Origin of the sequence: Psychrobacter sp. UBA3068, from assembly GCF_002366815.1 — a bacterium.
Lineage (GTDB): Bacteria > Pseudomonadota > Gammaproteobacteria > Pseudomonadales > Moraxellaceae > Psychrobacter > Psychrobacter namhaensis.
This window is the reverse complement of sequence record NZ_DFBY01000021.1, coordinates 1-54,404: the sequence shown is the minus strand read 5'-3', so window position 1 is coordinate 54,404 and position 54,404 is coordinate 1. Positions and strand designations below refer to the sequence as shown.

Annotated in this window: 48 protein-coding genes and 1 pseudogene; 29 read left to right on the top strand and 20 right to left on the bottom strand. The window is 44.5% G+C overall.

The annotated features are described in order from the left end of the window. Positions 1 to 453 (top strand): DUF4910 domain-containing protein (locus B2P60_RS05155; RefSeq protein ID WP_286739832.1); only part of this gene is annotated, 453 nt, incomplete at its 5' end. Between the two features lie 92 nt (positions 454 to 545). Here B2P60_RS05155 and B2P60_RS05150 read toward each other — a convergent pair. From B2P60_RS05150 to gmk, 5 genes are all read right to left on the bottom strand, one after another. Further along, positions 546 to 959 carry a MaoC family dehydratase gene (locus tag B2P60_RS05150; RefSeq protein ID WP_286739831.1) on the bottom strand — a complete coding sequence of 138 codons (414 nt, stop codon included), beginning with the start codon at positions 957 to 959 and terminating at the stop codon, positions 546 to 548. A 124-nt stretch (positions 960 to 1,083) separates the two neighbouring features. Beyond that, a complete protein-coding gene (locus B2P60_RS05145; protein ID WP_286739830.1) occupies positions 1,084 to 1,467 on the bottom strand; it encodes a RidA family protein in 384 nt (127 codons plus the stop codon). A gap of 200 nt (positions 1,468 to 1,667) precedes the next feature. Then, entirely contained in the window at positions 1,668 to 3,866 is a 2,199-nt protein-coding gene (locus B2P60_RS05140) for a RelA/SpoT family protein (protein WP_193004759.1), read from the bottom strand. Positions 3,867 to 4,259: 393 nt separating this feature from the next. Next, positions 4,260 to 4,520 carry a DNA-directed RNA polymerase subunit omega gene (gene rpoZ / locus B2P60_RS05135; protein ID WP_193004758.1) on the bottom strand — a complete coding sequence of 87 codons (261 nt, stop codon included), beginning with the start codon at positions 4,518 to 4,520 and terminating at the stop codon, positions 4,260 to 4,262. Positions 4,521 to 4,693: 173 nt separating this feature from the next. Next, a complete protein-coding gene (gene gmk / locus B2P60_RS05130) occupies positions 4,694 to 5,320 on the bottom strand; it encodes a guanylate kinase (protein WP_286739829.1) in 627 nt (208 codons plus the stop codon). 332 nt (positions 5,321 to 5,652) lie between these two features. Here gmk and ispH point away from each other — a divergent pair, with 332 nt between their 5' ends. The 9 genes from ispH (at position 5,653) to B2P60_RS05085 (ending at position 15,228) form a co-directional block, all read left to right on the top strand. Continuing rightward, complete coding sequence (gene ispH, locus B2P60_RS05125; RefSeq protein WP_286739828.1) at positions 5,653 to 6,609, top strand: 4-hydroxy-3-methylbut-2-enyl diphosphate reductase; 957 nt, start codon at positions 5,653 to 5,655, stop codon at positions 6,607 to 6,609. Positions 6,610 to 7,161: 552 nt separating this feature from the next. Continuing rightward, positions 7,162 to 7,977 carry a thioesterase family protein gene (locus B2P60_RS05120; protein ID WP_193004755.1) on the top strand — a complete coding sequence of 272 codons (816 nt, stop codon included), beginning with the start codon at positions 7,162 to 7,164 and terminating at the stop codon, positions 7,975 to 7,977. 313 nt (positions 7,978 to 8,290) lie between these two features. Next, complete coding sequence (htpG, locus tag B2P60_RS05115) at positions 8,291 to 10,252, top strand: molecular chaperone HtpG (RefSeq protein ID WP_286739827.1); 1,962 nt, start codon at positions 8,291 to 8,293, stop codon at positions 10,250 to 10,252. A gap of 321 nt (positions 10,253 to 10,573) precedes the next feature. Beyond that, entirely contained in the window at positions 10,574 to 12,055 is a 1,482-nt protein-coding gene (locus B2P60_RS05110; protein ID WP_193004753.1) for a C13 family peptidase, read from the top strand. 101 nt (positions 12,056 to 12,156) lie between these two features. Beyond that, entirely contained in the window at positions 12,157 to 13,047 is an 891-nt protein-coding gene (gene fghA / locus B2P60_RS05105; protein ID WP_286739826.1) for an S-formylglutathione hydrolase, read from the top strand. A 161-nt stretch (positions 13,048 to 13,208) separates the two neighbouring features. Continuing rightward, positions 13,209 to 13,901 (top strand): ribulose-phosphate 3-epimerase, encoded by a 693-nt coding sequence (gene rpe, locus B2P60_RS05100; protein WP_286739825.1) that lies wholly within the window; start codon positions 13,209 to 13,211, stop codon positions 13,899 to 13,901. A gap of 70 nt (positions 13,902 to 13,971) precedes the next feature. Further along, entirely contained in the window at positions 13,972 to 14,337 is a 366-nt protein-coding gene (locus B2P60_RS05095; protein ID WP_286739824.1) for a hypothetical protein, read from the top strand. Positions 14,338 to 14,419: 82 nt separating this feature from the next. Next, positions 14,420 to 14,731: a hypothetical protein gene (locus tag B2P60_RS05090; RefSeq protein ID WP_286739823.1), complete on the top strand. Its 312-nt coding sequence runs from the start codon at positions 14,420 to 14,422 to the stop codon at positions 14,729 to 14,731. A 185-nt stretch (positions 14,732 to 14,916) separates the two neighbouring features. After that, on the top strand, positions 14,917 to 15,228 hold the full coding sequence (locus B2P60_RS05085; protein WP_193004748.1) for a hypothetical protein: 312 nt from the start codon (positions 14,917 to 14,919) through the stop codon (positions 15,226 to 15,228). 128 nt (positions 15,229 to 15,356) lie between these two features. On the opposite strand, the gene rpmG is transcribed toward B2P60_RS05085, so the two are convergent. Then, complete coding sequence (gene rpmG / locus B2P60_RS05080) at positions 15,357 to 15,512, bottom strand: 50S ribosomal protein L33 (protein ID WP_010201403.1); 156 nt, start codon at positions 15,510 to 15,512, stop codon at positions 15,357 to 15,359. Positions 15,513 to 15,646: 134 nt separating this feature from the next. Continuing rightward, complete coding sequence (gene rpmB / locus B2P60_RS05075; RefSeq protein ID WP_057761372.1) at positions 15,647 to 15,883, bottom strand: 50S ribosomal protein L28; 237 nt, start codon at positions 15,881 to 15,883, stop codon at positions 15,647 to 15,649. Between the two features lie 485 nt (positions 15,884 to 16,368). Here rpmB and B2P60_RS05070 point away from each other — a divergent pair, with 485 nt between their 5' ends. Beyond that, positions 16,369 to 22,071, top strand: a complete 5,703-nt coding sequence (locus B2P60_RS05070; protein ID WP_286739822.1) for a hypothetical protein — start codon at positions 16,369 to 16,371, stop codon at positions 22,069 to 22,071. A 209-nt stretch (positions 22,072 to 22,280) separates the two neighbouring features. After that, entirely contained in the window at positions 22,281 to 23,201 is a 921-nt protein-coding gene (gene purU, locus B2P60_RS05065) for a formyltetrahydrofolate deformylase (protein WP_198333906.1), read from the top strand. Between the two features lie 82 nt (positions 23,202 to 23,283). Here the strand turns inward: purU and B2P60_RS05060 are convergent, their stop codons facing one another. After that, a complete protein-coding gene (locus B2P60_RS05060) occupies positions 23,284 to 24,075 on the bottom strand; it encodes a cytochrome C assembly family protein (protein WP_193004746.1) in 792 nt (263 codons plus the stop codon). Between the two features lie 395 nt (positions 24,076 to 24,470). Here B2P60_RS05060 and ffh point away from each other — a divergent pair, with 395 nt between their 5' ends. The 7 genes from ffh (at position 24,471) to B2P60_RS05025 (ending at position 30,759) form a co-directional block, all read left to right on the top strand. Beyond that, positions 24,471 to 26,015: a signal recognition particle protein gene (ffh, locus tag B2P60_RS05055; RefSeq protein WP_193004745.1), complete on the top strand. Its 1,545-nt coding sequence runs from the start codon at positions 24,471 to 24,473 to the stop codon at positions 26,013 to 26,015. Positions 26,016 to 26,235: 220 nt separating this feature from the next. Continuing rightward, entirely contained in the window at positions 26,236 to 26,937 is a 702-nt protein-coding gene (gene tsaB / locus B2P60_RS05050; RefSeq protein WP_286739835.1) for a tRNA (adenosine(37)-N6)-threonylcarbamoyltransferase complex dimerization subunit type 1 TsaB, read from the top strand. A gap of 80 nt (positions 26,938 to 27,017) precedes the next feature. Beyond that, positions 27,018 to 27,860, top strand: coding sequence for an undecaprenyl-diphosphate phosphatase (locus B2P60_RS05045; protein ID WP_198333907.1), 843 nt, complete (start codon positions 27,018 to 27,020; stop codon positions 27,858 to 27,860). Between the two features lie 63 nt (positions 27,861 to 27,923). Next, positions 27,924 to 28,823 carry a class I SAM-dependent methyltransferase gene (locus B2P60_RS05040; protein ID WP_286739821.1) on the top strand — a complete coding sequence of 300 codons (900 nt, stop codon included), beginning with the start codon at positions 27,924 to 27,926 and terminating at the stop codon, positions 28,821 to 28,823. A 98-nt stretch (positions 28,824 to 28,921) separates the two neighbouring features. Beyond that, positions 28,922 to 29,161 carry a hypothetical protein gene (locus B2P60_RS05035; protein WP_193004742.1) on the top strand — a complete coding sequence of 80 codons (240 nt, stop codon included), beginning with the start codon at positions 28,922 to 28,924 and terminating at the stop codon, positions 29,159 to 29,161. A gap of 13 nt (positions 29,162 to 29,174) precedes the next feature. Then, positions 29,175 to 30,113 carry a 4-hydroxybenzoate octaprenyltransferase gene (gene ubiA / locus B2P60_RS05030; protein WP_414706627.1) on the top strand — a complete coding sequence of 313 codons (939 nt, stop codon included), beginning with the start codon at positions 29,175 to 29,177 and terminating at the stop codon, positions 30,111 to 30,113. A 43-nt stretch (positions 30,114 to 30,156) separates the two neighbouring features. After that, positions 30,157 to 30,759, top strand: a complete 603-nt coding sequence (locus B2P60_RS05025; protein WP_286739834.1) for a DUF4112 domain-containing protein — start codon at positions 30,157 to 30,159, stop codon at positions 30,757 to 30,759. A gap of 258 nt (positions 30,760 to 31,017) precedes the next feature. Here the strand turns inward: B2P60_RS05025 and B2P60_RS05020 are convergent, their stop codons facing one another. The 6 genes from B2P60_RS05020 to B2P60_RS04995 all read right to left on the bottom strand — a co-directional run bounded on the left by B2P60_RS05020 (position 31,018) and on the right by B2P60_RS04995 (position 35,902). Continuing rightward, complete coding sequence (locus tag B2P60_RS05020; RefSeq protein ID WP_286739818.1) at positions 31,018 to 31,650, bottom strand: hypothetical protein; 633 nt, start codon at positions 31,648 to 31,650, stop codon at positions 31,018 to 31,020. Positions 31,651 to 31,730: 80 nt separating this feature from the next. Beyond that, the gene (locus B2P60_RS05015; protein WP_286739817.1) at positions 31,731 to 32,168 is read right to left on the bottom strand and encodes a secondary thiamine-phosphate synthase enzyme YjbQ; all 438 of its coding nucleotides are present in this window, start codon (positions 32,166 to 32,168) and stop codon (positions 31,731 to 31,733) included. A 97-nt stretch (positions 32,169 to 32,265) separates the two neighbouring features. After that, positions 32,266 to 34,308, bottom strand: coding sequence for a tRNA (5-methylaminomethyl-2-thiouridine)(34)-methyltransferase MnmD (gene mnmD, locus B2P60_RS05010; RefSeq protein ID WP_286739816.1), 2,043 nt, complete (start codon positions 34,306 to 34,308; stop codon positions 32,266 to 32,268). Positions 34,309 to 34,420: 112 nt separating this feature from the next. Continuing rightward, positions 34,421 to 34,861 carry a hypothetical protein gene (locus tag B2P60_RS05005; RefSeq protein WP_230710925.1) on the bottom strand — a complete coding sequence of 147 codons (441 nt, stop codon included), beginning with the start codon at positions 34,859 to 34,861 and terminating at the stop codon, positions 34,421 to 34,423. After that, on the bottom strand, positions 34,858 to 35,211 hold the full coding sequence (locus B2P60_RS05000) for a YciI family protein (protein ID WP_230710926.1): 354 nt from the start codon (positions 35,209 to 35,211) through the stop codon (positions 34,858 to 34,860). Before B2P60_RS05000 ends, B2P60_RS05005 begins: the two co-directional genes overlap by 4 nt. 139 nt (positions 35,212 to 35,350) lie before the next feature. Next, positions 35,351 to 35,902 carry an inner membrane-spanning protein YciB gene (locus B2P60_RS04995; RefSeq protein WP_193004734.1) on the bottom strand — a complete coding sequence of 184 codons (552 nt, stop codon included), beginning with the start codon at positions 35,900 to 35,902 and terminating at the stop codon, positions 35,351 to 35,353. A gap of 190 nt (positions 35,903 to 36,092) precedes the next feature. On the opposite strand from B2P60_RS04995, the gene B2P60_RS04990 reads away from it, so the two are divergent. Beyond that, entirely contained in the window at positions 36,093 to 36,974 is an 882-nt protein-coding gene (locus tag B2P60_RS04990) for a PHP domain-containing protein (RefSeq protein WP_198333914.1), read from the top strand. A gap of 316 nt (positions 36,975 to 37,290) precedes the next feature. Then, positions 37,291 to 38,745: a GGDEF domain-containing protein gene (locus B2P60_RS04985; RefSeq protein WP_286739813.1), complete on the top strand. Its 1,455-nt coding sequence runs from the start codon at positions 37,291 to 37,293 to the stop codon at positions 38,743 to 38,745. 54 nt (positions 38,746 to 38,799) lie between these two features. On the opposite strand, the gene truD is transcribed toward B2P60_RS04985, so the two are convergent. Continuing rightward, a complete protein-coding gene (gene truD, locus B2P60_RS04980) occupies positions 38,800 to 40,020 on the bottom strand; it encodes a tRNA pseudouridine(13) synthase TruD (protein WP_414706626.1) in 1,221 nt (406 codons plus the stop codon). Between the two features lie 255 nt (positions 40,021 to 40,275). On the opposite strand from truD, the gene B2P60_RS04975 reads away from it, so the two are divergent. After that, on the top strand, positions 40,276 to 41,883 hold the full coding sequence (locus B2P60_RS04975; RefSeq protein WP_286739812.1) for an FAD-dependent oxidoreductase: 1,608 nt from the start codon (positions 40,276 to 40,278) through the stop codon (positions 41,881 to 41,883). An 89-nt stretch (positions 41,884 to 41,972) separates the two neighbouring features. Beyond that, a complete protein-coding gene (locus tag B2P60_RS04970) occupies positions 41,973 to 42,584 on the top strand; it encodes a GNAT family N-acetyltransferase (RefSeq protein WP_286739809.1) in 612 nt (203 codons plus the stop codon). A gap of 12 nt (positions 42,585 to 42,596) precedes the next feature. Here B2P60_RS04970 and B2P60_RS04965 read toward each other — a convergent pair whose 3' ends face one another. The 3 genes from B2P60_RS04965 to B2P60_RS04955 all read right to left on the bottom strand — a co-directional run bounded on the left by B2P60_RS04965 (position 42,597) and on the right by B2P60_RS04955 (position 44,189). Beyond that, positions 42,597 to 42,809: a hypothetical protein gene (locus B2P60_RS04965; RefSeq protein ID WP_193004728.1), complete on the bottom strand. Its 213-nt coding sequence runs from the start codon at positions 42,807 to 42,809 to the stop codon at positions 42,597 to 42,599. 110 nt (positions 42,810 to 42,919) lie between these two features. Next, a complete protein-coding gene (locus tag B2P60_RS04960; protein ID WP_193004727.1) occupies positions 42,920 to 43,372 on the bottom strand; it encodes a threonine/serine exporter family protein in 453 nt (150 codons plus the stop codon). A 1-nt stretch (position 43,373) separates the two neighbouring features. Continuing rightward, the gene (locus B2P60_RS04955) at positions 43,374 to 44,189 is read right to left on the bottom strand and encodes a threonine/serine ThrE exporter family protein (RefSeq protein ID WP_286739806.1); all 816 of its coding nucleotides are present in this window, start codon (positions 44,187 to 44,189) and stop codon (positions 43,374 to 43,376) included. A 132-nt stretch (positions 44,190 to 44,321) separates the two neighbouring features. Between B2P60_RS04955 and B2P60_RS04950 the strand changes: the two genes are divergently transcribed. Continuing rightward, on the top strand, positions 44,322 to 44,603 hold the full coding sequence (locus tag B2P60_RS04950) for a DUF503 domain-containing protein (RefSeq protein ID WP_286739804.1): 282 nt from the start codon (positions 44,322 to 44,324) through the stop codon (positions 44,601 to 44,603). A gap of 227 nt (positions 44,604 to 44,830) precedes the next feature. On the opposite strand, the gene B2P60_RS04945 is transcribed toward B2P60_RS04950, so the two are convergent. Next, on the bottom strand, positions 44,831 to 46,117 hold the full coding sequence (locus B2P60_RS04945; protein ID WP_286739802.1) for a PD-(D/E)XK nuclease family protein: 1,287 nt from the start codon (positions 46,115 to 46,117) through the stop codon (positions 44,831 to 44,833). Positions 46,118 to 46,217: 100 nt separating this feature from the next. Between B2P60_RS04945 and B2P60_RS04940 the strand changes: the two genes are divergently transcribed. Further along, entirely contained in the window at positions 46,218 to 47,150 is a 933-nt protein-coding gene (locus B2P60_RS04940; protein WP_286739800.1) for a hypothetical protein, read from the top strand. Between the two features lie 103 nt (positions 47,151 to 47,253). Here the strand turns inward: B2P60_RS04940 and uvrA are convergent, their stop codons facing one another. Beyond that, positions 47,254 to 50,160, bottom strand: coding sequence for an excinuclease ABC subunit UvrA (gene uvrA, locus B2P60_RS04935; RefSeq protein ID WP_286739798.1), 2,907 nt, complete (start codon positions 50,158 to 50,160; stop codon positions 47,254 to 47,256). A 541-nt stretch (positions 50,161 to 50,701) separates the two neighbouring features. Between uvrA and B2P60_RS04930 the strand changes: the two genes are divergently transcribed. The 4 genes and pseudogenes from B2P60_RS04930 to B2P60_RS04915 all read left to right on the top strand — a co-directional run. Further along, complete coding sequence (locus B2P60_RS04930) at positions 50,702 to 52,066, top strand: MFS transporter (RefSeq protein WP_193004720.1); 1,365 nt, start codon at positions 50,702 to 50,704, stop codon at positions 52,064 to 52,066. Positions 52,067 to 52,173: 107 nt separating this feature from the next. Beyond that, positions 52,174 to 52,809 (top strand): single-stranded DNA-binding protein, encoded by a 636-nt coding sequence (ssb, locus tag B2P60_RS04925; RefSeq protein WP_286739794.1) that lies wholly within the window; start codon positions 52,174 to 52,176, stop codon positions 52,807 to 52,809. 224 nt (positions 52,810 to 53,033) lie between these two features. After that, positions 53,034 to 54,203, top strand: coding sequence for a tyrosine-type recombinase/integrase (locus B2P60_RS04920; protein WP_286739792.1), 1,170 nt, complete (start codon positions 53,034 to 53,036; stop codon positions 54,201 to 54,203). Further along, a pseudogene (locus B2P60_RS04915) lies at positions 54,203 to 54,404 on the top strand (hypothetical protein); the annotation flags it as partial. The gene B2P60_RS04920 and the pseudogene B2P60_RS04915, both read left to right, overlap by 1 nt.

Genomic DNA, 54,404 nt, shown 5'->3' with positions numbered 1-54,404 from the left:
ATTATGAATGTTCAACACGCCCTAGATAGACAAAGTGATGAAAGACAGTATTGTAGCAGTGGTATCGATCTACCTGTTTGCTCTGTTATGAGAACGAAGTATGGATGTTATCCTGAATATCATACGTCGTTAGATGATTTAGAGTTGGTAACACCGTCAGGTCTGCTTGGAGGTTACGAAGTATTGAAGCGTTCAATTGAGTGTCTTGAAAGCAATGAAACGCTTCGAACGGCAGTGCTTTGTGAACCGCAGCTTGGTAAAAGAGGACTGTACCCAACCATTAGCACCAAGGACAGCAGCTCAATAGTTAAAAACATGATGAACTTTTTAGCTTACTGTGATGGGTCTAATACCAATCTTGAAATCGCAGAGAAGATCAACGCGCCACTTTGGGAGCTTGACAAGATCATTAATGACCTAAAAGCTGAAAATCTACTTGAAGTGGTTCGGTAATCTCATCTAAAAATAAGACTTATTTTATAAAAGACAACTACTTAGATAGCCAAGCTACCTAAGTAGTTGTTTTGGCTATTTTGATTTCAATATCAAGGAAGGTAGATTTCAGCTTGACCACTTAGAACTTCTACTTCCTCTACAAAGCAACGTGTAGAAAAAAACACTCTTTTCCTTTCTGTATTAATACTAATTACCTCAATCTCAACAAATACAGTATCATTAATAAATACAGGTTTTTTATATTTAGTATCTTGTGCCACATAAATGGATCCTGGTCCAGGTAGTTTCATGGCAAACAAAGATGAAAAAAAACTTGAGACCATCGCACCATGGGCAACACGTTTTCCAAATGTACTATTCTTTGCGTAGTCGTCATCTAGATGAATGGGATTATAATCTTCTGATATTTGAGCAAACGCTTTTATTTTTTCACCAGTAATCAGATGTGAAGCATTTGCCTTCATACCAATAGAGATATTATCTAAATTTATGGTTTTGCTCATATGAATTCACCTAGTATAGTTTTTAAATAAACTGCAAAGATAAAGACCACTTATTTAAAGCCAAGATCTCATGAAAATATGATATTTAACTGATTAAAAATACCTAACCAACATATGTTATTTTTTAAGACTCAATATACAAGATAGACTCAATTTCGACCACACCGCCTTTAGGTAATGCGGCTACTTGGACGGCTGCACGAGCGGGATAAGGCTCGCTCAAATTGGCAACAAATACGTCATTTAAAGTCGCAAAATCATTCAAATCAGTCAAAGATACATTGAATTTAACGACATCATTTATGCTGCCACCAGCGGCTTCACAAATGGCCTTAATATTTTCAAAGACTTGCTTCGCTTGTGCCTCAAAGCCGTCTCTTAATTCCATGGTATCAGGATCGAAACCAAGCTGTCCTGAGATGTAGACGGTATTACCAACTTTTACCGCTTGTGAATAGGTGCCAACAGCCGCAGGTGCTTTATCTGTTTGAATGGTTTGACGAGTCATATCATATCCTTTTTTATATTTTTCTGGTTGGGCTTACAAGGCCGTATCAACCAATAAGTGATTATACAGTCTAAGTTTATTTGCTAGACAATCAATAAAACAATTTACTATTTTATCATTGTTTTGGGTTTTTCTAAAAATAGTCAATGATCTATTCAATGCTGTGTTGCATAGCCGTTGCTGCTAATCTACCCTCGTTACTACAGCTGATATAGTCGTATGATATTGGGAAAGCCGAGTAATGAGCGCAGCTCACGAATGCCTTGGGCTAAGTGATTACGACTACGCACAATGATGTGGATGATGGTGTCACTGTTACGGACATCAACTGTCTCGACCCCGATGTTTAACTGGCGTAGATGATAGATCACTTCAGTAATTTGTTCATCGCTTAGCGCAATAGACAGCTTTAGATAAGCGGGGAAGCGAATCTTTCCGGTATTTTTTATATCGTACTCGCCTGACTCACCTTGTTGTACGGCTTTGTCACTACGCCAGCGCAGCTGAATGACTTGATACGGGTTGTCTTTACGAATATCGTCCAGCGAGAAACATTTGTGCCGATGGACAACCAAACCATGGCGGGACAAATGACCAACGATAGGATCACCATAGATGGGATGACAGCAATTGGCAAAGTTAAGCTCCACTCCAGAAGCGTTAACTATCAGTTGCTGCGGTTGCGTCATATCATTACTGTGTTCTTGGGCTTGTAGATCATTGACTTCATCGCTAAATAGGCGGGTTACCACGAGTTGTGGTAGGAGCGTGCCTGAGCTTATTTGCTCAAATAGGGCATCTTTTTCTGTTAATCCACGCCATTCAGTGAGGTTTTTCCAGTCACTGTCTGTCAAGTCATCGAGACTTTTTTGGTAGGTTTTTAGGGCGCGGTCTAACGCTTGCTGGCCATGATGCTGCTTATCCGCAGCAGACAAATCTTTAAACCAACGCAAAATCTCTTCACGTGCTTTATTGGTCACTACAAACCCAAGCCACTCAGCTTTTGGTTCTGAGTGGCTATTTACTTCAATTTCAACCAATTGACCATTTTTTACTACTGTACCAAGCTTGGCAGGCTTGCCCTCGATATTGGCACCGACGGCCACGTTACCTACCATAGGTCCAACAGCGTAAGCGAAGTCTAGTGCGGTGGCCCCTTGTGGCAGCTCATAGGCACGGCCCTTGGGACTGTAACAGATGATTTTACTGGAGTGCAGATAGTCCATCAGCTCATTAATGGTAGAGACGGCCGCTGAAAAGTCAGGGCTGTTTTCATCCAAGCTGTCTTCATCGACCAAGTCTTTCATGTTACGCAGTGAGGCCTGAATGACCGATTGACTGATATCAGAAGCGTGCTCTGCGCCAATGACGCCAAGCCTTGCAGCGCTCTGCATTTGCTTGGTCAAAATAGTTACTTTTACCACATCGTTATCACGCTCATAAATCAAAGTAAGCGACTGACTACCGCCTGGTAGTGGCCTACGAATATTATCAGCAATGTGATTGTCATCAATTTGATACTTTTTAATCAAGTAATACGCCAGTTTGTCACAGGATTCGATATTGTCGAGGACAATCTCGAACGCATAATGACGAAGTAACGCATTAATCTCACCGCGATTGCGGAAAAACTGACGGTATATCACCACGCGATTGTCTAAGACTTTCACCAGACCATTCAGTCCCAAATTGGTGAGGACAATACTCAAATAACGATGAATGGCTTCTTTTTGGAAATTACGGCCAAGACCATGCTGCAGTAGCTTATCGGACAGCTTGTTATACATATCAGAGTTCAGATTGCGATAACAAAGCACTTCGATATAATCAGCAATGTCATTAAGCCCCATGAGCCGGGCAAAAGGCACATAAAAGTCCAAGGTTTCTTGGGCGGTGGTACGCTGTTTTTCGGGGCGTACCGCATCAAGCGTGGACATATTGTGTAATCGATCAGCAAGCTTGATAATCAACACGCGTGGATCCGCAAGGGTGGCTGTCAGAATCTTATGAAACGTGGCGGCTTTATTTTGTTGCTTATTGTGTGAGGAGGATTTTAGTTTGGTCACACCATCGACCAGCCTTGCCACGACGCTGCCATAGCGCTGCTCAAGCTGCTCATCACTTACCTCTGTGTCTTCGACCGTATCGTGCAAAATCGCCGCAATAATCGTGTCTCGATCTAGGCGAAACCCCGCCAGTATCTCAGCGACCGCAATCGGGTGCGTAATATAAGGCTCCCCTGATTTACGCTTGTCTTTAATGTGTGCAATATCACCGAACTCACACGCATCAATAATATCACGGCGTTCAGCGGCAGTGAGATAACCTACTGAACGCAGTAAATTGTACTGAGCGTCATCGACTAGATGATGACTGAGTTTGGGTAAGGTTTGACTCATAAAGTAACGATCCTATTTTCCATTACCTATTTGCCTGACTATTCATCAAGGTAAATATTCTATCAAGGTACATGGTGACTGAATGAATGCTGAATGATTAGAAAAAAGCTTAAGAAAGAAGAAAGCCAAAAAACGAGGAAGGCCACCCTCTAATTAATCGTAATTTGCATTCAATGTCAACTGCTAAGCGAGCAGGCACTGTAAAAATTTAGAAAATTTAACTTAGCGGTATATTTTGAAGGAGAAGTAGCGACTAAAACAGTCAAATCCATATCATTACCATTAAAAAACCACAGTCTATGCTGTGGTCTTTATCGTCACTAGGTAGTTTATCTTATAAAGCCGCCGTCTGCTTTATCGCTTTTATACCCCAGACGTTATAAAAGCAGTTTATTAAAAACTGTGATCGCCTGACAAGGCTAAATCCAATGAGCTGGTTGCAAAATGATGCTCTGGCTGATTTAGAATATCACGTGTGATTTTACCAGCAGCAATTTCACGTAATGCCAAGACAGTAGGCTTGTCATTATCGACATCAACCATTGGTTCAGCGATACCTTTGGCCAATTGACGGGCGCGCTTGCTTGCGACTAAAATCAGCTCAAAGCGATTATCAACGTTATCTAAACAATCTTCAATCGTCACTCGTGCCATAAATAGCTACCTCGGTTGTTTCTATCAGTCACGGACATGGCCCGCCACTTAACAAAAATAGTATCAAAAATGTAAAAAGGGATAGTTAAACATTATAGCATTTTTTGTGCAGTCGCGTAGTTGCTTTTTATGTCTTCTTTTTAGTGAACTGCCAACGATGATGAACGCTCAGCTTATTCTTCCGCTTTATTACTGAGCAAGTTAGTGATGGTGCGATGATAGCGCTGTTGTTGGCGCGTAAGGGTCTGTCTGTCCGCCACGATGATCGCTTTTAGCTCAGTCAAAGCGACTTCAAAATTGTCATTGATGATGACATAGTCGAAATGGACGTACTGCGCCATCTCAGTGACGGCACCCGCCAGACGTTGCTCGATGACTTCTAGTGTGTCCTGCGCACGCGCCGATAGACGTTGGCGCAAGGTTGCGATACTGGGTGGCAAAATAAAAATCATGGTCGCTTCAGTGAATATCTTTTTGACTTGCAGCGCTCCCTGCCAGTCAATCTCCAAAATCACATCAACCCCTGCTTCTAACTGGGCTCGAACGCTTTGTTCTGAGGTACCATAATAGTTACCAAACACCTCGGCATGTTCTAAAAACTGATTGTCACCAATGGCGCTTACAAAGGTATCTACGTCGGTAAAGTGATAATGCTGGCCATCAATCTCACCAGGACGCGGCGCGCGGGTGGTGTGCGAGACACTGACAGTCAAGTCATTGGTGGTGGCAAGCAGTTGTTTTACCAATGAAGTTTTGCCTGTACCAGAGGCGGCGGTAATAATAAATAGTGAACCTGTCATACAGTGTTTCCTAGTAAAGTGTGTCCTAATAAACGACTAAAAGATGTCTTGGTGAACGGCTAAGGGCTGGTAAAAATAAAAATCGCCATCATGATGATGAGAGAAATCAGTGTTGCTGTGTCATTATAAACTGCTTTTATGGCTTTTATTTTAATTAAAGCCACCTTGACCAACACCTTGTTAGGGTATTGTGCCCTCACATAGAACAGTGGTATTTTCAAAGGCAATAAAAGCAAATTATGCTAAAGTAGGCAGTGATTTCCTTCCAACTTTTGAATGGAAGCTTTTAAAAATAAGCTTTAACCATAAATTATCCAATGATAGGCCTCCTTATGCAAATTTATCTTGCCAATCCCCGTGGATTTTGTGCTGGTGTGGACCGCGCGATTGCGATTGTTAATGAAGCATTGACACGTTTTGAGCCACCCATTTATGTTCGTCATGAGGTGGTACATAATAAATTCGTCGTCTCTGACTTGGCCAATCGCGGCGCTGTCTTTGTTGAAGAGCTGCACGAAGTGCCAGACGGCTCTATCGTTATTTTTTCAGCCCATGGTGTCTCAAAAGCCGTCGAAGATGAGGCTGAGCGCCGTGATCTTACCGTCTTCGATGCCACTTGCCCGCTCGTCACTAAGGTGCATATCGAGGTCGCTAAGTTTGCTCAAGACGGTATGGACGCGGTGCTCATTGGTCACGCAGGACATCCCGAAGTAGAAGGCACCATGGGCCGCTTTAGTCGTCGCCATGGCGGTCAGATTCATCTGGTCGAAGACGTGAGTGATGTCGAAGCGTTGAGTGTACAAGATGCTGAGCGATTGGCGTTTGTCACCCAAACCACTTTATCAATGGATGACACGGCTCGCGTCATTGATGCGCTACGGGATAAATTTCCGAGTATTCAAGGCCCACGTAAAGACGATATTTGTTATGCCACCCAAAACCGCCAAGATGCGGTAAAAGATTTAGCCAGCCGCTGTGAGGTGGTCTTGGTGGTTGGCTCACCAAATTCTTCCAACTCTAATCGTCTACGTGAGTTAGCAGAGCGTATGGACTGTCGTGCTTATCTGATTGATAATGCTAATGAGATGGATCGTAGCTGGTTGGAAGGTGTGCAGAGTGTTGGGGTTACCGCGGGTGCATCAGCGCCTGAAGTACTGATTCAAGAGGTGCTACAGCGGTTGCAAGAGTGGGGTGGGGATTTGCCTAGCGAGCTGTCAGGTATCGAGGAAAATGTGACGTTTAGTCTACCTAAAGCCTTGCGTATCCCGGTCACCCAAGTTGGTCAATAGGTAAAAATCTGTCCACACATCAAAGCGCTTCACGGATGCGCCTTTATAAAAGTGTCTTATAAGTGTCACCTATTACAAGCCACCTACTATGGATAAAGTAGAATGAAAAAACAGAAAACCAGATTTGTATTGGCCAAAGCCACGCTTGATGAGGTCAACAGGCAATTGAAAATAAATATGTTGGTTATTGGCATGCTGGTAGTGATACTGGTCCTAAACACAGCGCACTTTATAAAAGACTACAGTCTTTTTTATGGGATACTCACTGCCATTATGGTTTTTTTATTGTTTATCATGATAAAGAGTCGCAAAATTCTTAACATGAGAAAACAAGCGCTGGCTAGATAGCCTGCAAGATGGTGCTAAAGTGTGAAGACTCTATGAGTAACCAACAAACTGACAAGTAAACTGAGTCTACAGTTATTGGGCAGAACGGGTGAAAAACCCTCTCTAATGATAAAAAATCATGGTGTTTTCTTATATAACGACTTCTGATAGCAGCCGTAAAGCACAGAATTGATGAGAGAGATTTGATAAAAATTAAGGACAGTCATGCCAGCTTATTATACTTTTATTAAACGCGAACAAAAAGAAGACGGCGTCAGCGTGACGCATTATCAACCAACCAAGCATGCCCAAGGCGCTTGGAACGAGCATGAGCAGCACATGGCGCCAGCGACAGGCTTGCTGACGGCTGAGCTAAACGACTATGCACCGCAAGCCAACATGCGTATTGCCCGTATTAGCCTTGATATTTTAGGGTTAATACCGCTCGATGACTTTACCATCACTACCCGCTGTATTCGCCCAGGCCGGACTATTGAGCTTATTGAAGCGGTAATGAGCAGTCGCGGCCGCGATGCGATCATCGCGCGTGCTTGGCGACTCATGACGCAAGACACCAGTGAGATCGCAGGGCTTGAAGACCAAAAGGCGATACATACACCAGATGATTTGCCAGTTTGGGATGGTATGAAAGGGTGGCCAGGTGGTTTTATTGAAAGTGTGCGTTTGGTGACGGATACTCAGCGTCGTCCGGGCCGCGGCATGGTATGGATAACCAACGACAATGAGATGGTGGAAGGTGAGCCCACCGAGGATTTGGTGCATTTATTGGGGATGGTTGATACGGCCAATGGTGTCGTGCCGCGACTGGGTCTTGGCCTGTCAAAGTTAGAGTGGATGTTTCCCAATACGGACTTACAAATCCATATGCATCGGGCGCCGCAAGGTCGCTGGCTGGGGATCGAGGCTGTGCAGCAATATGGAGATGATGGTATAGGATTGACCAGTGCCATACTGCATGATGTGCATGGGCCGTTTGGTCGCAGTGAGCAAATCCTGACCATTCGCCCGATACCTCGCTAAATGTGATGTGAGTATGATGGTTACTGAGACTGTGGAGGCGAGTGAGCTGACGCGTGCCTAACGCCTTAACATGCGCTTCTGTGCTAGTAGATTGTTTATACAATGACACCGCCTTAAAAAATTGGGGCGGTGTTTTTTATTGGACCAACATTTTAAGCTTGAAATTTTCTTCTGTGCCCCTATTAGTATAAACAGCTTAGCGGTGTTCAAAACGGAGATTCTCTACTGTTCTTTGAGCAAGTTGTTTGAGAAAATCCAGAGTGATGGCCGCTATCTTGTAATACGTTTTTCACATACATTAAAGGAGTTTTTTATGAGTGAGTCTGTTCAAGCTGATAGCCAAAACCCTGAACTAAAAAAGCATACTTTTGAAGCAGAGGTGGCACAGTTGCTGCATTTAGTGACGCATTCACTGTATTCAAATGCCGATATTTTTGTCCGTGAGTTGGTTTCTAACGCCTCTGATGCTTGCGACAAATTACGCTTTGAAGCCACCAATGACGACAGCCTTTATGAAGATGATGGTGAGCTGCGTATTCGTATCGCCGTTGATGAAGACGCTAAAACCATCACCTTTACCGATAATGGTATCGGGATGAATGAGACTGACGCCATCGAAAATTTAGGTACGATTGCTAAATCAGGTACCAAAGCATTTTTAGACAAATTGTCTGAATCACAAAAGCAGGACGGTCAATTAATTGGACAGTTCGGTGTGGGCTTCTATTCTGGTTTTATCGTCGCTGATACCATCAGTGTTGAATCACGTAAAGCGGGCGAGCCTGCCGATAAAGGCGTGCGCTGGGTATCAGATGGTACAGGTAGCTTTACCGTTGAGCCTATTACAAAAGAGACACGTGGCACCGCTATCACGTTGCATCTAAAAGAAGAATACTCTGATGGCGAAGATAGCTATCTCGACCGCGGCAAAATCAAGCGTTTGGTCAACAAGTACTCTGACCATATCAGCTTGCCGATTCAGATGCGTAAAGAAGTGTGGCAAGAAGACGTCGCCGATGACGCCGATGACGATACGCCAGCGGGCGGCGAGATGGTGCTGACGGATGAGTGGGAAACCATCAATAAAGCCAGTGCGCTATGGACACGTTCAGCGTCTGAGATTGAAGATGATGAGTATGTCGATTTTTATAAAAACATTACTTATAATATGGATGCGCCGCTTACTTGGACGCATAACCGTGTCGAGGGCCGCGTGCAGTATACGCAGTTGCTATATATCCCGAAAAAAGCCCCTGTCGATCTGTACACTCGTGAGCAGCAACATGGTCTCAAGCTGTACGTCAAACGTGTGTTTATCATGGACGAGGCTGAGCAGTTGCTACCGATGTATCTACGCTTTGTCAAAGGTGTCATTGATTCAGCAGACCTGCCATTAAACGTCAGCCGTGAGCTATTACAAGAGTCACGTGATGTAAAATCTATCCGTGATGGTAATGCGCGTCGTGTTCTCACTTTGTTAGCCAGCTTGGCCAACAGCGAAGACAGTGACAAACAAGAAAAATTTGCTCAGTTTTATAGCGAATTTGGTGATGTCATCAAAGAAGGTCTTGGCGAAGACATGGGCAACCAAGAGCGTATTGCCAAACTACTGCGTTATGCGACCAGCACGCAAGATGGCCTTGAGACCAGCTTTGAAGACTATAAAGGTCGTATGAAGGAGGGTCAAAAAGCCATCTATTACCTAACGGCTGATAACTTGGCCGCGGCAAAAAACAGCCCGCAACTTGAGCTGTTTAAGAAAAAAGGCATCGAGGTTATCTTGATGACCAGCCGTGTCGACGAATGGGCGATGAACTTCTTAACCCAGTTTGACGACACACCGTTACAGAACATCGCCAAAGGCGCCGTAGATTTGGGCGACTTGCAAGATGAAGCCGAAAAAGCGGAAGCAGAGAAAGCGCAAGAAACGTTAAAGCCGGTGGTTGATAAATTAAAAACAGCGCTAGGCGAGCGTGCCAAAGATGTTAAAGTGTCTACTCGTTTGGTCGACAGTCCAGCTTGCTTGGTCGTTGGTGAAGGCGAGCTATCCCCACAAATGATCCAAATGCTCAAGCAGATGGGGCAGGATGTGCCAGAGAGTAAGCCCACGCTTGAGGTCAATCCTGAGCATCCGTTAATCAAAAAGCTTGAAAGTAGCGAGCAATTTGATGATCTTGCGCAAGTTATCTTTGACCAAGCATTGCTAGCAGATGGCGGTCAATTAGAAGATCCAGCCGCTTATTTAAAACGCGTCAATGAGTTATTGATGAGATAGTATCTAGCATCTGATAAAAAAGGAGGTCTTATATATAGGGCCTCCTTTTTTTTATTTGTTTTTGCGCAAATTTAAGCAAATTTTACAAATCAGCCTTATCCTCTTGACCGACAATCCGTTACAATCGCGTTAGATTAGCGAGCTAAACTGTTAGATCATGCTAATCGTCATTTATAATCATTCCCTAGTGAATTAAAATATAAAATTGCTGTCTCCATGCTGCGCAAAAAAATGTCACTGATGACATTCAGCAGCTGTTACATCAAGGCACTTATATAGTTGCTCACTTTATTTTTCTCGACTGGCTAGAGGTCTAAGTCTTTGTCACTTGCGTCGTTAAAAACCGTATCGCTTCAGCGCTTTTCGCTTAATTTCGCTGCCAATATTATCGCAACCTTGTGGATGTTAGTCGGGTCTACACGTGCGTTTTCTTGGGTAAAACCTACCTTTATTCAGTTTGCTGTATTTGCACTGCTGGCATTAGGCAGTAACGTACTTTTTTCGTGGCTAGCGGCTGAAAACGGTAGCGTCTTTAATGAACAAGGGTTGGTCAGCTACTTAATTTGGCCGATGATTATTCTGTTAGGTGGTATCATTTTGGCACGGCGTGCGGGTAACCAAACGCTGGTTTTTGTGCCTGTGGTATTATGGTTGGTTGCTGATACATTATCAGCGTTACTACAGAGCCTAGTGCAACTTTTGGGCAGCTATGGTTGGCTACCCAACTGGAGTTATTCTTTTTTACCGATCCTATTTTTGGTGCTGTTTTTATGGCAGACATTAGCCTTACTATGGATTTTTTCTCGTCGCCTGCGCATACCTTGGTGGGAGCGCATAATCGTACTAATAGGCGCTGTCGCGCTCTTGACGATTTGGCAGCGAAATGTCGCAGACCAGCCGATATTTAAGCAGATTCCTGTAGAGCCAGTGTTAGAAGAAGCGGCATTGTATGAGCAGCCGCGTTTGCTACAGCAAGCGTTAAACAGCATTGATCCTAGTATCTCAGGTAAAACGGATTGGTATTTTATGGGTGTGGCTGGGTACGCTGATCAAAACGTTTTTCGTTCTGAAATTAACAAAGTACGAGAGTTGTTTGATGTGCGATTTGGCACCAGTGGGCATTCGCTCTCATTGATTAACAATACTTATAGTTGGCTAGATGAGCCGATAGCCACCAAGACCAGTATTCTACGTGGCTTAAAAAAAATTGGTCAGCAGATGAATGCTGATGAAGATGTGTTATTCCTAACCCTCTCTTCACATGGTAATCAAGACATCCTCCAACTGGCAAACCCGCCGCTGGCAATGGAAAATCTAGACGCAACGTGGTTACGTGAGGCGCTGGATGCGTCGGGTATTCGCTGGCGGGTCATCGTGGTATCCGCTTGTTACTCAGGTTCATTTATCGATGAGCTCGCCTCACCGACCACGGTGGTGATTACCGCATCAGCCGCTGACAAGGCATCGTTTGGCTGTACCAATAGCGCTGAGATGACCTATTTTGGGCAAGCTTTTTTTGCAGAAAGTCTGCGAGGCAATACCAGTTTTGAGTCTGCCTTTAAAGAGGCCCGTATCAGAGTTGATGAGCGTGAGCGCTCAATGGGGTTTGAGTCATCAGAGCCGCAAATGGTCATTGGTAGCCTCATGGAGACGGCACTGCCAGCATTCGAGCAGGTGTTATTTGATAAAACGCGACCACCAGTCGCTAGTATTATTAACCATAATAATTCTACCGCCATTAATATCGTACCTGACGGCACTTCCAATCAGCCCGTGGACAACACGGCAGCGAGCGCCCATTAATGCGGGCGCACTACGTGAGTGTTTGGAAGTATTAGTACGACCTTATCAGTACTTTTTATTAGTCATCGTATATTTTACTTTGGACAAAAGGAATATCACTCATGAACAGTTCTTACAAGCACAGTCTATCTGTCAATTCGCAGCTCACACAAAAGAGTGTGAACCGCTGCTTTGATGGTGAGCAACATTATTATAGTCATCAATCAACGTCTACCAAGACATCGATGACGTTTAGCATTTATCTACCAGATGAAGCGCTTGCTGGTCGCCGCTGCCCTGCGCTTCTATACTTATCAGGTCTTACTTGTAATGCGGACAATGTCACGCACAAAGCGCATTTTCAGCAAAAATGTAGCGAGCTTGGCATGATATTTATTGCGCCAGATACGTCTCCAAGAAGTAGTGACAATGATGCGGTGCCAAATGATGAGCGCTACTTTGTCGGTCAAGGAGCAAGCTATTATGTCGATGCGACGCAAGCTTCTTGGGCAGATAATTTTAATATGCAAAGCTATATCGTGGATGAGCTATATGACTTGCTACGCGCTGAGTTTCCTATTGATAGCATAGGTATTACAGGGCATTCGATGGGTGGTCATGGGGCATTGTTATTGGGCTTTAAATTTCCAGGAAAGTTTGTCAGCGTCTCCGCCTTATCGCCCGTTTGCGCGGCCAGTGAGTCAGCGTGGGGACAAGCAGCCTTTACAGAGTATTTCGGCGATGATAAATCACGATGGGCGCAAGCAGATGCGGCAAAGATGATTGAAAAAGTCGGGCAGCAGTACGCGAGTATCTTGGTCGACCAAGGCGCGGCTGATAATTTTTTGGCAGAAGGACAGTTGCAAACGCCTAAATTACAAGACGCTTGTGCAAAAGCCAAACAGCCTTTAACATTACGCTATCAGGCGGGTCATGACCATAGCTATTATTTTATTCAAACCGTGATAAACGATCATATCGAACATCATTGGCGTATGGCTCAGCTTAGCTAACCTTTGAAGTAGGCTGTGCCTGTGGTAAAACTTAATATAAACAGCGTTAGTGATGTGAGCGTGACGCGTCAGTATTGTAAAAGCTTAACAACACTTAAGCCGGTGGCAAGTTTTTTTAGTTTGTCAGTATTTTATATAAACATAAATTAGGTAGCTCCATTATGATCAGTTCTGCTAAACCCTATCTTATTGCACCCTCGATACTTTCAGCTGATTTTGCGCGCTTGGGCGAAGAAGTGGAAAAAGTACTAGAGTCAGGTGCCGATGTCATTCATTTCGATGTCATGGACAACCACTACGTGCCCAACTTAACTTTTGGCAGTATGATTTGCAAAGCGCTGCGTGATTATGGCGTTGATGCGCCAATCGATGTCCATCTGATGGTTTCACCAGTCGATAGTATGATTGAGCAGTTTTTGGAAGCAGGGGCGAGTATTATCACTTTCCATCCAGAAGCCAGCTCTCACATTGATCGCTCGCTTCAGCTTATCAAGGATGGTGGGGCTGAGTGTGGTTTGGTACTGAATCCAGCCACGCCGCTGCACTATCTAGACTATGTGATGGATAAAGTGGATCAGATCTTATTGATGAGCGTAAATCCTGGTTATGGTGGACAGTCCTTTATTGAAAGTACCTTAGACAAGGTGCGTCAGGTCCGTCAGCGTATCATCACCAGCGGTCGAGACATCAGATTAGAAGTCGATGGTGGTATCAAAGCCAGTAATATCCGGGCGATTGCTGAAGCGGGGGCTGACATGTTCGTCGCTGGCTCAGCGATATTTAACCAAGAAGACTATAAGGCTGCTATCGATGGCATGCGTGCAGAGCTGGCACTGGCTAATGGTAGTCATTAGCAGTAGCACCGGGTCATTAGTGTATAATGTTGAGACACGCCGATAACTTTATGCCATACGAAGGTGACTTATGGACACGCAAAAACCCGTCAATGACTCAGCAACCACTGAGCAAGTACCAACCAAAGCGCCTCAGACTCGCCAACGCAGTTTGGTGCCAAAAGGTATCACTATTGGCTTAGCGCTGTTTGCGCTTGTTCTGAGCCTAGCAGGTTACGGTTTTCGCTTAATGGTCGGCGATGATGTCGAGACCGTACTGCGACACGCTGCCGTCATCGTACCTACCTTTGTGATTGGCATTCCCCTGTTTTTTTGGCTGGGGTCGCGTGTGCTTAACAAAGTCCGCGGTATGCACATTGAAACTCGCAATGCATTGACCCTTGGCTGGCTAACAGCGTGTGTGTCGATGCTATGGTTGATGGGTACTTATAGTTAAGCGTCTGTCTTGATCTTGTCTACTGATTAAAAATTTTTACTCACCAATAAGTCATGCTGTATGTGCGTGACTGGACGCTAGTATGTCAAAAAAATTTACCAACATTACCGATACCATCTTTCCCAAAGACCTACCCAACATTTTGTTTATCGCGCTGATTATTGCCTGTTTACTCATGGGTTTGGCCTCGTTGCGGCACGGTACCGATTTACAAGGCTGGCTCAATGTCATTGAAAACTGGCTAATTATGCTGTTGATATTTCCTACTGCCACGGCCACCGTTGCATTACCGTTTAAATATCGAGATCCAACGTTAGAGTTAAAGCTTATGTACTACTTAGGCATGTTTGTTGCTTTGTTATTTACGATAGCAAAACTTCGTTACTGGCGTTAATTTTATGGGCTCACTCACATTTAAGTGTCCTTTATATAGAAGACTTATGTGACAGCCCTTGAATTTCAAGGTTGAAGCGTCCATTGTATGAGTAAGATATTTTTACCCGCGTTACTGTAAGATGATAGCTTTGCTACAGGATATGCTCTTTGCAAGTATGAGACGGGACAATAAGGAATACATGAATGCCATACGATATCGATAATGAGATAGAAGTAGAGACCGATAGTACTGACCAATTTGCAGGATTTGGAAGAGAGACCACGCTCGAGTTGGTAGAAGCCGAGGATGGGCGACTGCTGTTACGTGATGCCGAACAAGATGAAGCACCGCTGATGACCATTGATTTTTCTGAAAAACTCAAAGAGCTGCTAGGTAGCGATACCCAAGCGATTGGTCAGCACATGATTCATGCAGCGATTCAGGTCATTATGCAAAAGCAGATGAGCCAATGGCATGCGCATGTTTATGATAAAGAGCCAACACACTATAGTTAATTTTTGATTGGTGTGGCTTCTAAATGGTTTTGTGAGTCACTAACCAACTAAATTTATGACCAAAAAAAGGGTTTATCTATTGATAAACCCTTTTTTATGTTCAAATAAAGCGTGTTTAAAAACAGCCGTTATTTGATTTTAGCTTCTTTAAAGATCACATGCTGGCGTACTTTTGGATCAAATTTTTTGATTTCCATTTTGCCAGGCATAGTGCGCTTGTTTTTAGTAGTGGTGTAGTAATACCCAGTACCAGCTGTTGATACTAATTTAATTTTATCTCTCATGATAGCTTTCCTGTAAATGAGGGGTCTTCAAACGATAGGTATGGGTCTAAAGTATTAAATTGCCACATAAGATGTAGCAGAAAAGCAGCTTAAAGGACGAAAATTATCGTTGCCAGTAAGCTGCCTGTCTTTACTTAAACTTTTTGACCTTGTGCGCGTAGATCTGCTAACACTTTATCAATACCAAGTTTGTCAATAATGCGCATACCTTTGGTAGACACACGTAGACGGACAAAACGATTTTCAGACTCTACCCAAAAACGATGGTTGTGTAGGTTTGGTAGAAAGCGACGACGGGTTTTGTTGTTTGCGTGCGAAACATTATTACCCACCATAGGGCGCTTTCCAGTCACTTGGCAAACTCGAGACATGGCGAACTCCTAATCTATGAGGTATGAGGTTTTCTCATACCAGTCTGGGCAAGTTGCACGTTTTTGCGGCATGGACACAGCAAGCGGCAGCTTTGCACCAAACAAAACTATATGAAGGTTGAGCTGGTTTTGCTGTTATCTAAAGGCAAATAACAGGCTGACCAATTCAGAAAATTTTAAAGCCGACATTTATACCATAAAACAGATGAATACTCAAATATTTTTATGATTATTGTTGGTCTAAAGGGTAGCTATTATACCCTGAAATGCACATCCTATGTTGTTGATTATTTAAAAGTAAAGATTAATTTTTAGTTGTAACTTTTGACAAAAGTCAGTAAAGTTGCTGTTATATATTTAATACAATCGGTTAATAAAACCAGCCTAACTGTAAAACTATGTATCATTACCAATCTGTTAGGATTTTGTGTAATGATTTTTGCTTATCTGCTCGTATCAATTACTGCCCACGCGGAGTCTAAAACATGTCATATCCCTCACTACCGTTTACTTCTAAGTTATTTCGGCTCACTTCTTTGACTTGTGCTTTAGCCTTGGCAGGCTGCGGTGGTGGCGGTGATGGTGATACCGTAGATTCTATTAAGCCTGCCCCTGGTGGGAATGGTGGACAGACTGGGACAGGTAATGGTAATAACGGTGGCGGTGAACAAGTGCCAGATGTTGAGCCTGATTTCTTTTTACAAAAACTAACGCCTGCACCATCTATTGTTGAGTTATCAGATGAAGAAACCTTATTTACCGTTACGGTTAAAGCGGTTGAGAAAAAATCTGGTGGGGCTATGGTGGGCAAGGCAGTTAGTTTAAACGTAAAAAACTCTGAAGCCAATGGGATTACAATTGAGGGTACAAGTGTACAAACTACCGACAGCGACGGTAATGCTGTATATAATCTTAAGTTAAACCCACAAGCTGTTGCTGATAAAGATGAACTGATAAAAAATGGTTTTACTCTAGTGGCTACTGCTAACAAAGCAGATGGCACAGCTGTGGCGCCGCAAGAGTTGAAAGTTTCAGTAAATAAAAAAGGTAGTGGTGATGGAACACAAGTAACTGAAAGCAAGCTTAATATCAGCTCGGTATTAAGTACCACTTCAGTCTCTAACAATGCATTAAACCCTTATGGCGATAATGCTCAGTTAACTGTAATCGCTAAAAACAGTAATGGCGCTCGTGTTCAAGATGTAAAAGTTGGACTAGGTATTGATAATATTAAAGGTATCTCTATCGTAGGGGGGAGTAGCGCAGTCACAAATGCTGATGGTATTGCCACTTTTAATATCAAAATAGATGAAAATCTATCAAAAGCTGAGCGCGATGTCCTGTTAAAAGATGAAGGTGTTACGTATGCTGTTAGTATTCAAGAGAAAAATGGTGCTACCAAGCAACAAACAGGCAGATTATCTGTAGCGATACCAATCTCTGATTATGGTTTAAGTGTTGTAGCGAATAGCTCAAAGCCGCTTAGCGCTTATGGCGATACACAACAACTGACTATCACTGCTAGTCCCAAAAATAGTAACGTACCAACTGATATCCAAGGTGCTAAAGTCGTTGTTAAGCTCAACGATGCGCCTAATGGTGTGAGTTTAGAAAGCAATCAGCTAATTTTGGATGATAAAGGTAAGGTAACTGTGGGTTTGGTAATAGCGCCTAAGCTCGAAGACTCTGTACGTCAAGAGTTGGCTAAAGACGGTATTAGTTACACAGTAACATTATCAGAGCCTAATCGTTCAGTCACTGCCAAAACCTTTAAAAGCTTGGTTGAGATCCCAGAAGCAACAAATGTGGTCAGTTTTGAGGGAAGTGACAAAAAACAATTATCAAGCTCGGGCGGTAGCGCTATTGTAAGCTTTAGAGTCAACGACAAAAATGGTGGCGCAGTAGCTGGGCAATTGGTTTCTGCCAGTCTACCCATGACCTTAACAAACCAAGGCTTATTAACTATTGATGGTAGTGCGGAGCAAGTTACCAATGACAAAGGTATTGTAAGCTACACAGTACGTGTACCTGCAGGACTCACTGAAGCACAAAAAGCAGCATTAGAAAAAGCGAGCAACTTTATACTAAGTGTGAATGCTGTTGAAGCTTCTGGTGCTAGTAGTACAGCAATTAGCGAGCGTATTTTGATTGGTTCAGATATTGGTCAAAGTGACATCACATTAACTGCCAAAAGCATTCCTACTACTGTAAATATTTTAGAAGAGCAATTTAAGCTACAGATTGCAGCCAAACGTAAAAATGGTAGTGCAGCAGCTGGCAGAACAGTAAAACTGGTTCTTAATGAGGGTGCGAACACTGGTATTACCATTCAAGGTAATGAGCAAACTACTAATGGTAGTGGTGTAGCAGAGTTCACTATTGGTGTTAGTCAAAGCTTAAGCCAACCACAACGTGATCAATTGATTAAGTCAGGCATCGCATATACGGCAATCTTGACCGATGAAGATGGCACACAATCTAAAATTATCCAAACAGTGAATGTTGAACAACCAATCAGTAGTATTCAGTTCGCTTCTATTGCTAATCCTTCTATCAGCGAACTCGGTGGTAGTGGTAATATCAGTGTTAGATTATCCTCTAGCAGTAACTCAGCTCAACCGATTGCCAATCAGAGTGTTGCTATCATATTGGGTGCTAAGGCACAGAATTATGGTGTTACGGTCAATCAGTCGGCGATGACTGACTTCAATGGTGACGCCTTATTTGCGGTTAATATACCAAGTGGTCTAACAGCTGAGCAGCGTGCTGACCTTAAAAACACGGGTATCAATTATCAGCTGTCTTATGTCGAAAAAGGTATTACTTACAAATCTGAAATACAGAAAGTAAATATTACGACGCCAGTAGTGATGCTCAATATTTTGAACGCAACCAATAATATTGATAATCAAGCTGGCTATGTCCTTAATAATGTGGGAAGTACGGCCAGCATCCAAGCACAGTTAAATAATCAGTCATCTGGTGAGCAAGTCGGCAGTCAACCAGTCACATTAACCTTTGAAAATAAGACTTTGGCAAGTTTGTTGACAGTAAATGGTCAGATTGGCTCATCAACTATCATTAAAAACACAGATGCTAATGGCTTGGTGAATTTTGACGTTGTGGTGCCAAGTAATTTGAGTGATGAGCAAAAAGAAGCGCTCAGCAAACAAGTATTAACAGCGACTTTGACAGAGACACTAACTGGCAAACAGCAGCAGGTCAAAATTAAGGTCCAATCTATGACAGCGGCTATCTCTTTGAAAGCTAGCTCAACCAAGGCTTTAAATCTAAATGGCGGCGAAACACAGATTGAAGTAGTGGCAGCAGATAACAAAGGTAACGTTGTCACTGGACAAAAAATATTTCTTGCACTACCGGCTTCTATCGCCAGCCAAGGTGTCACTTTGGTATCAGGCGGTAGTCAAACAACTGATAATTCAGGTAAAGCTGTATTTACTCTAGCGGTACCAAACAATTTAACCGATGAGCAAAAAACAACTATTGGTAATAGCTTTATTATTGGGTTATCAGCCGCTGATAGCAACGGTAATATTGTCACCCAAGCCAGTACGGTGAGCACAGTTATTCCTAATGGGACGACGGAGGCCATCACTATTGGCGCCAATAAGGTTGTAAATACCAAAGGCGATACCTTTAAGGTATTTGTGCGTTTAGAGAATACAGACGGTGCTATCGGCAATCGTGAAGTCACTTTGAGCGTTGATGATCCTATCAGAACGGGTGTCACTGTTTCTAATGGTACCGCTAATACCAACAGTGATGGCGTGGCTACTTTTAATCTGACCCTCGAAGATGGTGCTAACGTTAATCAGGCAATTCTAGAAGAGGGTATTCGACTCACGGCAAAAACAACTACGGCTGAAAATAATGAATTAACACAGGACTATATCGTCGCTGTAGATACCGCCACCATTGATAGCTATCAAATTATTGTCAGCTCTGATAAGCCTACCTTAACCACAGGAGGCGATCAGACCAATGCCATCATCCGTGTCACTGACAGTAAGGGTGGTATCTTAGCAGGCGTCCCTGTTCAGCTTGCTATTTCTAATCTTGCGGCAAGTGGGGCGGCACTCACCACACCAAGTATGGTAACCACTGATGCTATTGGTCAAATTGATGTCGGCGTACTTTTAGCCGCAGGCAGCATCAATGCGCGTCTAAATCACGCCATTGATATTGAGGCCAAAATCGTCACGCCAGAGTATGACGCTAATGGCGATGTCACGCTCACCACACGCGAGAGCAAAATATTAAGCTTATCAGCAGTTGGTACTAAAATTGATCTTGAGGCGACAAACACCAAGCTTCAAGATGATGAAGTCTTTACTATCACCACCGCACTAGTTGATGGTACAGGACAAGCAATTAGCAATGCAGAGGTACAATTGGTTGACGCTAATGATGACTTGATTGCATCGACGGCCAAAGTTATCACAAATGCTGACGGTCAAGCGATTTTTGAAATCAATGAGAATCAGCTCACCTTTGATAGCAATGGTAACTTACGTGTATTTGCGCGCGCTTTGGGTGAAAATAGTATCAATATTCAGCGCAGTCTAAATAGTATTGAGCTGGTTAAGGTCTCACAGGCAGGTATCAGCTTCATTGATATCAAAGACGTTTATGATGTTAATACGCCGCAGCTTATCAATGTACAGATCCGTACTGACTCTTTAAGTGAAGCAAATGATCTGTTGGGCAAAAATGTTGAGATACAGACCACTATCGGTACGTTTAACAATAACGATGTTATTACTACCAAAACGATAGCGCAAAATAATATCAATGGCAATATTATTACCATACCGGTCACTTTGACATCTCAGCTTGCTGGTATCACTGCACTACAAGCGACTGTACTTGGTGAGAGTCTGCAAAACGGTGAGCCGCGTTATCAAACCACAGTTGATACACGCTTCCGTGCCACCACGCCTGCTAAGATGCTGTTCCAAGCAGTAAAGTCTGTTATTACTCCTGGTGGTAGCACCGAAGTGGTAGCGACAGTCAAAGACAAAAACGATGTGCCAGTCGAAGGGCAAACGGTCGTTTTTAGTCGTGCGTCAGACTCGTCAGCAGGTCGTTTGTCTGCTGCAACAGCGGTAACGGATAGTAGAGGTGAGGCGCGCGTGGTTTATCAAGCCAATGCCAGCTCTCCTGTGGGCGGTGTCATTATCAACGCACGTTTATTAGAGGATAACGCAGGGATTGGTAGTAAAACCACCAATATTACTGTCTCAGAAGAAGCTGTATACACTACTCTAGCATTCGCTAATAAAATATCTTCTGACGATATTTACTACACCGTACGTGGCTCAATCTCTGTCATGGACGGCTCAGGGCGTGCTGTACCCAATCAAGAAGTCTCTGTTAAGTCTTATGCCACACAATATGCGCAAGGAAGGGTGTGTTTGTTAGACAGTACCGTGACGTATCAAGCGGCTGATACTGAAGAGAAGGATGAGAATGGTAATATTATTTCTATCACACCAGAGCCTAAGGTGTTCTCTGAAAAGTCACCTATTTATTTAGAATCTAATTGGATACCAACTGAGGATCTAAATTACAACTATACGTTAGATCAGGACGAAGATATTAACTTTAATAGCGACGGTAGCATTGGTAACGGTCAATTAGAGACTATTAACCCTGTGGCTATTATTGGTGGCACTTTATCAGATGATGGCTACTCATTTGTCACAGATGATGAAGGTCGAGCTGATTTTGAGATTCGCTATCCAATGCGCTACTCAAGCTGGGTAAAAGTACGTTTCGATGCATCAACTTTTGTAAATGGTAGCGAAAACACGCAAAGTATTAATTATCGTCTACCAGTTTTAGAGGGAGATGTATCAGTATCTGACTCAGACATAATGACTCCATGGATTGGCGGTATAAGTCCATTTGGTGATGCTGGCGCAACTTGTGTAAATAGCATGAATGTTTTCATTAATGAGCAAAAAGATACTACTAAAGTAATCTTATCGCCTTATGCACCATCACAATCAAACTATACTGTAGCTATTAATGGAGAGAGCTCAGGATCAGTAACGACAGGTTACGATAGCTTTATCGTAGATTTTAACGAGGCATTTGCGCTAGGTTCTAAAATCAAAATCAGTCGTAGTGGCGTCAATTTCTCTAAAACGCTTAAAGTTGAGTAGCCACTACCTCGCATTAACTTAAAGTGCATTATTCGGTAAAACCCCCAACCTTACGTTGGGGGTTTTTAGTTTGTCATCTCAAACAGCTAAATAACCAAAAACCACCAACTCGCTCAGCAAAATAGTACAAAAAAGATTAAAATAATCGGTTTACTACGCTGTCAGCTTTTTTTCAGCGATAAGTCATCATTTTTTATATTGGGCGTATTATGTCAGACAATACCAAAACGACTTCACTATCCAACACAGCCTCACAGAGCAAACAAGTCACCACTGCTATCGATACCGCAACGCTTTTGATCAAATGCAAAGATCAAGCCGGTATCGTACAAGCAGTATCTGAGTTTATCCATCGTTATGGCGCGAATATCATCACGCTAGATCAGTATTCGACCGCTCACGAAGGCGGTCAATACTTTATGCGTTTAGAATTTGCCTTAGCAGGACTAAGCGAGATTATTGATAATTTTGAAGTCAGCTTTAGCCATACGGTCGCCAAACGCCATAATATGGAATGGCGACTACATAACAATGCGGTCAAGACCAAGGTGGGTATTTTGGTGTCCAAGTTTGATCATGCGTTGTTAGATTTATTGTGGCGACACCAACGCGGCTTGCTTGATTGCGAAATTACTTGCGTGGTCAGTAACCATCCTGACTTACGTCAAGCCGTAAAAAACTTTGGCATCACCTTCCATCATGTTGCTGTGAGCAAAGACAATAAGGAACAGGCAGAAGAGCAGATTCATAAATTGATGGAAGGGAATGATTTGCTGGTATTGGCCCGCTACATGCAGATACTGTCGTCTGATTTTGTGAAGCGCTGGCCGATGCAGGTGATCAATATTCATCATTCGTTCTTGCCTGCATTTGTGGGGGCAGACCCTTATCGCCAAGCGTATGATAAGGGCGTCAAGCTGATCGGAGCGACCGCGCATTATGTCACAGCTGAGCTTGATCAGGGGCCAATCATTGAGCAAGATGTTCATCGGGTGACCCATCGCCAAGGTGTGGCGGAGTTACGGGCTATTGGCCGTGATATCGAGCGTAACGTGCTGGCGCGTGCCGTGAACTGGCATGTACAAAACCGTGTGATTGTCGCAGGTAATAAGACGGTGGTTTTTAACTAAGAAAAAAATCAGTAGTGCATAAAGTAGTAACATGGCGGTCGGTACTATTGCTACAGACCGTCATATTGTTATGACGCTATTCCTATATCAGCATCTCTAACACAAACTTGCTACCAACAAAACCAATGGCCAGCAAAATAAAGGCATAGATGGTCATGTTGGCGGCACGTTTGCCTCGCCACCCCGCACGCCAGCTACCAAATAAGAGCGCCCCAAACAGCAACCACGACAGCAGACTGAAAACGGTCTTGTGCACAATGTGTTGCGCCATCAAGTCTTCTACATAGACAAAACCAATGCCCAGCGCGATGCTAAGTAAGACAAATCCGACCAAAAGCATATCGAAGAGCAAGCTCTCCATACTTTGCAATGACGGCAGTTTATTGACCCAAAAGCGGTGAACGGTATGATGTTTAAGCTCACGGATTTGTAGACGTAAAAACAGCGCTTGTACCGCCGCCATCAGCAGTACACAATAGGCGGCAAGAGAGAGCAAAATATGAGCCTCAAGCCCAATACTGATATCAGCAATGGGTTGATAAGGAGCGCGGCCAATACAGCCGACTATCATACCTAGTAGGGCAGTGGGCGCGGCTAAGATGCCAAGGCTCACCACGGGGCGGTACAAACAAAACAAGACGTAAAAGAACAAGAAAAATAAACTGATTAAGCTAATCACATTAAATAAGTTGAAATTTAGACCATAAAGGGTCACAACGTATGGATACAGCAGCGCCGCATGTGCGACCATACCGCCCATCAATACGCCTAAACTGATGCCTTTATGAATCGGCTTATCTAGAAACAGCGCCCAACCAATGTAAACGCTGACTAAGATATAAGCTAGGCTAGCAAGTAAGAATGCAAGGTGCACAGATATAAAGCCTCATCTTATATTGAGCCCATAATGCCCGCTCAATGCAATGCGAAAGTGATATTATCGGAATGATTAGAATAATTGACCAATTTATCATAAAATGGTGACCAATTGAGCACCATCTTGCGTATTCCTTACAAATGCTTGGCTAAGTCAGCGTGAACCAAATACGCCATGAACAAGTGATAAGCAGAACCCCCAAGCCTTTTGCAAAACGAGTATCATTTTTGCAGGCTCTTAATGCTATAGTATTGATAGTAGACTGTTTTTTATCATACTTTTATAAAAAATCGGCCTAATATTTGAAAACGTATTCATGTGGTTTGTCAGCCATTTTAATGGTGCTACTGAAAATTATTTTAACTAAGAATTATTTTAACTGAGAGTTATTTATGTTTGATACCTTAACAGAACGCTTATCGTCAAGCCTGCGTAACATCGTGGGTACTGGGCAACTGACTGAAGACAATATCAAAGACACTTTACGTGAAGTGCGTATGGCGCTGTTAGAAGCGGATGTGGCGCTCCCTGTCACGCGTGACTTTGTGAAGCGTGTGAAAGAGCAAGCGCTTGGCGCTGAAGTGCTTAAAGAGCTCGCGCCCGGACAAGCGTTTGTCAAAATCGTTCATGACGAGCTGACCGAAATGATGGGCAGTGCCAACCAACAGCTTGAGATGACAGGCAAGCCGCCGGTTGTCTACTTGCTGGCAGGTTTGCAAGGGGCGGGTAAAACCACCACGGCTGGTAAATTGGCCAAATTTTTACAAGAGCGCCATAAGAAAAAAGTCATGTTGGTATCCGCCGACGTCTACCGCCCAGCGGCCATCAAACAGCTTGAGCAAGTAGCAGGTCAAGTGAATGCCAAGTTTGTAAATTCAAGCACTGAAGAAAATCCGATTGATATCGCAAGACGCGCTATCGAAGAAGCCAAAATTCAGTATCAAGATATTTTGATTATCGATACCGCTGGTCGTCTACATATCGACGACACCATGATGGACGAGATCAAGGCGCTGACTGCCGCAGTCAATCCATCAGAGACGCTATTTGTCGTTGATGCCATGACCGGTCAAGATGCGGCCAATACCGCCAAAGCCTTTAATGATGCGCTGCCACTGACGGGTGTTATCTTAACCAAGACAGACGGTGATGCTCGCGGCGGTGCCGCGCTTTCTGTACGTGCGATTACTGGTAAGCCGATTAAGTTTTTAGGCCGCGGCGAAAAATTAGATGCGTTAGAGCTTTTCCATCCCGAACGTATCGCTCAGCGTATCCTTGGTATGGGTGATGTGCTAAGTTTGGTTGAAGAGGTTGAGCAAAAAATTGACCGCGATAAAGCCGAAAAAATGGCGAAAAAGATGCAAAAGGGCGGCGACTTCGACCTTGAGGATCTATTGACCCAGTTCCAGCAAATGAAAAGCATGGGCGGTATGGCAGGTTTCTTAGATAAGATGCCAGGTATGGGCGGCTCTGACATGCAAAAAGCGGTCGAAGATGCCAAACCAGAAGAAAAAGTACGGGAGATGGAAGCATTAATTAACTCAATGACACCATTTGAGCGCAAAAATCCTGATAAGATCAATCCCAGCCGTAAGCGCCGTATTGCTGCTGGTTCTGGGCGCGAGATTCAAGACGTCAACCGTTTGCTCAAGCAGCACAAGCAAATGGCAAAAATGATGAAAATGATCTCAAAACCCGAAGGCATCAGTAAAATGATGAAGTCTATGCAGGGGTTGATGGGTGGTGGCGCCTCTGGCGGCGGTGGGCCTTTATTTGGCGGCGGTGCTCAACAAGGCGGTGCCAAAGATGTGAATCCAGAGCAGATGGCAAAGCAAATGGGACTTGATCCTAACAATATGCCGAGCACTGAAGAGATGCAAAAGCAAATGCAAGAGATGCAAAAGCAAGCGCCAAAGAAGTTTAAAACACGTTTTTAGGTAGTCGCTGACTTTATCAGCAGTCACTACGCAGTAAAAACCTCAAAGCTGACACAGTTTGAGGTTTTTATACGTTGGCTCTATTTAAATAAATTCTTATGGATAAAGTAAGAAAAACGTAGAAAGTCACAAAAATAGCCTGTTCCAAGTGCTATGATAGGCGCTGATTTATGAAGCCAGTGCTTTTTTATAATGCTAAGTAGTGTAAGCCGAGGTGATGATGTTTTTAGCAATGGATACCGTGTTTGATCAGTGCTCGGTGGCGATTTTAGATTCGAACGGTCAAGTGCTGTCGAGTCATACCGAGACAGGTAAGCGCCAGCAGACGCAGCAAATCCTCCCTATGATTGATGCGGCGTTGTCTGAAGCCCAGTTGCGCCTTGCTGATGTACAAGCTTTGATATTTAACCGAGGTCCTGGTGCCTTTAGCGGTATCAGAATCAATACAGCAGTAGTGCAAGCGTTGTCTGTGGCGCATGATCTTCCTTGCGTTGGTGTCTCAAGCTTGCAGGCGATAGCGCAGAGCGCGTATCACCAGTATGGTCTGACTGAAGTATATAGCGCCCTTGATGCTCGTATGCAGCAAGTTTATTTTGGTCAATATGCCACAACAGATAACCATCAAGCAGACCGTACCGTCATGCAGCCTGTGTTGAATAGTGACAGCGACAGTACTGAGCAGTTATTAGACTATGACAGCCAAACCGCGCTTAATATTCCTATCGTGGGTAATGGCTCATTACTGTTAAAAGGACAGGATGGGCAAGTATCCCATGAAGATGTCAGGCCAGATGCGGTGGTGATTGGGCAATTAGGTATCGCCCAATTTATCACCTCTGGCGGTACCGATGCTGTAAATGCGTTACCAAAATATTTGCGCAATCAGGCATGGAAAACACTCAAAGAGCAAGGTAAAGCATAGTGATGGCCAGTGCTGTCTCGGTATACTAAAAATTAAAACCGTATTACGCAACCAGTAGGTCTGTGTCTAGGAAAGCCATTGTGGATATCATTTTATTAATTCAAGCTGTCATCATGGGTATCGTTGAAGGTATCACTGAGTTTCTACCCATATCCAGTACCGGTTATATGATTCTATCAGCAGATTTGATGGGATTTTGGACCAAAGAGAAAGTTGATTTATTTGTCGTGGTGGTACAGCTTGGCGCTATATTGGCGGTGATTTATGACTACTGGGGCAGATTGTGGCAAGCGTTAATGGGGTTGCTGACTGGTAAAGCAGAAGGCATGACCAACCCAAGGCAACTTGGGCTTAGCTTGATTGTGGCGACTATTCCGGTCATGGTCGTGGGCTTTACCTTTGCAGACGAAATCAAAGCGTATTTGTTTAATCCTATCGTCGTTGCGATTATGCTAATCATTGGTGGTTTGCTGATATTTTATGTCGAGAGTCGGCCTAAGACCATCATTGCGCAAGAAGCAGAAGATGTTGGGTTAAAAACGGCGTTGATGATTGGTCTACTTCAGTGCCTTGCCTTGATACCAGGCACCTCACGCTCAGGAGCCACTATTATTGGGGCGCTATGGCTTGGCGTCTCGCGTAAGGCATCAGCTGAGTTCTCCTTCTTTTTGGGAATTCCGGTGATTGTGGGTGCAGCACTATTGGACTTGATCAGCCATGGCGATGTATTGACCAACAGTGAAGATTGGCTGGTGCTGGGAGTCGGCACGGTAGTGTCTTTTATCGTGGCGTTATTGTGTATCCGTCTGTTAGTGGCGTGGGTGAGTCGTCGTGACTTTACTATTTTTGCTTGGTTGCGCATTATTACTGGCATCATCGTATTGGTTGCTGCTTGGGGCTTTGGATATCAGATGGCAGGCTAAATGTTTATGGTGGGTTGATGGCGCGTTCGATAATAGAGGTAAGTGGTAAAAAGGATGATGGTTATGACGGCTTTGCCCCAAACGTGCAATAAGACGAGTGCGCTTATACATTGCCAACTGCTTTATGTTGATGACAATCAGCACGCACAGATTGAGAGCCTACAAGCATTGATCACTGAGCACAAACTGCCACTTGCTTTACACACTGAGCGTTACACAGATAAATTAACGCAAAAACAGCGCCAACATCTTAGTCAGACCGCAACGCACCCTATATTGTTGTTGGATAAAAAAAACACGCTGTCATGGCTAAGTGGTGGACTGAGCGTCTCACCTGAATGGGATAAACTACAACGCCGGGTGGTGAGCGCGGGGCGTAAATCCGAGTTATTGCTACAAGCGGCGAAAATCACATCGGACAGCCGCGTTATAGATGCGACTGCTGGTTTTGGCCATGACAGTTTGATACTAGCCAGTACGGGTGCTCAGATAGTCATGCTTGAGCAGCAGCCCTTGATGGCGTTGCTATTGCTCGCAGAGCAGCAGCGTATGAACGCATTGGCAAATTGGCAAAAGCTCATGGCGCGTTTACAGGTTATTAACACCGATGCTCTCGCTTATTTTGCAAGGGTGAACAACGCCTCTGTCTCTGACAATCACAAGGCAGTTGACGCGGTGTATCTAGACCCGATGTTTCCAGAAGACAGCTATCAAGATAGCAAAACGGGTAAAGGCGCTAAAGTGGGTAAGCACATGCAAGCGCTGCATCAACTGGCACAACCTCCCACAGCAGACGAAGAGCTGCAATTGCTGCAAAGCGCGCTCGCAGTGGTAAGTCAAAATGGGCAAACATCTGGCCGAGTCATCGTAAAGCGCCCGCAATTTGCGCCGCTACTTGCTAATCAACCAGTCAGTGAAAGCTGGCATAATGAAGCAGTGCGTTTTGATGGTTATTTTGTCTAGCGGTTATTTTGTCTAATGGTTATGGCGATGAACGATGACGCATCATGCTTAAATAATATGGTTAAAAAGCTTACCGTTAATGGATGTAGGAGCAAGGAATGTCAACGCTAATCATTTGGATCATGGGCGCCATTTTATTACTAATAAACATCATGTTACGTACTCGAATTCTGCGGCTGGAAGCACGTCTAAAAGCATTGAGCAATCCACAAGAGCAGTTGGCATTTTTGCGTCAGCAAGCATCAAAAAAAGAGAAGGTTGCCGCTATCAAAGCATTACGAAAACAGTATCCTGAGATATCGCTGATTGAAGCAAATCGGTTATGGCAGCAAATATAGAGACCCGCACACAATGATACAAACTCGATCCCCCCTGATGTCTAAAGAAAAAATCTATGCCTACCTACAGCTGACGCGCTTCGACAAGCCAGTAGGTATTGAGCTGCTCTTATGGCCAACGTTATGGGGGGTGCTGCTAGCAGCAATGGGTCAGGCCCAGCAGCAAGGAGTGACGGCAGGCCTACCCAGTCTTAAGATATTTGTGATATTTGCGCTAGGCGCGACTTTTATGCGGGCGGCAGGGTGTGCGATTAATGATTTTGCCGATCGTAAAGTAGACGGTCATGTGACTCGTACCAAAGGTCGACCGTTAGCCGATGGCCGTTTGTCTGCTCAAGAAGCCATCGCGGCTTTTTTAGTATTGGTAGTACTGAGTGCCAGCCTGCTATTACTATTACCTGTTGCCGTGTTTTATTGGTCACTTGCGGCCGTCATACTGGCGTTTATTTATCCCTTTATGAAACGCTACACGCATTTGCCACAAGTGTTCTTAGCGGCGGCGTTTGGATGGGCGATACCGATGGCGTATGTGGCGGTGCAAGGCGCCCCTGATGTTTGGTGTTGGCTGTTATTTCTCGCGTATATGTGCTGGACAGTGGCCTATGACACCCAGTACGCTATGGCTGACCGCGAGGATGATTTAAAAATTGGGGTTAAATCAACGGCGATATTGTTTGGTCGCTATGATGTGGTCATTATTTCTGTACTACAGACCTTATTTTTACTAATGATGGGGGCGGTACTGTGGCACTATTTTGCGCCCACCAGCTTGGGCATTACGCCCATATTTGGTTTGGCGTTAGTGGCCATGATGTTTGCCAAACAAAACAGCGCTTGTGCCAGTCGTCAGCCTTTGGCCTGTTTTCAGGCATTTCTAGCCAATATCTGGGTAGGGCGCTATGTCTTTGCGCTCATAGCAGTCGCTTGTATATGGACACGCTTTAATGGATAGATTTTCAAAACTAAAAAAGTCCGCTAACCCTCATCCCTCGGTCATGGATTATCAGGCAAAGCTCGCTGAGCATGGGTTAACACGTGAGCAAGTCATTGCCATCGAACGTAAACTGGCAAAGTTTGCCAATACGATGGATTCTCTCGTGCGCATTCCTTTTACCAAGCAAGGGATGGGTGCCGATGCGGCGCTTTCAACCATTCCGCTGGCAGGAGATCTAGCGGGGCTGGTGTTAACCGGTTATGCCTTTATATTGGGTCGTCAACTGGGGGTGCCCACGCACAAAATGACGCCTGCCGTTAGACTGGCGCTGATTGACATGGTTGTTGGTATCGTGCCTGGGATTGGTACGTTGCTGGACATTTTTATTCGTCCCAGCCGTAAGACCTTGGGCATCGTGCACGAGTATCTTCAAGTTGAGTATGGCATCACTGAAACCATGCATATGGATCGACCATTTTTGCATGAGTCGCTAGAAAGTAAGCAGCAGCAAAGTCGTTTTTGGCGCAACCCAATCATTGCTTGGTTATACTTGCATATTCCTGATATGCTGGGATTGATCGTTATTGTGTTCGTTGCTTGGGGATTGTGGGCCGTTATCAGTTGGCTTGTCAGCCTGTTTGGGCAAACAACGGGATTTGGTTAAGTAAAAATCGTCTACCAGTAAGCATAGTCAGTTGAAAATAAAATCGATACGTTAATATCATCGTGCGAATGGGATAAATTTTTCTTGCTTGCTGTTCGCAGACGTGACAGAGGCTGCAAAAAATTCATCCCATTCACTCTGTATCGGTTTTCAATAGAATCGACTATAAGATGACAATAAAAAGGCGACAACGATAGTTATGGTTGCCGCCTTTTTTTGGTCTAAAATATGGTGGTCATAGAAACGTACGCGCAGTGACTACTCAGTGATGACTTCTGCTTCAGCACTAACGGCATCAAAGCTGGTGACGTTGTTGTTTTGAATAAAATCGATGGTGCCACCACCTGCATGACTGACCAGCTGCATACTCCCATCACTTGAGCGATAAGTAGGGTTGTTACCTTGGCCTTCGGGTGCGCTTAGCGTTATTTTGGGTTTATTGGGTAGCGTCACAATGGCATTAAGCAGGCCCGCTGCTGACGTCTCGAAGACAACGGACAAAGACTCTCCTGCGGCGCTTTTATAGCGCACATCAGTGATTTGTGCGCCTTTGATGGCTTGGTCAGGATTGGGCGCAGCACTAGTATTACTTGATGTTGGCTTATTAGCCTCAAGGTTGTCTTCTAGTTGAGTTCGGTTGATATCGCGCTCAGCATCTGGTACGGACTGAGCTGAGTTGTCCGTTGTATTTTCACCATTCCCATGACTCTCAGGCACATTGATATTGGTCGTCACTGGCGTTGTCTGCGTGCTTGTTTCAGCGGGCGTCTCATTGGCCGTTTCAGGTTCTGGCGACTCTTGGCAGGCCGTTAGCAGTAACAAGCTTAAGAGAGCCGCAAGGAGTGGTGGATAAGCGGACTTAGAGGCTAGGGGGTTGGTGTGACTCTTCATGTTAAGGTTTTCGTCCGTTAAGCGCGCTTTACGCGTTGTGTTAGCAGCACAGTACTGTGTCTACAGATGCTTCATCGACCCTAAGTGCTAACCGTGATCACCAGCTTGCGCTCGCCACCATATTTTTTCATATGGTCTCTGTGTTCACACAAATAAATACCTTGCCACCTTCCTAATCCTAACCTACCGTTAATCAGTGGCACGGTTAAACTGACCCCAAGCATCATGCTTTTAAAATGGGCTGGCAAGTCATCCGAGCCTTCTAGTGTGTGGCGATACTCCGGCTGATTGGCGGGTGCGATTTTATTGAGCCACTCTTCGGTGTCGAGTCTGACATCTGGATCGGCATTTTCATTGATCGTCAGACTGGCTGATGTGTGCTGCAAAAACAGATGTACCAACCCTACTTTAGAAAAAGGGGGTATCAACTCATCGAGTGCCTCATCAATCATTGGGGTGATGATATGAATACCACGCGCATAGGCAGGGAGAGTAAGGGTGGTCTGATGATAGGGCATGTAGCTCTCGCGTTATTACAATCAATATCAATACTACAAGATCGCTGCAGTCGTTGAAAGCGGTGGCACAAATAATTCAAACGCTACTCAAATCCCTCTAATCGAGCGGGGTCTGCAAACGCGTACGATGGGGCGATAGACGTGCCAACATTGCCGTTGATAAGGGTGTAAACGTTCCCAACATCATGTCTGTCAGCGCCTCAGCGCATAGGGGCGCGATGGCATACCCTTTAGCACCCATCGCGCTCATGACCCAAGTCCGTTTGCTGTCGATTAGTGGGCCCACTATCGGATGATAATCGGGTGTTTGGGTACGAATACCTGCGCGCCCTTGCCACACGCTAACATCGGCTGGAATAATAGACGCCATCTCAGGAATGGCGGTCACCAATTTATCGCGGCTAATCTGATGCTCTTCACGGCGGATATTTGTATCGGTGTCATTGCGTATAAAGCTTGCGCCTAATAAAAACTGAGGCTGACATTCTTCAATATCGTTCAGCTGTCCGTCCCCCGTTTGCGCGGTAAACAGCGCACAGTAACCGCTATATTTCAGTGGTATTTTGGGTAATTTCGCGAGTTGCTCAATCGTGGGCGTAAACCAAGAAAGTTGACCACGAATTTTACGGCAATCAAAAATACGTTGGTCTAGCTGATGGCTCTCAAAAGCTGCGCAAATCACCACATTATCAGCCGTCATAGACCGTTCAGAATTGTCCGGATCACTCCCGTGAATACAGACATGGTGCTCTGACTCGCTAATACGATTGACCTTTAATGGCTGAAAGCAGATGAAAGGATGCGCCAGTATGGTGTCTTTTAACGCTTGTGGATTGACCAACCCAGACTGTGGTAAGTATAAGTTTTCTGATAAATCTTGCTTTTTTAAGCCAGTAATATTCTGTGCTCGTTCACTAGGTAGCGTGGTGGCCATGTCATCGGGATAATCAGCGATTTGCTCTGGGCCAATATTGGCTTTAATCAGCAGGTCAAGGGCGCCAGTTGGTTCAATTACGGGTGCCAATTTTTGCTGTTCAGCACTCTCATTGAACTGACGATATAGTCTGCTGCTATAAAGATAACCCATCGTATGCAGGTGTTCATCGACATGATGAATCGGTGTCATCTTAGGGGCGAGTAGGGCGCGAGGGTTGCCTGATGCGCCTGCCAACGGAGCAGACTTGTCTAACAAAGTGACGTGAATACCACGATTGGCGAGCGCCCAAGCCATGAGCAAACCTGAAACACCAGCGCCAATAACGACGCTATGAGTGGGCAGACGATCAGCGTTGTCGATAGAGCCTGAGTCGCGGGTACTATCCTCTAAGCTGGCAGCATCAGCCATGATTGCGGTTAGCATCTCACGCTTGCGCCCAAAGCCTTTGACCTTAGTAATTTGAAAGCCACATGCTTTTAACGCACGCTTAACCACACCGGCACAGCTATAGGTGGCCGCAGTCGTAGTGGGACGTGATAAGCGCTGTATTTGGGCAAAGATACTGTCAGCCCACAACGTACTATTACAAGAAGGGGCAAACCCGTCTAAAAACCAAGCATCAACATAGGGGGCAGGTTTAGTCGACTGATCTGATGCCAATTTGCTCAAGCTCTCAGCGGCATCGCCAAACCACATATCCACGGTTAGGTTATCAGCAAAGAAGTTCAAACGATGACAGCCTGCGATAAGGGGCGGGTAAGCTGCTAAAAGTGGCGCAATAAGCTCTGTAAGTTCAGGCGCGCGCTGCCCCCACAAAGCAAGTATCTGCGTTAATTCTACAAGTGGTATAGGGAATTTTTCAGTGGTGATAAAATGCAAGCGTGCGCTCGCTAACTGTGGATGCGTATCGCGCAGCTGACGCCAGAGTTGCCACGTTGCCAAAAGATTTAACCCAGTACCAAAACCCAATTCAGCAATCGTAAAGCATTGCTTCGGTCCAAGCGTTGCCAGTCGTTCTGGCAATTGGTTGTGTGCTAAAAACACATGACGTGATTCTGCTAGGCCGTCCGCGTGCGAGAAGTACACATCATCAAACTCACCTGATACCGGCACTCTATTGCCCGTGTCATCCATTTGCCAGTCAATATTGGCAGGAGTAATGATGTTTAATGGGTCACGATTTGGCTTTTGAGTGGTAGACATGGGGCGTTTCTTAGGAGCGTTGGTGACTTGGTTAAGGGAGCTTAGGCTTGATTAAATATCAGACTGGCAAATACAGCCCTTATATAGAATGCGTTCATAAAAACGAGCCATACTACCAACGTTCACGGCGTACAAACACCAGCCAAGAGATAAAGATACCGACCAACAAACTGATTAAGACAGTAAAGGCACCGTACAAAAACAACTGGCCTTTACTCTCATAGATCAGGATGTTTGCTTGGGTCTGTAAGTCGTTCACTTGGCGTTGAAGCTGGGCGTTACGGCTTAACAGCTCTTGATTGGCGTCAGACAGCGCCTTATTAGAGGGTTGTAACTGTGCTGCTAATAGTGTGTTGACCGTGTTTGGGGCAGCGGGCGTCGGCGTCGCGGTACCCTCTTGTTCTGCTACCGCAGGCGGCGTCGACGAGGGGGCGGCATTATCAGTCGTATTGGCGGTTGGCGCCGCGTACACTGATAGAGTCGCCAATAAGATCACGCTTGCGAAGCCGGTTTGACAGACACGACGGTTTAGTGAAAATAACCCCTGACTCACGATACGGATACCTTTTCTGACGGCTTGTTTTTGGGTAGGGTTTCAGGCTGATTACTAGGTGCTGGTAGCGCTTGAACAAAGGGTTTGACGTCCACATGACTGTAGACGCCATCACGCAAATAGGGTTCGGCGCTTGCCCAAGTCTGGGCGGCATCAAGGGAGTCAAAGTCAGCAATAATCACACTGCCTGACATCTCGTTTTTACCGTGTTCAATGGGGGTTGGTCCGGCAATGATTAATCGTTGCTCGCGTCCCAATGCTTGTAAACGCTCAACATGCTCAGCCCGTGTCACTTGACGTTGCGCACTGCTGCCGGCGACATCGTGACCGATAATGGCAAATAAGGACATGGTGCTTCCTCGATAAATAGGTAAGAATAAAACGCTATCATCCTTAACAACACGTGTAATCAATATTTATGATTAAATATTGTCGGTATTAGAATTTAGAAATAGCTGGCTGTTATAAGACAATATAAAGTAATACAAGTTATTTGACGGTTTTGTCAGTCAGTGCGGGGTTGAGATGCTTTTTTAACACAGCAAACTGGGCGACAACGAATACCAGCATAATTGGAATCCAGCCGTAGGTCTTAAAGTTAATCCATGCCTCATCTGACATCGTAAACGCTGTGATATAATGCAAAAAGCCCATAAAGGCAAAAAATAGGGCCCAAGCGACCGTGAGCTTTTTCCAGCCGCTTAACGTCAGAGTAAATACCTCTTTCATCGCAAGCTGCATCAGAGGCTTATTAATAGCGGCACTGATGAGTAGTGTCAAAGCAAATATACCATTGATAATTGGTGACTTCCAGCGCAGATAAATATCATCGCGCAAGAGTAATGTGCCCCCACAGAACAAGATGGTTAGGAGTAAGACAACCCACTGCTGCTTATCAAATTTGCCTTTTTGGCGGATAAAGTGAATCGCATAAACAACAAGGGTGGCAACGAGCAACGCGCCAGCTGCTGCTAAAATACCGTTATAACGAGCGGCAACAAAAAAAGCAATTAACGGAATGAAGTCTAATAAGGCTTTCATAGCAAATAGGATGTCCAACAAAAACGTATGGGGTAGTTTACACGTCTACTGCACCAAAAAAAAGCAGTCAACACTATAATCGTCTTATATACCATACCTTAGCCTTTTTCCACATATTTTGCCGCAGTACTACTCATTGTCGCCAGTACCTTTAACTTGACAACCCACTTAAAATCTTAAGGCCAGCTTTATGAAAATCGATTTACATTGTCATAGTACTTGCTCTGATGGCACCTATAGCCCAACGGAGGTGGTACAACGTGCCCATGCGGCCGGCGTCAATGTATTGGCGTTGACCGACCATGACACGCTGGCAGGAATTGATGAGGCGAGAGCTGTGGCTGCTGCCTGTGATATGCAGCTCATCAATGGCGTTGAAATCAGCTGTGAGCACACGCTAAGCGGTGGTTATGGCAAAAACAAATCCACCAATAAAATCATCCATGTGCTTGGGCTCGATTTTACGGATCGCGAAAAAATGCATGCAACCTTACAGCAGTTGCAAGACAGCCGGGCGTCCCGTGGGCAGCGAATTACCGAAAAGCTCAGTGAGTTATTAGACATCAACTATGACGAGCTATGGCAAGCCGTCCTTGATAAGGCAGGCGGCAATGCACAGGCAGTAGGGCGTGCTCATATTGGGCAAGTGCTGTTTGAGCGCGGTGAGGTAAAGACCGTCCAAAAGGCATTTGATAAGTATTTGGCTGATAATAAACCCGCTTATGTGGCCATAGAAGCGCTGACGATGCAGCACGGTATCGAGCTGATACATGCTTGCGGTGGTAAGGCTGTGCTTGCGCATCCAACGCGCTATCAGCTTTCAGCGACGAGAGTTCGTAAGCTTATTGAGGAGTTTGCACAACTTGGTGGCGATGCTTGTGAGCTGCCTGCCAACAGTGAGCCGGTGAGCACTCGAAGAATGGTCGATCGCAGTATCGCTGAGCACAATCTTGGCGCATCGATTGGCAGCGACTTTCATGGTAGTAATATGCCGTGGCGGCGTCTAGGTGACGTTCCTGTTTTGAACGCTGAGCAGCAAGGGGTCTGGCAGTCTTTTGCGCGACTGTCTTAGTGCCATCTATAAAAAATTGTCATTAAGCGTAAATAGCCAGCACGCAATCTCAACATTGGCACGGATTAAAAGAAGGCGTCATGTGTTGACGCATGAATCAATGAAGCGTATTGATAACTAAGACAAAAGTTGCCACACTAAATATATCAGCTTGCAAAGACAGGACAATTTTACCAATTCTCTGTTAAAAACACTCGGTTAAAATGACTAAACTGATTGTTTTTAACAAAGAGCCGTCTAAAAAAATGTCGCTGTCAGTGCTATGGTTGAACATTCAAGACCTCTCATAACTCTCACTGTCTGTGGTAGCCCTATTATGGCTGTATCAATATCTCATCTCGGCTACAGAAAACTCTCTCGAGTGATTTTTGGGTGGCAAGCTGCTGATAGGACCTCATTGCTGGCACTGTTTATATTGATGGAAGTCGCCTCACATTGGCTCTGGTGTTTGGTCGTCTGGTGGCGCCAAGATGTGTATGCCCCTTATGTGAATATGACACTGCTGTACCCTTTATGGATTGGGGTGACACTGATGGGGGCGTACTCTTTTTGGATGGTTAGCCGCTTATCGCCCATCCGAAAAGACAATGACGCGTTGCATCAATGGCAGGCCATCTTAGTGACACTCTACAGCACTTATATTGCTGTGGTCATTGTGGTCATGGGTCATAGTAGTTTGGTGGCTGGGGTTTCGCTGGTCGGTGGGGCGATGTTGGCGATGATGCTAGTACAGCGGCGCTATGTATGGCGCGCGTTTTTAGGGCATGCTGCTGTGATTTTAGCGGTCACTCTCCTGCCTTACTTCGGCGTGACGTTACCCAATCTACGTCAAATGTCCATTAGCTCTTTTCCCTTAGGTACTTATAGCTATCTCACCTATAGTGAGATGACAGCCATCGAAAATGCGGTCTCTGCTGCTGCTTTGCAAAAGGGTGCGCTTAGCTGGGACAGTTTAAGTCAACTGCGCTACTCGTCCGCATTTTTTTGGCGCACCACTCACATCTATATGGCGTTACCAAAAGCCATTTTTATTATTTATATATTTCGTGCGCTGTTGTCTATATTAGATGAAAGTAAAAAAGAGACGCTACAGCATGCCAATCAAGATGAGCTGACCCAGCTCAACAGTCGCCGTTATGGTTTGACCCAAATGAAGCAAGCGTTGAAGTCGGTCGACAATCAGCAAGACTTTAGCGTGATTTTACTAGATTTGGATTGGTTTAAAGACATCAATGACAATTATGGTCACGATGTTGGTGATTTGGTTTTGGCGGAAGTGGCACAGACGCTACGACAGTTTTTCACTGATGAGGCGATCGTTAGCCGCTATGGTGGTGAGGAGTTTTTGATTGTGCTGCCAGACACGAAGCACGATAGCGCCATGCTCATTGCTGAACAACTCAGACGCAGCATTGCTGAGCAGGTGATAACGGCCGATGACGATATCACCTTTAGGGTAACCGCCAGTTTGGGGTTATATACCCTGACGCATGGTGCGCGTTCCTGCATCAAGCAAGCACACGCAACACTGGTCCAAAAAGAAGCAGAGAGTGAGATTAATCAGTCCCAAAAGGTTAAGTTGCGCCCCAATAAACGCGGCGCTAGAAAAATCTTAACCGCACAGTTGCCTCAAGATATTTGTCAGCGCTTAATCAGTACTGCCGATAAAGCGCTGTATGAGGCCAAAGGCCGCGGTCGTAATCAAGTTGTGAGTGCCAATGAGATGTTGGCAGAAGAAAAAAACAGTGTGGAGGCACTTTATAATAACTAAAGGGCTGATATTACTGAATTTCACACGTTGTCTTTGTCACTGTGACCTGCTTAATTAGGACGTCAATTGCTGTACCAAGCTTGCCAAGACGCTGGTCGCAAAGCTACCGGTCGTTAAAGTAAAGCTCAATACAAGCGTCTGTTCGTCTGACCACTCCCAGCTCATTGCAGCAATAGGCAATCGCAGTGGTCGTCGTTGTGCTTTAATATCGCGCTTCTCTAAGCCTGTGGCTAGTTGTGTTAATAATGGACTGTTCTGCACTGTCTCATTTTCTACAGCGGCGGCGGCGCCACTGACTTTATCGTTACCCACGCCCCATAAAACGCCCGTTGGGTGAATATCACCACTAGCAAGCCGCGCTCGCAGGGTCTCGTCTACCTCTTCACTCGTAAATATCGATCCCGAGCCATCTAAGTTAAACACTTCTCCTGTTAGACCCTCATGCCAACTGTCATCTCTGACTCGTGCTGCCAATATCTCATTAAATATCAAACTCCGCGCAGCCGATAGCTCCATGGTGTTTTGCTCACGCGGCGCGCGCTTGCGTTTGCTTTTTTTGGGCTGCGGTCGACTGTCTGGTAGAGGACGCGCAAACAATGCCAGTGCCTCTCTAATATTATTGCCGTTACGTCCAAAGCGCTGCGGGCCAAAATAATTGGGCACGCCACTTTTAGCGATATGCTTTAAATGCTGCTCAACGCTTTGCTTATCAGACGCTTCAGTGTGTTCCTCGTTAGCACTTGTAAACTGGATATTGCGCAAAGTAATGACAAACTCATTGGCTTTGTGCGTGCCGCGATTGAGCTTTTTGTTATGCCACTGTTGGGCGAGAATGGTGACTGATTCATGCTCTGCGACATCTAGCGGGGCAAACTCACTTTCTGGCAACTGCTTTTTGGGAATGCGCAGGCTAAACCACTGTGTGGTCAATGCATGGCGGTCCTTGAGTCCTGAGTAACCCACATCACGTAATGGAATCTCGGCCCACTCTGAGAGTAATTTGGCAAGATACGCCGTATTCATTCCTGACTTTTGGATGTGTAGCCATAAATGCTCTCCCTCGCCAGTGAAGTCTAATGGCAAGATTTCGTTGACCACAAAGTCGGTTGCACAGGCTTTATAACTTGCTTGTTTTAACGGCGGCTGCATCGGCTGAGGTAGGTGTGCGGTGTCAGTGACGGCTGCAATATCGATATTTGAGATATCAAATGCCTCATCCTCAAACGTGGACGGAGAGTGGGCCGTAGGGGTTATATCTTTATCTGGAGAAGTCATAAAAGGGTCTTTTATTTTGATGATGCGTTTTAAAGAGAGGGCGTAAAAGTAAGAATGAAAAGCCAAGCATTACGTTTTGCAACGCAGTCAGCATACAAAAAAACATCGCGCATGAAGCGAGCTTGCTACTATCAATGCATCGCGTGTGTAAAAAGTCGGTGAAGAAACAATCGGATAAGTTAAAAGTGTCTGGTTCAGTGTGCTTATTTTTAATCCGACTAAAGAGGACATTATTATAACGGTTAAGGACGCATTATGACCAAGGCAATGATCAATACAGTCACCATTAATAAAGCTGATATTCCAAGTGGTGGCATGAAATCTTATAAACAAGATGACGATAGTATCATTTTGGTCACTCGTGATGAGGATGAGTTTAGTGCATTTGATGGCAAATGTCCGCACGCTGGGGCAGACTTAGGCGACGGCTTACGCTGCGGCAATCGCGTGATTTGTCCTTGGCATCATGCGACTTTTGATAGCCGCGATGGCACACTGCTAGAGCCTGTTGCCACTATAGGGCTTACTCAATACGAGCTGACTGATGAGGGTGATAGCTTGACTGTACATACCTCAGCGAGGATAGACAAGACGGTGGCAAATGACAAGCTGGCAAACACACATACTATGATCGTTGGTGGCGGCGGTGCAGGGTTTATGACAGCCAATCAGCTGCGCCGTACCGGCTATGCGGGTAAAATCACCATTATTAGTGCTGATGATAAAGTCCCTTACAATCGCCCTTTATTATCCAAAATGTTTTTAACCGGCGACATGGATGAGCAACATTTAATGCTGGGCGGCGCTGATTGGGCCAATAAAAACAACATTGATTTGCGCTTAAAGCATACTGTAAGTGAGATATTGCCGAATGAGCATACGATTTTGGTTAAAAGTGAGGACGGTAAACATGAAGAGCAAACCGCCGATTTTTTGGTGGTGGCGACAGGGGCTGAACCAAAGATACCTCCGTTTAAAGGGAGTGAGCTTAATGGAGTGTATACATTACGCAGTGTGAATGACGCCAAAGACATCAAAGCGGCAAGTCGCGGCAAGCACGTCGTTATCGTCGGGACTGGCTTTATCGGTATGGAGGTGGCCTCTTCACTGATGCAAGTAGGGGAGATCGCCTCTATTACTGTCGTTGGTCGTAGCGCGCGGGTACTGAGTCATATCGTCTCCGAGAGCATTAGCAATGCTGTGATCGATCTGCATAAAGAAAAAGGTGTTACGTTTGCATTTGGCGCGGACGTTGACAAAATTAATGAGAACAGTGGTAACGTCAGCGGCGTAACCCTGTCTGATGGCACCAAAATTGACGCCGATATGGTCATATTAGGTACAGGCGTGACCCCGCGTACCGCCTTGCTAAACGAGGTCAATGATCCAGATGGCGTGCAAGTAGATGAGCGCCTGCAACTGCGCGATGGTGTCTATGCGTTGGGCGACATCGCCCACGCGACCAACCAGATGGGGCGCATGCGTATCGAGCACTGGCGCGTGGCTTTGCAGCATGGCATGGTAACGGCAGCGGCTATCTTGGAGGAAGATAACGTAAACGCTTTAGAGGAGCGTATTCCGTTTTTTTGGACCGCGCAGTACGGTAACAGCTTGCGTTATAGTGGACATGCGACGACCCATGATAAGGGGATTTTGTTTGGTATACCCAGTAAGTTCGACTGTATCGAATACTACTTTGATGATGAAGAAGAAAACACACGGGCAAGCGCTGCTCTCTCACTGGGACGCGACAAAGAGCTGGTCGCCTTCTCTGAGCTACTCCGCCGTGGTCATGCCCCAACGCGCGCGCAGATTGAGGCTGGATTTGACATGATTGACCAAGCGCATGCGTTATCGCGCTAGCACTCAAAACGGATAAGGATTAGTATTTAGGCTGGCTTAGTGATCTGAGCCAGTTTTTTAATATACAGATAAAAAAGGAAAATCATCATATGGATAAGGATTCGGTATTTTTACGTCAGGCCAAAGCGGATGACATGGAGGCACTTGAGCAGTTACTCAACCGTTGTTATCGGCAGACAGAAGGGTGGACCAATGAGGCGGATTTAATCGGTGGTATCCGGATTACGCCAGAGGAGCTGGCGAATACCATTGCTAATCCAACGCACTATCTCTTCGTCTACCCGAAAACGACGACAGGCAATCGTGATGGCGAGGAGACAGGTGCGTTATTAGGCTGCATCGCGGTCGATATAAAAGCCGATCATGACGTGAATAAAAATGTCTGTCATAAAAAAGCCTACATCGGCATGTTTGCGGTCCATCCTGAACTGCAAGGGCAGGGCGTTGGTCATCAGATATTGCAGGCAGCAGAGACGTTTGCAGCGCGCCATTTGCAGACAGAAGTGCCAACGCCTCATAAAAAATCTGCGCGTCTGACCATGTCTATATTAAGCCATCGGCCTGAGCTTTTGGCTTATTATCAGCGCCGTGGCTATCAGTTGAACGGTAATAAGATGCCGTTTCCAAATGATGGCAACAATGGCGAGCCAAAGCGTCAAGATTTAGAGTTATTAGAATTAGAAAAATTCGTTCACGCATAAACGTGCGCTTGGTTAACCCCAAAAATGGCCAAAAGTCATAAACAGGCCAATACTCAGCAGGATGAATGCCACAATAATTAAGCGCTTAAACCAGTTAAACGCTGGCAAGCGCGTGGCATTGTCGTCAGACATAAGATAAGCAAATAAAAACAACAAGCTTGCTGCCAAGGTCATGATTCCAAGACCAATCGGTAATATAAACAAGTACACCTGCCACACAGTCATCTCTCAACGATCATTATTAATCGCATCATAGCAGTAACGTGATTGTGCTGTCAGTATGAATAGCACAAAACCAAGCGCGTGCTATTCTCCCGCCAAAAACAGCCCACCATCTAAACGATCGCCCGACGTCTATAAAACAGTAGGCCAGGAATGGACAAGCCCAGCACCAATCCTGAGGTCACAAACAACGCCTCAAACAAATACACCATCATTTGACTAAACAGCTCGTCTGAAAAGCCAAAATAGCCAATCTGCACCATACTGACCATCGCCTTATAAGCGGCGATACCGGGCATCATACAGATGACGCTGGGTGAGATTAAGGCTTTGGGCGGTAGGGTGTATTTTTTAGAAAAGTACACGCCCAAAAAACTGGCAAGCATCGCCCCAAAAAAGCTGGCAACCACGATGTGTACATGCTGATAGACAAGGGCAGTCTTTAGTCCAAAGCCAAAAGCCGTCATGAGCAAACACGGCAAAATATAGCGTCTGGGGACCGTGAACATAAGCGTCCAGCCAAGGGTAATGATGCAAGACAGTACAACGGTTTCAATGAACCACATCTCAAAACCCCCAGTGCTGTATTTGTAGTAAAACCAGCGCCATTACGATGCCAACGCAAGCGGACAAAGTGAGCATATAAGTAAATACCGCACGGCCAACGCCAATATTGACATAGCCTTTTAAGATATCTGAAAAAGAATTAATCAAAGGAAAGCTTGGTACCAGTAGCAGCACGCTGGATGCCACGGCAATATCGGCATTATTGCCAATATCAAAATAATAGGTCGTCGCCCCAATTAGTGAGGCAATGAACGCGGTCGCGATGACTGCTATAAAGGGATTAAAATGGTGTTTGGCCAGATAGATACGAGTGAACATCGCGACCATACCCGCGATAAACGTCACGGCGGTAATCGACCAACTGCCGCCGTTAAGATAGGCAAACGCCGCGCAAGACGCACCAACAAACACGCCCACCAGCCAGGTTGGATACACCGTCTTATCTAGCTCATCAAACGCAAGCGTGGTGCGGTCAGTCAGTTCAGGCGTGAGCTTATTATTATCTAGCTTGGCGTTATTTATAGCGGCTTCGGTTTTATTGACGATTTGCTGTATTTGCACCAATAAATTGACGTTGATGCTCTGATTGATCGTGTCTCGAGTGGTGGTAATACAGCGTTCATCACAGATAGTGGTCAGCGTTAGGGCATTAAAATTGAGCGAACACTCTACGCTGTTCATCCCCAAGGCCAGCCCTAGGCGTTTGGATAAGTCCACCACCACGGCAGACTCAGCACCATACTGCATAAGGAGTAGTCCGCAGCGCACGCACAATCGGGTGATGCGCTGCTGCTGGACGTAACTGATAGAAGTCATGGATTGGATACGCAACTTGGTGATTGATACGCTATTATAAAGGGTCTGGATGCTGACGCGCACACATTGTCAGGTATTAATTATATTTGATGCTACTATAAAAGTATAAATGGTTTTGGCAAGGAGCATAAAATGCATATCGTTATTTTGACACTGACGTTTTCGTTGCCCGGCTGCAGCTCGCTAAAAGAAAAGCGCCAACGTATGGGCGGCTTGCATGCGCGCTTTGGCAATACGCCAAGTGTCGCGGTGTGTGAGAGCGGCGGCCGCGCGCGCCATGATGCCAGCGAGTGGACGTTTGTGATAACAGGACTGTCCAAACGTGAGGTCGAGTCGCAGTGCAGCCAAATTGAGGAGAAAATAGAGCGTACGGTAGATGCGCGGGTGATGAATGTTGAGAGGGAGTTTGTTTAGGTAGTTCGTATTTGTGGGAAGCTAATCACGCTTTTCGCTCATATCTTGGTCGCCCACTAGAGCGGTGACTAATAGCCAGTAGCATTCCTGTTATATCGATACTGCTCCTAGCTAAGTCACCTCAATCAGTGGTGAACCAAAAATAACCGCTACAATCGAGGCTAAACAGCCCCTCAAGGAGACTTTCATAAATTAATGATACTGCGTGTAAGATGAAATGATGCTTATCAGAAATTAATATTTTTTACATCATCAATTAGCTGAATGATATCATCAGCTGTTTCGGCCACCCACTCTTCGCGACTCTTCTCATTGATAATATCGAAAAAATTATCGTTAGGGTTTTTGAAGTTGACTGGGCGTTGAGGGTAAATCTGACCACCTAAATTCTTCTTTTTGTCTTGATACTTCCAGTTTTTATGTAGTTTCTCAACTCTTCCTTTGAAATCTTTCATATCGCTTGGACATTCTGGAAGACGTCCATCCTTGTCTACTAACGTTATGCTGTAATACAAACGATGATTTAGCTCAATATAACAATAAACTCCTAGGTTATCTTTTTCGATTATTTTATAGCAAAGTCCGTATGTCTTAGCTTTGCCTTTCGTGCCACCCCTTAAGAAGTATTGTTTGACAGCTTTTTCTTGGCTATAGTGAGACAGTTGGTTATCACAGAAAGTAAACTCTAGATTTTTCTCGCTAAAATAAGTCAATAACTTATCCCACATATCATTCTGAATGTTTTTTTGAATAGTTTCAAAGTTTTGGCTTAGTTCATAGACGGTTTTAAAGTTATTATCATCTGCTAGAAAATCTATATATTCTTTTTTCATTTTTGCATTCCTTGTTTGACCTGTAATTCTAGCAACGGTATTGATGTACTGCTCAATAGTCTGTTCTATATGCGGACAATCTACTACCTTTGCCTTACATAGTTTTAAAAAGTTAAAAACATCTTCTTTATAGCTAATCACGCCATAGTCTTCATTACTAATATCTCCCTGTCCATAGGGCGACACATCATCCCCAAAACGATTTAAATATACTATGTAAATATTTTTATCATCATAGCCTAACTCTTGGCAAGCTCTGTAATATTTAGCCAGTTGACATTTCTGATCAAAAGCATAAATCTTGTTTTCGATAACAATAACGTTGTTTTTGTTTTTGAGAATGATATCAGCTCTACCATGATCTGAATTACGAAAACTATATTCAATTTCACAACTGTAGTCATCTTTAGGGCTTAATTTTTCTCGATTCCATTCTTGTGTTGTTATGGCATGATTTAATACGGTTTCAATGAATAATTGTTGAAAGTCTGCTATTTTATGACTAGCATTTCTATTGAGTAACTCGGCAAGGAAACGAGAGTGCAAACCAACTTCTTCGCCTGTCTTACGCAAGATTGTAAATATATTAAAATCTTGTTTTGTATCATTGTAATTCTTTAGAGAGGCTTGTTCCTTATTCTGTAAATTTAAAACATTTTGTTTAAAGTTATTGTTGAGCATAACGATTTTCCTAGTGGTTTTAATTTAAATTCTCAAATTAAGTCTATCAAACTAACACATACATCAATACTTTCTAAAACATGACAAAGAGTTCGTTACTATGAGCAGTACTTCTAAATATACAATGAGTGACATTCCTAATTACAAAGAACCTGAAGGATTTATGCTCATCACAACAGGTCAAATAACTAAGAAGGTAGCGCAAAATATTGGTAAAGATAGATTCAATAAAGCCTCTGATAGATATTTAAAACTCGATATCCATGATTCAGATTTTAAAATATTTAGTTTAGATGATTTAAAGAATATGACCGAAGTCGATAGAGATCAGCAACTCAAAAGTCAAAAAGTAATTATTTTCTTAATTGAAAATGAAGCTTCCTTTGATGCTTTGTCTGCCTTTCACGAAGAAATAGCTTCTATTAGAGCATTAACTTGTGCAATCGTACCTTCAACTATAGATGAAATAAGCGGCTTTAAAACTGAACCAAAAAATATTTTGAAAAATAAGATTAATAGACTGTCATTTATTCCTACTTTTGCTATACCTTTCATCACATCACAAGCCAAAAACGATTTTGTAAACGATATGAGCATTGAGGATTATAACTTTTATCATTACTTTATAGATTCAGTTGTAACGACAGTTTGTACCGTGTATAGGCAGGATGACTCTATGATTGGCTATGACTTTAATGATTGGAAGCATATATTCAGCGGCAACAGACTACTAAATATACTTCCAACAATTTATGCAAGCGAAGATAACAAGGATAGTTTCAAGAGTAATTATTTGGAAGGGTTAAATAAAGTTGGAATTAATATGACTGACATTAAAAATATAATATGTGTAATGAGTGCTAGTAGACCTCCTAGCTTAGAACAAACCTATGAAGTAACCGAGGCTATAGAGAATGACTATGCTATTTTTTGTACGACAACTATGAAGCTTACTCAAGATTTAGCTATTTTTGAAGACCCAAGCATAATAAGTGTCAATGTCGTAGTAAGTATGCATTGTGAAGATGAATAATTAGCAGTATAGAGTAGATTAAATACGACAACCAAGTTTCGGACAACAAAAAAGGCCACTCCCTAAAGAGTAGCCTTTCAATCATTCTCTAACTATTACCTAATTAACTCACTTCTTTCATCGTCTGCTTAAGCATCGGTTTCAAGAACTCACCAGTATACGAGCCTTTCACTTCCGCGACTTCCTCCGGTGTACCTTCCGCGATAATCAGTCCACCACCTTTACCACCTTCAGGGCCAAGATCAATTACCCAATCCGCGGTTTTGATGACGTCAAGATTGTGCTCGATGACGACGATGGTGTTACCTTTATCACGTAGGGCATGCAGGATATGTAGCAGTTTATCGATATCATGGAAATGCAACCCAGTGGTTGGCTCATCCAAGATATAGAGCGTCTGTCCAGTATCACGTTTGGCAAGCTCACGCGCTAATTTAACCCGCTGCGCTTCACCGCCAGATAGCGTTGGCGCAGACTGACCGAGGCGAATATAGCTGAGACCAACATCCATGAGCGCTTGCAAACGACGATAAATCGCTGGAATGGCTGAGAAGAACTCAGTCGCATCTTCAACGGTCATATCGAGCACGTCCGCAATGGTTTTACCTTTATAGTGAATCTCTAAAGTCTCGCGGTTATAGCGCTTGCCTTCACAGGTATCACACGGCACATACATGTCAGGTAAGAAATGCATCTCAACTTTGATGAGACCGTCACCTTGACACATCTCACAGCGTCCGCCTTTGACGTTGAAGCTAAAGCGTCCCGCTTTATAACCACGAGCGCGCGCTTCTTGCGTTTGCGCAAACATTTCACGCACAGGGGTAAACACGCCGGTATAAGTCGCTGGGTTTGAGCGCGGCGTACGGCCAATGGGGCTTTGATCAATGTCGACCATTTTATCCAAATGCTCAAGACCGCTGATGCTCTCAAACTTATCTGCAATCAACGTGGAAGCGTTATTTAACTGAGTCGCTGCCAACGGCATTAAGGTGCGGTTGATTAGCGTCGATTTACCCGAACCGGATACCCCAGTGACACAAGTCATCACACCGACTGGTATGGACAAATCCACATCATGTAGGTTATTGCCGGATGCGCCTTTTAGCTCAATCGTCATCGGTGCTTTTTTGGCTTTGGCCTTACCTTTGACTTCGACATCCATGGTTTTGGCTTTGTGTCGAATGGTTGGAATCTCGATTTTCTTCTCGCCAGACATGTACTGGCCAGTGAGCGAGTCTTTATTTGCCATGATGTCATCGACTGTGCCTTGGGCGATGATATGACCGCCATGGACACCCGCGCCGATACCGATATCGATGACGTGATCTGCTTGGCGAATGGCATCTTCATCGTGCTCAACGACGAGGACGGTATTGCCCAAGTCACGCAAGCGCGTCAGCGTCTTTAGTAGGCGGTCATTGTCACGCTGATGCAGACCGATGGACGGCTCATCGAGCACGTACATCACGCCCATCAGACCAGCACCGATTTGGCTGGCTAGACGAATACGCTGTGCTTCACCGCCCGATAGCGTCTCAGCAGAGCGAGCAAGCGTCAAGTAATCAAGTCCAACACTGACGAGGAAGTTTAAACGCTCATTGATTTCTTTAAAGATTTTTTCGGCAACTTCGCCTTTATGACCGCCAATCTTGAGCGTCTTATAATAGTCAGCCGCATCACCGATAGACAGCTTGACGATTTCGGCGATGGTTTGGTCATCGACACGGACATTGCGCGAGATTTCATTCAGACGTGCGCCATCACAGACATTACAAGTGGTGTCTGCCAAGTATTTGGCCAGCTCATCACGCACCAGATTGCTTTGCGTTTTGGCATAGCGACGCTCTAGATAAGGCAGTACGCCTTCAAAGGGTACGGTTTTATTGGTCTTGCGGCCACGCTCATCGGTAAAGTTAAAGGTGAGCTTTTCTTTGCCGGAGCCGTGCATGATGATATCTTGCTGTTCTTTTGACAGGTCTTGCCACGGCGTATCCATGTCGATTTTGAAATGCTTGCAGACGGTGCTCAGCAAGCCAAAGTAGTAAGCATGACGTTTGTCCCAACCATTGATGGCACCTTGATTGAGCGATTTTTCATGGTGAGTGATGAGCTTTTCGGCGGCGAAGTACTGACGTTTACCGAGACCGTCACAGCTTGGGCACGCGCCATACGGGTTGTTAAAACTGAACATACGCGGCTCAAGCTCAGGCACCGCACGATCACAGACAGGGCATGAGTGCTTGGCTGACATGACTTGATTGTCATCCCCGCCTTCTTTGGGATTGCCATCCATAAAGTGTAGCGTGACCAGTCCTTGACCTAAACGTAGGGCGGTCTCTAAGCTCTCGGCCACACGATTGCCCAAATCATCACGGACTTTAAAGCGGTCAACCACCACTTCGATGGTATGCTTTTTCTTTTTATCGAGTGTGGGTAGCTCATCGGTATCGTAGACATCACCATCGACGCGCACACGGACGAAGCCTTGACCAATCAGCTGCTCAAGCAAGACGGTATGCTCACCTTTACGCTCACGAATCACAGGCGCCAAAATCATGATCTTGGTGTCATCAGGCAAGGCCATGACCTGATCGACCATTTCGGTGACCGACTGTGCCACCATGGGCTCGCCATGCTCAGGGCAATAGGGCGTACCGATACGCGCATAGAGTAGGCGCAGATAGTCATAAATCTCGGTAATCGTACCGACGGTCGAGCGTGGATTATGGTTGGTGGATTTTTGCTCGATAGCAATCGCTGGGGACAGACCCTCGATGCTATCGACGTCAGGTTTCTCCATTTGTGAGAGGAACTGGCGCGCATACGCCGACAAGCTCTCGACATAACGGCGCTGCCCTTCGGCATACAGCGTGTCGAATGCTAATGAAGATTTACCAGAGCCAGATAGACCCGTGATCACCACAAATTTATCCCGTGGAATATCTAGGTCGATGTTTTTTAGATTATGGGTACGTGCGCCGCGTATTGCGATATGGTCATGTGCCATCGGTGATAGGTTTCCTATTTGCTAAAATGGTATTTAAAAAGATATCTAAAATATAAAAAGGTCAATTAAGCTAAGTGAATGGATTCTTTGAGAGCGTGAATGAGTATTTACGTGTGGTTTATTTTAATTTTTAATGTTACTAAGCGAGCTTACTAAGCGAATCTAAAACAAATAAATGTTAAGTAACAGGTGGTGTTTGTTATAGATTTAACCCAATCCTGTCATTTTATCGAGGCGTTCGTCATAAAGCAGATGAGGGAATAGCATTTATGACGCCTTACTTTATTGTCATGATGGAGGCATTATTCAAGGTATGATCCTGTCTTAGATGCACTTGGTAACAAAATTATCGCGCAATATGAATGACTTGGGCGGCTGTCATATGCGATACCGAATCAGCAAGACAAAAGTCTCGGCAACCAAACGATGAATGTCTTATACTAGGGGCCTTGATTTATAGGCTGATGCCTTGATAAACCAGTAGTGCTAAATCAGCAGTACAGCCGTGATAAACCAGTAATGATCAACCAGTGAGGCGAGTATGAATAGCGTAGAGAGACGAGCAATCCTCGGGGTCGGTGGTATTTTTGCCTTGAGGATGATCGGCTTGTTTATGATTGTGCCCGTGTTTTCTGTGTATGGTAACAATTATGCGCATGCGACGCCGTTTTTGATCGGCTTGGCAGTCGGTATTTATGGACTGGGGCAGGCTATTTTTCAAATACCAATGAGCCTTGCTGCTGATAAGTTTCCGCGTAAACCGATCATATTTTTGGGTTTAATTCTGTTTGCCATCGGCGGTATGATCGCCGCAAATGCGACGGATATTTATGAGGTGATTATTGGTCGTGCGCTGGCGGGTAGTGGCGCTGTCTCTGCTGTCCTCATGGCGTTGTTGGCAGATGTGACACGGGAAGAGATGCGTACCAAAGCGATGGCGACGATGGGATTGACCATTGCAACCTCTATCATGCTGGCCTTTGCCTTTGGTCCTTTACTGGTCGGGTCGCTCGGTATCTCTGGGCTGTTTTGGTTAACGTCGGGCTTTGCTGTGTTGGCAATGTTATTATTACTGGTGGTGCCCACACCCCTACGTGTACTCAAGCACAACTTAGACAACAAATCGATTGGTCAACAATTAAAGACCGTGCTTAACATAGGGGATTTAAACCGCTTACACATCGGGGTTTTTGCCTTACATCTAACGATGACCGCGATATTTGTTATTTTGCCGCACCAGCTTAATGAGGTGATGGGGTTATCGGTACGTCAGCAGGGCTTGGTCTATTTGCCATTATTGTTTATCGGCTTTGCCGTTGCGATACCGTTTATCATTATCGCCGAAAAGAAACGCAGAATGCGCCAAGTGTTTTTGGGAGCGATTGCGCTCATGACTAGCGCTTTAGTGTTGCTTGCGCTCGGTAGTCAGATGGGTGTCGGTATTATATTGGGCTTGCTGCTGTACTTTATGGGCTTTAATTTGCTTGAGGCGACGATTCCTTCGTGGATCTCGAAGCGGGCCCCAGTCGCTAATAAAGCCACCGCGATGGGGCTTAACTCCTCCAGTCAGTTCTTTGGGGCGTTTGTCGGTGGGGCGATGGGTGGACTGTTATTGAACCAGCCTAACTTGTTGGCATGGGGCATACTGGCCATTATTATGGGCGCATCACTACTCGTTATTATTCCGATTGCTCAGCCCCCTTATCTGTCAAGTACGACCGTGACTATTCCTAAAAATATCAATATACAAGACTGGTCACGCCAAATATTGGCGGTAGATGGGGTTGACGAGTTGGTGGTGATGGCAAAAGAACAGGTCGCTTATTTGAAGCTGGATAAGACGCAGCTGACCGATGATTCCCGACAAACCCTGTCGCGTTTGGCACAAAGCCCCCTAGATATTTAAACAAAAATTGGTTAAAGTAAAATCATATGATAGATAGTATTTATTGGTACTATTAAATAAACATCAAACAGATTCATCAGATTACTCATAAGTAAGAGGACGGTACCATGCGCGGAGTTAATAAAGTTATCATTATCGGTAACCTTGGAGCAGACCCTGAGGCACGTCAATTCAATAATGGCGGTAGCGTGACCAATATTTCGGTTGCGACATCGGAGCAGTGGACAGACAAACAAAGCGGCGAAAAAAGAGAAGCGACGGAATGGCATCGTATCTCACTATTTAACCGTTTGGGTGAGATTGCTGCACAGTATTTACGTAAAGGCAGCAAGGTCTATATCGAAGGCAGTTTACGTACGCGTAAATATCAGGATCAAAACGGACAAGACCGTTATATTACCGAGATCCGTGCTGAACAAATGCAAATGCTAGATGGCATGAGCGGTGGACAAGGTGACAATGCTTTTGGTGGTCAAAACCAAGGCCAAGGCGGTTATGGCAATCAAGGTGGTCAAAGCAATCAAAATAACTTTGGCCAACAAGCAAATAATCAGCAAGGCGGTTATAATCAAGCAGGCAACGCCGCTCAAGGGATGGCACAAGGTGGCAGACAGAATAGCTTTAATAACAACCAAAGTGCGCCTGCTCAGCAAAATCAATTTAACCAACCGACGCAGCAGCCTGCACAGTCAAAACCTACCGCCATGCCAGATGGTCCAGTAGATGACGATATTCCGTTCTGATGGTTATAAGAGATAGTTTGTAAAGACGATTAAGTAGTTATTGTCTCCTAAACCCTGAGTAGTAAGCCTTAGCTCTGAATAGTATTCTTATATTAGTGTAAATATTGAGAATAAAATTCAGGGCTATTTTTTAATAGTAATATATAAGTTGTTATAAAGATAATATTGTTAATATAGTGTTTGTTATAAAGGAAGCTAAGTAAACTTATATTATGGTGGAATTAATGAAAGTTAAGGTAGTCACACATCCCACTGGAGAGCAGATTCCAATCATACTTGATTATGACGAATTACCCATTCCAGCACCTAATGAGTATTTACTATCTCGTCGTGATAGAAGTACTAATACATTAATCCGTAATGCTAGAGAACTTTCTCTTTTATACGAGTGGCTGTATCGCGAACAAATTGATCTGAGACAGAAGCTTACTGCTTCAGTATCTTTTAACTCTGCTCAGATTAATTCAGTATTGGTTGAGCATCTCAGACAAAATAGAGAACAATCCAAGGCTATTTCACCGATAACTTTTAATCAACGTCTTACTACTGTTAGACAGTTTATAAACTGGTATATGAGTGTGTTGATATCGCAGTTGCCTTATTCATCTAATAAGTTTAAGAGCCTTAGTGAAAGAAAAAGCATTTTTAATGAATGGCTATCTAATTCGTTTATGTCCTCACCACCTAGCAGGAAGTATTTGAAAAAAGGACTAAACAACGAAGAATCTAGCTTTTTGATAAATATATTAGATCCTACTTCTATTAATTCATTTGGTACGAATGAGGCAGTAAAGTATAGAAATTTTATTTCAGTTGGATTAATGATTTATTGTGGTCTACGTCCGGGTGAGCTTCTTAGTTTAAGGGTAGAAGATATTACTATTGGTGCTATATCTTCGGTGAACGTTGTCCGTAGAGAACCTGATATTGGCGATACCAGAAAGCCTAGACCGCAAGTAAAGCGTAATGGTCGCCTATTAGAGATTGGCAACTTGGATTTAGTTAAGTGTCTGAATAAATATATAGTTGATTTGAGAGAGATTCTAGAAGACAAATCAGATTTTGAGTCTGAATACCTGATTTTGAGTGACGAAGGTCAACCCTTATCACAAGCATCCATCACTCAGTTTTTTCATTTGTTGAGAGACAAGTATAACCGAGATCTTCCTGATAATTTGAGCGCTAAATCTTTAAGGCATACTTTTTCTTCTAGAATGGAAATAACAATGAGAGCGTCAGGAGTGTCAGAACAGAAACGTCGAGAAGCTTTAGCGCATTTAAGAGGAGATTCTAGCCTTAGTTCTCAAGATGTATATATTGCTCAAGCAGTTGAAGAAAGCGCAAGAGCTGCGTTAATAAAATATCAAAGTACCTTAGTTGAGGAGAGTTTCTAATGGCACAATTAGAACTATTGATTCAAGAAAATATTGATGCCCAGACTATTACTACTAGGGAAGGCAGTATAGTTGATACATCAGGAGATGAGTGGCACTTACCATATGCTTATTACCCAAATGCAAGCATTGATTTTCGCAAGATAGATAATCTATCTATTAGAAAAGCATTAAATCAACCCCACTCTCAACTTGAAATAA

What these genes read in the sequence shown, in the direction of transcription:
- tsaB (WP_286739835.1), top strand. Translation starts at nt 26,236, where the DNA reads ATGTTTTTAGCAATGGATACCGTGTTTGATCAGTGCTCGGTGGCGATT.
- B2P60_RS04940 (WP_286739800.1), top strand. Translation starts at nt 46,218, where the DNA reads ATGAGCAGTACTTCTAAATATACAATGAGTGACATTCCTAATTACAAA.
- uvrA (WP_286739798.1), bottom strand. Translation starts at nt 50,160, where the DNA reads ATGGCACATGACCATATCGCAATACGCGGCGCACGTACCCATAATCTA.
- B2P60_RS04945 (WP_286739802.1), bottom strand. Translation starts at nt 46,117, where the DNA reads ATGCTCAACAATAACTTTAAACAAAATGTTTTAAATTTACAGAATAAG.
- B2P60_RS04955 (WP_286739806.1), bottom strand. Translation starts at nt 44,189, where the DNA reads ATGACTTCTATCAGTTACGTCCAGCAGCAGCGCATCACCCGATTGTGC.
- B2P60_RS04965 (WP_193004728.1), bottom strand. Translation starts at nt 42,809, where the DNA reads ATGACTGTGTGGCAGGTGTACTTGTTTATATTACCGATTGGTCTTGGA.
- B2P60_RS04970 (WP_286739809.1), top strand. Translation starts at nt 41,973, where the DNA reads ATGGATAAGGATTCGGTATTTTTACGTCAGGCCAAAGCGGATGACATG.
- B2P60_RS04950 (WP_286739804.1), top strand. Translation starts at nt 44,322, where the DNA reads ATGCATATCGTTATTTTGACACTGACGTTTTCGTTGCCCGGCTGCAGC.
- rpe (WP_286739825.1), top strand. Translation starts at nt 13,209, where the DNA reads ATGATCAGTTCTGCTAAACCCTATCTTATTGCACCCTCGATACTTTCA.
- B2P60_RS04930 (WP_193004720.1), top strand. Translation starts at nt 50,702, where the DNA reads ATGAATAGCGTAGAGAGACGAGCAATCCTCGGGGTCGGTGGTATTTTT.
- fghA (WP_286739826.1), top strand. Translation starts at nt 12,157, where the DNA reads ATGAACAGTTCTTACAAGCACAGTCTATCTGTCAATTCGCAGCTCACA.
- B2P60_RS05090 (WP_286739823.1), top strand. Translation starts at nt 14,420, where the DNA reads ATGTCAAAAAAATTTACCAACATTACCGATACCATCTTTCCCAAAGAC.
- B2P60_RS04960 (WP_193004727.1), bottom strand. Translation starts at nt 43,372, where the DNA reads ATGTGGTTCATTGAAACCGTTGTACTGTCTTGCATCATTACCCTTGGC.
- B2P60_RS05120 (WP_193004755.1), top strand. Translation starts at nt 7,162, where the DNA reads ATGCCAGCTTATTATACTTTTATTAAACGCGAACAAAAAGAAGACGGC.
- truD (WP_414706626.1), bottom strand. Translation starts at nt 40,020, where the DNA reads ATGACTTCTCCAGATAAAGATATAACCCCTACGGCCCACTCTCCGTCC.
- rpmG (WP_010201403.1), bottom strand. Translation starts at nt 15,512, where the DNA reads ATGAGAGATAAAATTAAATTAGTATCAACAGCTGGTACTGGGTATTAC.
- B2P60_RS04990 (WP_198333914.1), top strand. Translation starts at nt 36,093, where the DNA reads ATGAAAATCGATTTACATTGTCATAGTACTTGCTCTGATGGCACCTAT.
- B2P60_RS05095 (WP_286739824.1), top strand. Translation starts at nt 13,972, where the DNA reads ATGGACACGCAAAAACCCGTCAATGACTCAGCAACCACTGAGCAAGTA.
- rpoZ (WP_193004758.1), bottom strand. Translation starts at nt 4,520, where the DNA reads ATGGCACGAGTGACGATTGAAGATTGTTTAGATAACGTTGATAATCGC.
- B2P60_RS05150 (WP_286739831.1), bottom strand. Translation starts at nt 959, where the DNA reads ATGAGCAAAACCATAAATTTAGATAATATCTCTATTGGTATGAAGGCA.
- B2P60_RS05145 (WP_286739830.1), bottom strand. Translation starts at nt 1,467, where the DNA reads ATGACTCGTCAAACCATTCAAACAGATAAAGCACCTGCGGCTGTTGGC.
- B2P60_RS04995 (WP_193004734.1), bottom strand. Translation starts at nt 35,902, where the DNA reads ATGAAAGCCTTATTAGACTTCATTCCGTTAATTGCTTTTTTTGTTGCC.
- B2P60_RS05040 (WP_286739821.1), top strand. Translation starts at nt 27,924, where the DNA reads ATGACGGCTTTGCCCCAAACGTGCAATAAGACGAGTGCGCTTATACAT.
- B2P60_RS05140 (WP_193004759.1), bottom strand. Translation starts at nt 3,866, where the DNA reads ATGAGTCAAACCTTACCCAAACTCAGTCATCATCTAGTCGATGACGCT.
- ffh (WP_193004745.1), top strand. Translation starts at nt 24,471, where the DNA reads ATGTTTGATACCTTAACAGAACGCTTATCGTCAAGCCTGCGTAACATC.
- rpmB (WP_057761372.1), bottom strand. Translation starts at nt 15,883, where the DNA reads ATGTCTCGAGTTTGCCAAGTGACTGGAAAGCGCCCTATGGTGGGTAAT.
- htpG (WP_286739827.1), top strand. Translation starts at nt 8,291, where the DNA reads ATGAGTGAGTCTGTTCAAGCTGATAGCCAAAACCCTGAACTAAAAAAG.
- ubiA (WP_414706627.1), top strand. Translation starts at nt 29,175, where the DNA reads ATGATACAAACTCGATCCCCCCTGATGTCTAAAGAAAAAATCTATGCC.
- mnmD (WP_286739816.1), bottom strand. Translation starts at nt 34,308, where the DNA reads ATGTCTACCACTCAAAAGCCAAATCGTGACCCATTAAACATCATTACT.
- B2P60_RS04975 (WP_286739812.1), top strand. Translation starts at nt 40,276, where the DNA reads ATGACCAAGGCAATGATCAATACAGTCACCATTAATAAAGCTGATATT.
- B2P60_RS05070 (WP_286739822.1), top strand. Translation starts at nt 16,369, where the DNA reads ATGTCATATCCCTCACTACCGTTTACTTCTAAGTTATTTCGGCTCACT.
- gmk (WP_286739829.1), bottom strand. Translation starts at nt 5,320, where the DNA reads ATGACAGGTTCACTATTTATTATTACCGCCGCCTCTGGTACAGGCAAA.
- B2P60_RS05020 (WP_286739818.1), bottom strand. Translation starts at nt 31,650, where the DNA reads ATGAAGAGTCACACCAACCCCCTAGCCTCTAAGTCCGCTTATCCACCA.
- B2P60_RS05085 (WP_193004748.1), top strand. Translation starts at nt 14,917, where the DNA reads ATGCCATACGATATCGATAATGAGATAGAAGTAGAGACCGATAGTACT.
- B2P60_RS04985 (WP_286739813.1), top strand. Translation starts at nt 37,291, where the DNA reads ATGGCTGTATCAATATCTCATCTCGGCTACAGAAAACTCTCTCGAGTG.
- B2P60_RS05000 (WP_230710926.1), bottom strand. Translation starts at nt 35,211, where the DNA reads ATGTCCTTATTTGCCATTATCGGTCACGATGTCGCCGGCAGCAGTGCG.
- B2P60_RS05035 (WP_193004742.1), top strand. Translation starts at nt 28,922, where the DNA reads ATGTCAACGCTAATCATTTGGATCATGGGCGCCATTTTATTACTAATA.
- B2P60_RS05025 (WP_286739834.1), top strand. Translation starts at nt 30,157, where the DNA reads ATGGATTATCAGGCAAAGCTCGCTGAGCATGGGTTAACACGTGAGCAA.
- ispH (WP_286739828.1), top strand. Translation starts at nt 5,653, where the DNA reads ATGCAAATTTATCTTGCCAATCCCCGTGGATTTTGTGCTGGTGTGGAC.
- B2P60_RS05015 (WP_286739817.1), bottom strand. Translation starts at nt 32,168, where the DNA reads ATGCCCTATCATCAGACCACCCTTACTCTCCCTGCCTATGCGCGTGGT.
- ssb (WP_286739794.1), top strand. Translation starts at nt 52,174, where the DNA reads ATGCGCGGAGTTAATAAAGTTATCATTATCGGTAACCTTGGAGCAGAC.
- B2P60_RS04920 (WP_286739792.1), top strand. Translation starts at nt 53,034, where the DNA reads ATGAAAGTTAAGGTAGTCACACATCCCACTGGAGAGCAGATTCCAATC.
- purU (WP_198333906.1), top strand. Translation starts at nt 22,281, where the DNA reads ATGTCAGACAATACCAAAACGACTTCACTATCCAACACAGCCTCACAG.